This is a genomic window from Microcoleus sp. B9-D4 (genome assembly GCF_036705105.1).
Lineage (GTDB): Bacteria > Cyanobacteriota > Cyanobacteriia > Cyanobacteriales > Microcoleaceae > Microcoleus.
Window position 1 is genome coordinate 257,575 of the sequence record NZ_JAUBTS010000001.1, and the last position, 57,671, is coordinate 315,245.

The window sequence follows — 57,671 nt, forward strand, 5'->3', positions numbered from 1 at the left end:
AACATTGTTACCGGCGGCAATTGGTTCTTTGGGATAAATCTCTATGAATCGATTTTCTTTGTCCCAGATTACTTCTTGCAATTCTATTGTTTTGTTTTTGACGCGCACTTTAATGTCTTTTTGGTCAAATTCGCCTTTGTAGTAGTCTGGATAGGATATGTTCAGTTGGGCGATCGCCAAACTTACTTTTTTGGAAGGAATTCGCAGCCGATATCTATCGCCACTCATCCCGGCTGTACCGTAATCCAAGCGATAGCTTAATTGGTTGGCGCGATCGGGGCCGCCGAAAATCGTGAATCCTGGCATGGACTGGGCTAAACTGATGGCGGGTAATCCAGCCACCAAGCAACCTGTAACCGCTAGTGCTGAAAATAATCGTCGCATAACAACTCCTCTAATTAAACTCTTGGTGAACCTTAAATATTGCTCGCCCGAAATTTGCGATCGTGCCTACAATATATCGAATCTCTCAGCCATTTGATGAGGGCGATCGCCCGCCCGCTGAGGTCACTTTTTTTTGCGTAATTTTTGCGTAATACTGATAACTGACATTCAAACTACAGAAGTAGGCGACATAAAATTATATCATAATCGGTGGCAAACTTAACAATTTAGCGAATTTGAATGTATAAGATAAGTTAAAGATACGGGTCGAATTTGGGCGATCGGCTTTAGTATCAACGAGAGAAGTTTAGGGCAACGGCTGCTTCAATGTAAAGCAAGGCATGGGGCGATTAAAAATCGCACTTCAAGAAACCTGCAGAGGCAGGTTTTGTCTGTGTAGGCGCGGTTTCAACCGTCCTAGGAAAGCTTAAATAAGGAGACTGTATGAAATTAGCGATCGCAAAAGAAATAGCAGCAGGGGAACGCCGGGTGGCTTTAGTACCCGACGCTGTAGCCCGATTAGTCAAACAGGGGGTCGAAGTTTGGGTTGAGGCCGGTGCGGGGGCAAAATCCTTTTTCTCGGATCTTGCTTACGAAGAAGCGGGAGCTCAGGTTGTCGCCGATACCGCTAGGCTGTGGGGCGAAGCCGATGTCGTCGTGAAAATCGGGGCGCTGCAAGAATCAGAAGTTCATCAACTCCGGGAAGGAGGCGTTTTCATCGGCTTTTTGAATCCTCTGGGAGCTCCAGCTTTAGTGCAGCGTTTAGCTGATCGCAAAGTAACGGCCTTCAGCATGGAAATGATCCCGCGCACCAGCCGCGCTCAAAGCATGGATGCGCTGTCATCTCAGGGTAACGTCGCCGGTTACAAAGCGGTATTGATCGCAGCCGCAGCTTTGCCAAAGTATTTTCCGATGCTGACAACGGCGGCCGGTACAATTCGCCCCGCGAAAGTATTGGTAATGGGTGTGGGCGTTGCTGGCTTACAGGCGATCGCCACGGCGCGCCGTTTGGGTGCGGTAGTCGAAGCCTTCGACATCCGCCCGGAAACAAAAGAACAAGTGCAAAGTTTGGGCGCTAAATTCCTTGATGTCGAACTCAAGGAAGAAACCGTCGCCGCCGGAGGCTATGCTAAAGAACTATCAGAAGCGGCTAAAGAATACACCCGCCAAGTGCTCACCCAACACGTCAGCGCTTCCGATGCAGTGATTACAACCGCTCAAGTTCCCGGCAGAAAAGCACCTATTTTAGTTACTAGAGAAATGGTTTCTCAAATGAAGCCCGGATCGGTAATTGTTGACCTCGCGGGCGAACAAGGCGGCAATTGCGAATGCACGGAAGCGGGGAAAGATGTTGAATGGAACGGCGTTAATGTCATCGGCCCGATTAATGTGCCCTCGTCGATGCCTGTCCACGCTAGCGAAACTTACTCGAAGAATATCTCGGCTTTAGTTCAGTTGATGGTGAAAGATAAGGAACTCAATTTGAATTTTGAAGACGATATCATTTCTGGTGCTTGCGTCGCCCGCGATGGTGAGATTAGCAACCAGCGAGTTCGCGATGCTTTGACGGCTCAGGCTTCAGCCGTCAGTTAAATTCTGTCCTTATGAGGCAAAGTCCGGCAGGGGTTTCAACCCCTGCCTCAAAGCTTAAGTCCTCGCTATGAGGACTGAAGAACTGATTAAATATCTCCAAAAAAGGCTTTTTTGAACAGGCTTTCCGGCCGGTTCCACAAGAATTATTGGAGATGTCTATTAGTCCTCTTAAGAGGACTTTGGCTATTAGCCAGGGAATTCATTCCCTGGCGGACGCAACCGGGAACGAGTTATTTCCAATTACCAATTACCAATTGTCATGGCAGAAGGATTGATTGCAGGTTTAGTGGTGTTTACTCTAGCATCGTTTGTGGGATTTGAAGTAATTAATAAAGTCCCGCCGACGCTGCACACACCTTTGATGTCGGGATCGAATGCGATTTCGGGAATTGCCGTTTTAGGCGCAATTCTGATTTCAGGCCAAGGTAATGTGACTGTTACTTCGATTTTGGGGACGATCGCGATCGCCCTGGCCACAATTAACGTAGTCGGCGGTTTCTTAGTAACCGATCGCATGCTGCAAATGTTCAAGAAAAAAGAGGTTAAAGCGTGAGCGATTTTCTGCCCAGTGGCATTCAACTAGGTTATTTAGTTGCCGCATCTTTGTTTATTATCGGTTTGAAACAGTTGGGTTCCCCTGCAACTGCGCGTCAAGGGAATGTGTTAGCTGCGATCGGGATGTTGATAGCGATCGTCGGTACGTTGCTGGAAAAGCAAGTAGTCAGCTACGAATTGATTGCTGTCGGAATTATCGTCGGTTCCATTTTGGGAACAATTATGGCGAATACTGTGGCGATGACGGATATGCCGCAGATGGTGGGTTTGCTTAACGGTTTCGGGGGCGCGGCTTCTGCACTCGTTGCTGTGGGTGAATTCTGGCGCTATCTCAGCATCCCGGAATCGCCAACTCCAGACGCGACAATCACGATCCTTTTGGGTGTGTTGATTGGCGGAATTACTTTCACTGGTAGCCTTGTGGCGTTTGCGAAACTGCAAGAATTGCTACCGGGTGCGCCGATGACGTTTCCGCTGCAACAGCCGTTTAATGCCATGCTGGCGATCGCGCTTTTAGCCGGCAGCGGTTATATGCTGTTTAACCCGGAGGATGTGCCGGTATTCCTGGCTTTGGTGGCGATTTCCAATATTCTGGGAATCATGTTTGTGCTACCGATTGGCGGTGGCGATATGCCCGTGGTGGTGTCGCTGCTTAACTCCTATTCGGGGATTGCGGCGAGTGTCGCTGGGTTCATTTTGATGAACAATATGCTGATTATCGCTGGTGCATTGGTGGGCGCGTCGGGGATTATTTTGACGCAAATCATGTGCAAGGCGATGAATCGATCCTTGGGTAGTGTGCTGTTTAGCGCCTTTGGTAGCGGTGGCGGAAGTGCTGCGGCTGCTGCTGGGGCTGCTGGTGCTACTGACAAAACTGTTCGCAGCATCAATCTCGAAGAAAGTGCGATGATGTTGGGTTATGCGCGATCGGTTGTAATCATTCCCGGTTACGGAATGGCTGTAGCGCAAGCACAGCACGCCGTGCGCGAGTTAGCCGACGGTTTGGAAAAAATGGGTGTTGACGTGAAATACGCAATTCACCCGGTGGCGGGGCGGATGCCGGGGCACATGAATGTGTTGCTGGCGGAAGCAAACGTGCCTTATCCGCAGTTGTACGATATGGACGATATCAATCCGCAGTTTGACGAAACTGATGTTGCTTTGGTAATCGGGGCTAACGATGTAGTGAATCCGGCGGCGCGTCACGATACGGCGAGCCCGATTTACGGGATGCCGATTTTGGAGGTTGATAAGGCTAAGCATACGATCGTGATCAAGCGCGGGATGAATGCTGGTTTTTCCGGTGTTGATAACGAGTTGTTTTACAAGGATAAGACGATGATGTTGTTTGGTAGCGCTAAGGATGTGGTTGCCAAATTGGTTTCTGAGGTGAAGCAGTTGTAGGATTTTGCAACCGCAGATTAAGGCGGATTAACGCGGATTAACGCGGATGATTAAACCCGGTTTCTACAAGAAACCGGGTTTTTGTTTTGGGTTTGTTTTGGCGTTGTTTTATGCAATGCTAGCTTGGTTCACATATTCACGCTCAGATGGGTGTATGTGAAAATCCTTGTTCTTTGGCTTTTTGAAACCATTTTTCTGCTTCAGTGCGATCGGCGGCTACACCATCAGCACCGCACAGATAAATTCCTGCTAAGTTGTTTGAGGCAACACCATAGCCCTGCTCAGCGGATTTGATGTACCATTTAATTGCTTCTAATATCATCCTTTCTCGACCTAATCCTAAATGGTACATACTCGCAATTATGCACTGAGATTCAGCATTTCCCTGTTCTGCTAGCGGTTTTAACAAGCTAAAGGCTTGGGTATAATCTTGGGTATTAAAAGCGGCTAGACCTTTTTCTAAGTCAGGCATTAACGGTCATTAATAAAGTCAATATACTATAATAGCATTTAACCAATTCAGGAAACATTTCCATGAACAGGCCAAAAATACTCCTAGATCCAGTTTTACCGACCGAAGAAGAAACACAAGCTATCAAATTATTGGATAAAATGCTAGGTCTCAAGAAAGAAAATGGTGATTCTGAAACATCTAAAGTCAAACTCCTGGAAGTTGGCGGGGAAGCGATCGCACTTCCTGAATCACTCTATCAATTGTTGTGTCAAGCTGCACATTTAATGGCGGCTGGTAAAGCAGTGTCTTTAGTGCCAATTGAGCAAGATATGACTGTTGAAGAAGCTGCGACTTTGCTCAATGTGTCGCCAGAATTTGTAGTCAAATTGCTTGATGATGGGGAAATTGCCTATGGAAAAGTAGGAAACCAGCGGCGGATAAGTTTGGCAAGTGCGATCGCCTATAAACAGCAGCGTACTGTTAAGCGCCGTGAAATCCTCAAGGAATTAGCTCAGTTTAGCAAAGAAGAGGAATTGCATGAGACCAGAGTATACAGCTACCAGACTGATTCCCGATCCTGTTGTTTTGGATTCCTGCGTGATATTTCCTATTGTTATAACCCTCAAATCGCGGGCAACATTCTTGCTGGCTTGTCGAAGTGCGAGATATCAAAAACCCATACACAGCATGACTTCGTGGATTTTTTTTTCACAATTTTAAATCCAAATTTGAATGCTTTATGGATTAGACTTTACAAGTCTCTACACGAGAGAATAATAAATCTAGTCTCGCCATCTCGATCTGCCTCTCACCGCACCTCCTCGCTTCCGATTCCGTCTTCGCCACACAATACGGTGCACTATAACCCGCCGGCAGGTGGCCTGAAGGTGCATTGCTATTAAAAGTTAGTTGAGAGTATAGCAACCATTTTTCTTTCTCTCCTTTCTGTTTCCAGCCGATCGCTTCATAATAAGCTAACAACACTTGTCCATTATAAGCTGACAACACTTGTCCATTAGACTCTTTAGGGCCACCCAGATTTTGATAGATGCGCTTCTGCACGGAAAAGCCAAACCGTCCCTTACTGTATTTTACCCAAAGTCGATCCATCGCCCGCAAATCTGGACAGGGAAAAATTCTGATATCTTTTATCACTATTAGCTCACCCCTAATTGAGTGACCGTTTTGTTGTTTTCCCCCCACCTCTAACATTTTGTTCAAAGTTTCCTCATCTGCTTCTTTCCACTTCCTAGCAGCCAATAACTGTTCCAGTTTAATATAGTTGGCTTTAAGAATTGGTTGACTTGCTAAATTCGACTGATTTGCCACATAAGTTTTAATAGGAATTCCCCCCTGAAAAGTATTAATTTGTACTCCTCCAGCAACTTTTGTCGCTGCTTGTTGCAGCGCCGCTTGAATTTCTTGAGATGACTTTTGCTGTGGGGAGCTTGTTAAAGACAGTCCGATGACGGTAAAAATTAGCCAGCAAGAGGGGGATTTCATAGATTTTGCTGATTCTTTTAGGGAATAAGGGAGTAAATGAATAATTTCCACCACAGTGATGTGCTGTTTTCCAGGTAGGAGATTAACATGAAAGTATACCATTTTTTTGTCATCGTAGCTACGGGTAAGGAGATGGGAGCGATCAAAGGTGAGAAGTGAAGATTTAAAGCCTCTCGATATCTCGCTGGTAGCCAAGTCTAGATCCCCCTAAATCCCCCTTAAGAAGGGGGACTTTGACTGCTTTCTTGTCCCCCCCTTCTTAAGGGGGGCTAGGGGGGATCGAGATTTTGTGGACTCACTTATAGCTAATCTATCGACAGCAACGAAGTATTTTCGTAAAAAACCCGGTTTCTGGGCCCATGCTAAGTCCTATTCCGTTATAATTTAGCTAGGATATTCTATCTGTAAAAATGGGATAGTAAATAATGACACTCACCGAATTAAAAATCGATCTAGCATCCTTAAATTCAGCCGACAAAGCAGCGGCTATAGAAATTTTACTTCAAACCTTAAGCACTGGTGCTATAGGCATTAAAAAAACTCCAGGCGTGTGTGGCGGCGATGCCTGCGTTGGCAATACTCGCATACAAGTTTGGGTACTTGTGGGTTATCGCCGTCTCGGATGCAGCGATGCGGAACTTTTTAAGTGCTATCCCCATTTGACTGCCGCTGATTTAGTCAATGCTTGGGCTTATGCTGATGCTTACCCAGAAGAAATTGAACAAGCAATCAAAGAAAATGAGGAAGCCTAAAACATGGCACGAATTTGCGATAATAGGACTTACGGACTCCGACAAAGAAACCGGGTTTTTACCTAATCTATCGACAGCAACCAAGTATTTTCGTGAAAAACCCGGTTTCTGGCCCCCACGTGTAAGTCCTATATAATCTAACTAATATCAAATCCGAGCGATCGCACTTATGACTATACAAGAATTAGAAACTCAAGTCTCAACCTTAAATCCGGTTGATAAAGCTAAACTCATCAGCATCCTAACTCAAACTTTAACCAACGGTTCTCTAGGTATTAAAAAAACTCCTGGTGTGTGCGGAGGCGATGCTTGTATCGGCAATACTCGCATACCAGTTTGGTCAGTGGTGCGCGATCGACGTTTAGGTGCTTCCGATGGTATCATCCTAGAATCATTTCCCGATCTAACCGCCGCTGACTTGGTAAATGCGTGGGCTTATGCTGATGCTTACCCAGACGAAATTGAACAAGCAATTAGAGAAAATGATTGAGATAGCAAACTATGACACTGAAAGAATTAGAAAAACAACTCCTTGCCTTAACTCCCGGTGAAAAAACTCAGGCAATACAGCTATTAGTCCAAAGTTTAAGCAATACTTGGCAAGGAATCGAAAAAACTCCCGGCGTGTGTGGTGGGGATGCTAGAATTGCCAAGACTCGCATACCTATTTGGTCGCTGGTAAATTATCGCATTCTGGGTGCAAGTGATGTGCGGATTTTGCAAGACTTTCCTCATTTGAGTGCAGCAGATTTGGCCAATGCTTGGGCTTATGCTGAGGCACACCCAGAGGAAATTGAAGCTGCAATCGCTAGAAATGAGGAAGATTAACAAATGGTGCGTCTTTATGCAGATGAAAATTTCCCACTGGTAATCGTGGAATTACTGCGAACTTTTGGTCACGATGTGTTGACAGTGCAGGAAGCTGGAAATGGTGGACTGGGGATTCCTGATGAAGATGTGTTAGCTTTTGCTATTAGCCTCAATCGAGCCGTTTTGACGCGCAATTGGGATGATTTTAGACACCTGCACCGTTTGCAACCTGACCATAACGGTATCATTATTTGCAAAGAAGATTTGAATACAGAGAGACAAGCTACACGCATTAATGAAGCTATTTCTACAGTCGAAAATCTCACAGGTAAATTGATTAGAGTAATCCGTCCGCCGCAGTGAAAAAAAGCCGTAGCTTGCGGGGCGGGACGCCATCGCCCAAACCCATCCTAAAATCTTACAATTAAATCCCCAATTGCTCCCAAGATTAGGTAAAATTATTGGCGTGTCTGAGGATAAACTATATGCGCTGGGTTCGATATATTGCGATCGCCATTATCAATGGTTTCGGTGTCGTCATCGGTATTATTTGGGTTGCAGTCCCCACAACAGTGGCTCAACCTTCCCTAAACTACCAACTCGCACTCTCTGGGCGACAGTCAGAGGGCGAAACTCCGCAATCCCTTTCCGAACTCTACAAATTGCGCGATCGCCTGAAAGTACAATTAGATAACCTTGCCAAAACTCCCGACAGCGCCCCGTTTCCTGGTGAACTTTGGAAATCAGCAATCAACCGCCAGCAATCTCAAACTCTGACGCAGCAACTCCAAAACGTTCAAAGTCAGATTCAAATAGAAGAAAGAGCCAAATATAATTGGGACGATGCTGCTAAATTAGCCGCCCAAGCAGTCTTAATTGGACGCACTTCTAATCCTTCTTCTGCTACTTGGGAACAGTCCCAGCGGGTGTGGCAGTTGGCTATCAATACGCTGCGACTCATTCCTCACGATTCTTTTTTGGCCGATCGGGCGATCGATAAAACCATCGAATACCAAGGAAGCCTCAGTGTCGCTACCTATGAAATGCAAGTCGCACGTTCTGTTGAGAAAATTAGAGCCGAGGAAGAAGAGATAAGAGAGCGAGCCCGCAAAGAGCAAGAGAAAAAAGAATTTGCTCGTCGAGAAATAGAGAGAAAAGAGCAAGAGAAAAAAGACCGGGCTAGAAAAGAAATTGAAAGGCAAGAATTCCAAAGACAAGAATTAGCCCGTAAAGAACTTGAAAGGCAAGAACTAGCCCGTAAAGAACTTGAAAGGCAAGAGTTTGAAAAGCAAGAATTAGCTCGTAAAGAAATTGAAAGGCAAGAATTTGAAAAGCAAGAATTAGCTCGTAAAGAAATTGAAAGGCAAGAATTAGCCCGCAAAGAACTTGAAAGACAAGAACTTGAAAGGCAAGAATTAGCCAGACAAGAACTTGAAAGGCAAGAATTAGCCAGACAAGAATTAGCCAGACAAGAACTTGAAAGGCAAGAATTAGCCAGACAAGAATTAGCCAGACAAGAACTTGAAAGACAAGAGTTAGAGAGAAATCAGCAAGCAACTTCTCAACCAACTCCTGAAGCAACTGCAACACCAACTCCCGCCCCAGTTACGCCCGCAGCGTCGCCGCCGAACTTTTTCTTTGCTGGAGATACCAACAGAGATGGCCAAATTAACGAGCAAGACGAAGCCGGAAAAGAACAATGGTCTTTGTCCAAGGGCGCGCTAATTTTATTTAACGATCGCAATAACGATCGCGGCAAGATACCTACTTGGAAACAAACCAAAGTTAGCGCTCCCCGCCGTGCAGCAATGCTTTCTCAAGTTAACTTAACACTGTCTGAAAACTTCAAAACCTCTCAATTATTTATCACTGCTGACAGCATTGCTAGCCCTCACATCAGCGTTTTTCAGAAGACGGGCGACGGCTGGCAACCTGTAGATATATCCGGTACTCAACCTCTAGTTTTCAGCACGGATATTGTTTTAGGTGTGGAAGCCAAACAATTTGCCGATCGCAATTGGAACGGCACTGTTAATCTCAAAGCAACTGCCCTAAACAACGGTCAAGAAATTGCTTCCACAACTATTCAAATGGGCGTTAGTCCTTGGATGATAGCGCCCAATACCGCACCAGTAACCGAAGTTCAGGTCAGCGACAGAGGCGCGGTCAACAGCGAATTTATCTCTCAACTAAAAGAAGCAGTAGAACCCACGGGCGCTCAAGTAAAAATTATCCAGGGCGATCGCACTTGGATGCAAGATACCCAGAAAAACGGCTACGTTCAACTCCCCGAAAAATCGGAGATACGCCAGTTTAATGTCGCCCTAAAAAGCAATAGCGAACCAGAGAAAAACCCGCCTGTTAAATCAACTCAAGACCGGGATTTGAAAGTAGTTAAAATTGGCAATCCTCGTTCTTTAGACCCTGTAAGTCAGTGGTCTGACGGATACGGCAATTTGCAGGTGACACCGCCGATTCCCGGACACCCAATGGGTAGAGTTTATTACGGAAATTCGGGAAATGCTGGTTTTAATCCAGAGGTACTTGATTTTATTCAAGCTCAGAGAATTCAAGGGCCGCCCGTGGATATTGATACTTCTTGGCTTCTGACTCGCCAAGTCGATGAAATTATCAATTTTATTCCCACTCAAACTCCCGGAAAATATGTAATGGCGATCGCCAGTCCCGAAGCCGGAGTTAAGCTGTTGGAAGAATTGGAGGGAAGAGGTTACGGCGATGTGGCGATCAATCGTGGTTTGAGCACTCAAACAACTGTCAGCGCCGCCTTGCAAAATCGCGCTTTAATTCAACACAATCTCTATTTGCAAAATCAGAAACTTAATCCGATTATAGAGAAGTTGAAAAGAGAGTTTTTAGTCGGAGACGACCAAATTATTCAAGTTCCGGTGATGTTTGGCTACAGCGGTTATGCTTGGTGGCCGAATATGGTCAATTCGGTGCCAGTTAACGGCAAGTTGTTAGTTTCAAATCCGCGCGGGCCAATGATTGACGGTGTAGATTACACTCAGGAAAGATTGCGCCAACTGCTACTTCCTGCTGGCGTCAGCGTTAGTTTCCTCGATGATAGGTATTATCAAGAATTGAAAGGAAACGTGCAGTCGGCGACGAATACTGTGAGGAAGCCAGAAGAGCGGCCTTTTTGGCAGTCTTTGCCTAATAATTGAGTCCGGTAGTAACTGGCGATCGCAATTTGTGCTCAATATTTACCGAAAATTGGTAAATTGCGATCGCCCCAGCAGACAGATTTCTTGATCGACACGGACGGCATTTTGTCAATAGCCGTGCCGTATGGGTGCTGTGCAGGCGATCGCACCAGTAACGTAAAATGTCTAAAAGCGGTCTTTCTAAAATAAATTTAGCCCCATGAGCGACGAACAGGAAAAAAAACAAATTTTGACTCAGCAACCGGAAATAATTTCCCCTGCCAGCGATGAGTTCGAGCGCAGTGAAATTGCCAGGGCTGATTCAACTTCCGCATCAGCAGAAACTCCCGCAGAAATTGCCGCACCCGAAGATATTTCAGCACCAATCGACGCAGCCGAAACAATTCCAGTTGTCGCCGATAGCGCGCCGGAAACAACTCAAATTACAAGTTATCCGCCTCCAACAATTCCAACTGCCAACCCCGAACCAAAACCAGCTCGCTCGTGGCAAATTTTGGCAGTTTTTCTCAGCGGAATCTTAGTCGGTTCCGTCCTTAGTCTCGGCAGTTTGCTAGCGTGGAGAATGTATCAGGAAAGAGCGAACCTTCAAATCAAACTACCCGCTGACGTACCCCTCCCCGAAAGCCCTCCGCCTGTCGCAACAGCACCCGTCAACCGTCGGCCCGGACTTCCCCCAGCCCCTGGAAATGGACAGCCTGCCACATTCCCTCCGTCGCCCCGTCCCACTCAAATCCCCTCTCTGTCTGGCGTTCCGCCACTTGCTTCGCCGTCGCCGTCGCCGTTGCCTTCTCCTTTGCCTTCTCCTTCTCCTTCTCCCGCTGCGGTTGAAACCCCTGTAACCGAGCGAGTTTACTTTCAAGCCGGTGCTACGGGAACTACTCTGAGCAATAGTTTGCGAGCCAACATATCCAGGCGCTACTTACTGGAGTGCAATAGCGGCCAAAGCATGACAATAAATGTTCAAGAAGGTCAAGTTAGCGCAGCAATTATTGCTCCTAACGGTGAAAAGTTAGGTACTGCTGATAGCACAGGTCAGTGGCAAGGTCAACTAGCCAGTAGCGGCGATTATACTATTGAAATTTCAGGCGATCGCCAAGCAAACTACCAAGTTAAAATTGAAGTCAAATAGCAACTATAATTGTATCAGGGGGTAGTTACAGAATACATAAACCCCCCCTGGTTGCCAATTACAAATTACCCATTACTAATTACCAATGGTTGCACAAATATCTCCAAGCATCTACGAAACAAAAACCCAGGAAATTGCCAAAGAAATCCTGAAGGCAACTCAAGACAAAAAGCGCTCTTTTTTCGGTCAACTGCAAGACCAAATGCGCTGGGACGACAAACTAATGGATTGGGCGATGGCTAGCCCCGGACTGCGGGTGCAATTGTTTCGATTCATCGACTGTTTGCCGGCACTCCGCAGCAAGCCGGAAATTGCCCGCCACCTGCAAGAATACCTGACTGCGGAAGAGGTAGAATTGCCGGAAGCTTTGAAAAAATTGCTCAATTTTACTAACGCTGATTCGATTCCTGGACAATTAGCTGCGACAACAGTTGCGCCGGCGGTGGAAACTTTGGCGCACAAGTATATTTCTGGGGAAAATATCAGGCAGGTAGTTAAAACTTTAGAGCGACTTCGCAAAGATAAAATGGGTTTTACGGTTGACCTTTTGGGGGAAGCTGTTATAACTGAAACTGAGGCGGAAATTTATCTTAACCGCTATTTGGAATTGATGGAGGAACTGGCTAAGGCAGCGAAGAATTGGCCACAAGTAGATGCAATTGACAAAGCTGATGGTGAAACTTTGCCGCGAGTGCAAGTATCGGTAAAGTTAACGGCTTTTTATTCTCAGTTTGACCCTTTGGATGCTAAAGGTAGCGAGGAGAAAGTAAGCGAGAGAATTCGCCTGTTACTGCGCCGCGCGAAGGAGTTGGGCGCGGCCGTTCATTTCGATATGGAACAGTATGCTTACAAAAGTTTAACTCTGACGATTCTCAAAGACTTATTGTTAGAGGAAGAGTTTCGCAGTCGCACGGATATTGGAATTACATTGCAAGCATATTTGCGCGACAGTGCTCAAGATTTGCAAGGTCTTATTGCGTGGGCAAAAAAACGCGGAAATCCGGTGACAGTGCGGCTGGTAAAAGGCGCTTACTGGGATCAGGAAACTATCAAAGCGATGCAGAAAGATTGGCCGCAGCCGGTCTACAATGACAAAGTTACTACCGATGCAAATTTCGAGCAGATGACGCAGTTGCTGCTAGAAAATCACGAATATTTGTATGCAGCTATTGGCAGTCATAATGTACGATCGCAAGCGAGGGCGATCGCCATTGCCGAGACTCTCAATATACCGCGCCGCCGCTTTGAAATGCAAGTGCTGTATGGGATGGGCGACAAATTGGCTAAGCTTTTGGTCGATCGGGGTTATCGCGTCCGAGTTTACTGCCCCTACGGTGACTTATTGCCGGGAATGGCTTATTTGATCCGCCGTTTGCTGGAAAATACCGCCAACAGTTCTTTCATCCGGCAAAGTTCCGAAGAAATGCCGATCGAACAATTGTTAGCCGCACCCGTTGCTAACGGAAATGACCAGCTAGTTTACAGCAAAGTATTTCCCAACGTTGCCGATACCGACTACGCCAATACCAAATTGCGGCAACAAGCAGAAACAGCCATCAAATCAGTGCGCGCCAACTTAGGTAAAACCTATTTACCGCTAATCAATGGCGAGTACCAAAATACGGAAGCAACCGTTAACTCTCTCAACCCTTCCAATCCCACAGAAGTAGTTGGCACCATCGGATTGCTTTCCGAAGCACAGGCCAAACAAGCCCTTGAAGCAGCAAAAGAAGCCTCCACCAGTTGGCGAAAAACCCCTGTCCGCCAGCGCGCCGGCGTCCTCCGCAAAGCCGCAGAATTGATGGAACAGCGGCGGCACGAACTATCAGCTTGGATGGTGTTTGAAGTCGGCAAACCCGTCAGAGAATGCGATGCCGAAGTCTCCGAAGCTATTGATTTTTGCCGCTACTACGCCGACGAAATGGAACGGTTAGAACAAGGGAAAAATTACGACATCCCCGGAGAAACTAACCGTTATAGCTATCAGCCACGCGGCATTTCTTTAATCATTTCGCCGTGGAATTTCCCCCTCGCAATTCCAGTCGGCATGACAGTTGCATCGCTGGTTGCAGGTAATTGTACTTTGCTAAAACCTGCGGAAGTTTCCTCAGTAATTGCAGCGAAAATAGCTGAAATATTGCTAGAAGCCGGAATCCCCAAAGGCGTATTTCAATACGTGCCTTGCAAAGGTTCAACCGTCGGCGCTTACATGGTGAAACATCCTGATGTTCACATGATTACTTTCACCGGTTCTCAGGAAGTTGGCTGTCGGATTTATGCCGATGCTGCGATTTTGCAGCCGGGACAAAAACACCTGAAACGAGTAATTGCTGAAATGGGCGGCAAGAATGCAATTATTGTCGATGAAAGTGCGGATTTAGACCAAGCAGTTGCAGGCGTAGTTTATTCGGCCTTTGGATACAGTGGCCAAAAATGTTCCGCTTGTTCGCGAGTAATTGTGGTCGAATCGGTGTACGATAATTTTGTGGCAAGATTGGTAGAAGCGACGCGATCGCTCAATGTTGGCGCAGCAGAAAATCCCGGCACTCAAGTCGGCCCTGTGATCGATGCAAATGCCCATTCGCGCATCCGCGAATACATCGAAAAAGGCCGCGCCGAAGCTCAAATAGCTTTAGAAATGCCGGCACCGGAAACCGGTTATTTTGTCGGCCCAGTCATTGTTACCGAAGTATCGCCCACAGCAACTATCGCCCAAGAAGAAATTTTCGGCCCGGTTTTGTCGGTGATTCGGGCAAAGAATTTCAGCGAAGCGATTGTTATTGCTAACGGCACGAATTTTGCTTTAACTGGCGGATTGTATTCTCGCACACCTTCGCATATCGATCGAGCCGCATCCGATTTTGAAGTCGGAAACCTGTACATCAATCGCGGAATCACCGGCGCTGTGGTATCGCGGCAACCCTTCGGAGGATTCAAACTTTCGGGAGTTGGTTCTAAAGCAGGTGGCCCGGATTATTTGCTGCAATTCCTCGAACCCCGCACCATAACCGAAAATATTCAGCGGCAAGGTTTTGCGCCGATTGAAGGAGTGGATGATTAATCATTCCTTTGTTCGTAGTGAGGACTTCAGTCCTCTCTCTGGCTGTTAAGTTGGTAGGGTGCGCCAGCGCACCTTACAGGTGGGGTGACAGTAAAAAATTGTGGGAGATTAGCTAGTTATAAAATGGAATCTACCAAAGATCGCGATCGACTAAATTCTCACGACCCTTCACTTGACAAGTGGCTGCGATTTTTAATTATCGCCGTATTAGTCATCGGTATTTTATTTCGGTTCGCCAATCTCGATCGCAAATTTTACTGGATCGACGAAACATATACTTCTTTGAGAGTTTCTGGCTACACCGAAGCTGAAATAATCAAAGAAATTTCGTACCAGAAAATAACCTCGCCTGCGGATTTACAAAAATATCAGCAGATAAATTCCGAAAACACTTTAAGGGATACCCTGAATTCTTTAGCAACAGAAGACCCCCAACACCCGCCGCTATATTATGTACTAGCGCGATATTGGGCGCAATGGTTCGGCAGTTCCGTTGCAGCAATGAGAAGTTTGGCCGCCGTGATTAGCCTGCTAGTATTTCCCGCAATTTATTGGCTGGCTTGGGAGTTATTTGAATCTTCAGCCGTAGCGTGGATGGCGATCGCACTTTTCGCAATTTCTCCCTACCACATCTTGTTTGCCCAAGAAGCAAGACAGTACAGTTTGTGGACATTAACTACTATTTTATCCAGTGCAGCCTTGCTGCGAGCAATGCGCCCTGACGAAAATCAAAATCCTGTCGCCCTCGTTCTTTCCTGGGCGCTTTATGCAGGCACAGCAACACTGGGATTGTACACCCACTTGTTATTTGTTTGCGTCGCAGCAGCCCACGCCATCTACGTCGCAGTTATTGCCAACTGGCGCGATGTGAAAACATTCATTTCCTATTATGTAGCAGCTTTAATCGCCTTGATCGGCTTCATGCCTTCCCTCATAAATACTGTAGAAAACTTCAATCAAGTTAGAAGCACAACAATATGGGCAGAACAAACAAATTACTTAAGATTAGTCAGCAGGTGGGTGGGTTCCCTCAGCATAGCATTTTTTGATATTGGCATTGATGGAACTGCCAACGCCACACAACTAGCTTTGCTAATTCCATTTGGTATCATGATTTTAGCTTTAGTCGGCTATGCCCTTTATTTTTTATGCAGACAAACACCAAAGCGAGTGTGGTTAATTGTATTGTTATTAATTGCAACAACTGCTTTGTTTTTAGCAGTACCTGATATAATGAAAGGTGGAAGGCGATCTGCAAATCCGCGATATTTAGTTCCTTGTTATGTGGGAATTCAGCTAGCAGTGGCTTACCTGCTGTCTGCGAAAATTAGTAACAATTTGGAGAACTTCAAACAGCAAAAACTGTGGAAAATAGTTATAGTTGCCGTTTTTTCCGCAGGTATTATATCCGGTGGAGTTAGTTCTCAAGCAGATATTTGGTGGAATAAAGGCAGCGGTTGGTTGGGTGTCTTGGAAGTAGCTGGAACTCTCAATCAAGCCAGCAATCCCCTAATTATCAGCGATGCCAATATCGCATATATCATGCCTTTAAGTTATTACCTAGAACCCAAAGTCAAACTGCTAATAGAACCCCGCTGTTACACTTCTTGCTACAAAAATCGAGAATTGGCAAAGAAAAAACCCCAACCCCCGCAAATTCCCAGCGGTTTCAGCGAGTTGTTTTTATACAGACCGTCCTCTACTTTGCGATCTGCAATTCAGCAACAAAACTATCAAATAGATCCGGCTGACACTAATGTCGAGCTTAATCTGTGGAAAATTACCAAGAAATAATCTCAAACATTAAGGCAAAAAACACGGGTTTGCTGCCCAAAAATGTCTTATTCACTGCGACATACTGGCCATAAACGGCATTTTTGGAAGTATGTCGCAAGGAGAGTTCGATAGGTTTGCTTTTCGTGGTAAGCTAAAAGTTAAGAATAAAAAAATAACATCAAAAATCTCAAATGACAGTCACTGAAACCTCCAACATTCGTAAACTGCTGTGTGATCCAGACTTAGGGCTGATTCCTCACCTAGAAAAGTGCCTGAAAGATTTGCACTCATCTGCGATCGCCAGTGGAGAGAAATTCAAGGTAGAACCTTACGATATAGAATTCAAAAGCTGCCATACCCAGAAGCATCCCAACGACCAAAAACCTCTCGTCACCCAGTCAGTGTTAATAAAAGTTCCCCTGACAGGGAAAGTTCAAGACAAGATGCACCTATATCTGATCGCAAGTGAGTTGCAAAACCAAATCGACTTCAAAATTATCGACTGGAGTGCCTTAGAACGCCGCCAATACGATATTCAGGGCATCCCCTTAAAGCAGCCGATCACCAAAATAGACGGCGAGATGAATTACGAGTTAGTATTCGATCGACCCAGCTACTGCTGCATCACCCTGTGCCGCCAATTTGACTTAACTTACGCCGCCAATTTTTAATTGGGCTTGTAGGGGGGGGTTCACCAACAATATTTAGGTTAATTAACAATCTATAGCAATCCTCGCATCAGTTTCAATAACTGGTTAACTGGTTCCCAAGCTCTGCCTGGGAACCGATGTAAGCGAGGCTCTGCCTCGGCCCAGACTATGGAGGCTCTTCCTCCGGATATGCGTTACCAGGAAGAGCCTGGTAACGAGTATAATCATTTAGGATTGCTATAGTTTATGGATTAAGGGCTAACGCCCTACTACAAAGTAGGCATTAGATAAAACTTAACCTTAAAAAACATTCCCCTGACCAATAGCTTTATAAACTTCACGAATCATGTTATAATCACTGTCGTTTGCTGGCACCAGTTTAGCTCCTTGATACTTATCATTATCTTTCCCAACTAAAATTGCTTCAATTAGCTGATCTTGATTTTCGACCAGGCGATAGCGAATTTCTTCAGCAAGAGTATTAGGCAGATTACTACTAGCAACAAACAAATCATTAGGTAAGGGTTGCCCTGTGGCAATAATCCGAAAATCCTTGGTTGATAAACCGTCTATTTTGAGTAAATCTTTGTATCTATTCACACCAATTGCTAAGGCATCAACTTGGTCTTTTTTTAAAGCCTGCAAACCCTTTTTCCCTAACATTGAGATTTTGAAGTCGGACTGAGGATTTAAGCCAGCATCCAGGAGAATTTTAATCGCCCCTAGATGACCACCAGTTGCACCTATTGCCCACATAGCTATTGTTTTACCTTTCAATTGTGCTGCTGACTTAATCTCACTATTGGCACGAACAAGAATAATTGAGTGATAGTCGGGGCGGGTGATCGCAATGATGGGAACAGCATTTGTCCGGGCCCGCATAATCACATATTCAGATGGCCCTGTTAGAGCTAGTTTTAGCTGACCCGACTGGAGAGCTACTGCTGCTTCTATATAGTTATCGACAGGGAACAATTCAATTTTTTTCTCCAAAACTTCCCCAAGAACAGTGCGAAAGGTTTGATAATTTTGCTGTAAATCTTCTGCACCCTGAACATCAGTTACAGCAAATTCAAGGGTTTCAGGTTCACTTACGGCCAAACTGGAAGAAGTGCGATTAGATTGATTTACTGTTGTAGAACAGCTTGCTACAAACAATAGCGATAACCCAACAAAATGCCGCCGCTTCATAATTTTTAGGAGTTTTAGTGGCAGTTGAAAATTGCATAAGTATTATAAGCTATTTGGAATAAGCTTTCATTAAAATAGATTATCCGTTGGTTAAGCTTCAGTCAACTGTTGTGGCAAAATTATTAAGAAAATTTTTATCGATCGGTGTTATGGTTGGGAGCATAAGGCAGCGGCTCTTGTAAACCTAACTCATTAAACGCTGCCAGACTTAACTCACAGGAATCGCAAACGCCGCCAGAAACTTTACCGCCGCCGTAACAAAACCAAGTTTTTTCGCAAGGCACTCCCCCATTATTGCCTAATTTAATGATTTCTGTCTTTTTTAGCTCAATCAGAGGTATTAAAATAGAGAGTGCATCGCGTTCTCTCCCCTATTGTGCCCCTATCCGAAATACTTCTTGCATGGGTTGAATATAATGGGGCTGACAGTCCCGATAGCCGGAATAATCTAAAGTGTTGACGCTAATGTAAACGCGATCGGCGTTGAGAGTTTCGGCCCCAGCGATGCCAAAACTTAGAAAAATTGTATTGCGATCGATAACGTAGGTGATGGGCAGACTTTCGGACATTCGATCAAGGGTGCGATCGCGCTTAAGCGTCTGGCTATCCTGCAACCGCTTTGAAGGGAGCGATCGCCTCAACGGAGCTCTGATGGGGTACAATCCCGTATCACCAGCACGCCTCAAGAGGACTTTGATAGTCTAATTTTTGCACGTCCAAACAAAAACGAAGTCGCGCCGCGTAATATTACGCAGCAACTGGCAAAGTAATCACAAATTCCGTACCCTGTCCTATTTGAGAATTTACCTCAATTTTGCCTTGATGCTTGGCAAGGATTTGATAGGAAATAGCCAATCCTAATCCAGTACCTTTGCCGATCGACTTTGTAGTAAAAAATGGGTCAAATATCTGTAGGGCACTTGCGGACGCAATTCCCGGCCCGTTATCCCGAATCTTGACGGTGACAGTATTGTCGGCTGTAATTTCCGTGCTAATCCAAATCGTTGGCGAATAGCCTTTGTCTTCCTTTTTCACCTCCTCCACCGCATCTATTGCATTGCCGATTACGTTCATAAATACTTGATTCAGTTGCGCGGGATAGCACTCAACCGCAGGCAACTTGCCGTATTGTTTAATAACTTGAATACCTTGTTTGAGCCGATGATTGAGAATTACAAGGGTGCTATCAATTCCTTCGTGAATGTCGGCTGATTTCATTTTTCCGTCGTCGCATCGCGAAAAATTCCGCATGGATACGACAATTTCCCGAATGCGATCGGCTCCCATTTTCATCGAAGAGAGAGTTTTTGGTAAATCTTCTCTGAGAAATTCGAGTTCAATGTCTTCGATGCGCTCTAGAATGGCATCTGGTGGGTTGGGATAATATTCTTGATAGAGAGTTACCAAATCTGCCAAATCTTGGATATATTGGTTGGCATAGTCAATGTTGCCCCCGATGAAGTTGACGGGATTGTTGATTTCGTGGGCTATCCCTGCAACCATTTGACCGAGAGAGGACATTTTTTCGGTTTGAATTAATTGGGATTGAGTTTCTTTGAGTTCTTTTGTATACTCGCTAACTCGCTGAATCAATTGATTGAAAGAGACAGCTAAAACTCCGATTTCATCGTCGGTTGTGACTGGTACTTGCAGGTTAAAATTTGATTCGCGAGCCACTTGCTGAGCCACATTAGTAACGGTTTCGAGGGGTTGGGCGATCGCGCGGCTGGTTTTGTCCGCCAGTGCGACAGCGATGAGTGCTGAAATTAGCATACTTCCGAGAATAATTCGGTTTCGCAAATTTTCAGATTCTTCTAATGCTTGGATTCCTTGCTGTTTGTGAATTTCTACTGTATAAATGAGGTCAGTTAAACTTTGAGCGAGGTTATCTAGTACGATCGCCTCTTTGCCGCTGCTAGTCCTCAACATTTGTAGCTGTGCGGACTCGATGCTGTTGGGCGGCAAGTTCCAAACTTCCGCATTTTTTAACTGCAATTTAATTAGCTGACCGTAGTAATCAATGACGAGGGCAGATTTCTTCAATATAGCGTGCAATGCTGCCTCTTCTGTTGCTAGTCTGTTGGGATGTTCTCGTGCGAAAGATTCAATTTCTGAAATCAGGATTTTCGCCTGAGTGATTTGCCCGAAAAACCGATCGTGTTCGTATTGCAGCAACACCGTGTTTCCCAAAACAGCCGGCAATCTCGCCGCGTGAGATCGGGCTTCAAATACGGTATTTTGCAAATTTTGCAGCAGTTGCTGCTGCTGCCCAGCAACATTCACCTGAACTAAAGCTTGCTTGCGAAAGTAGTCTCCCAATCTCAGTCCCGCACCAGTTCCCAAAATGGCTATGCCGATAGCTAAAGCATAGCCATAGCTAATTTTTTGACCGATCCGCAAATGGTTGAATTCTGCCTTTAGCCCAGTTAGATTAATAGTTGAAGTCGGTAACAATTTTTTTTGAGCATAGTTCTCATGCTCTACTTTGCTATTTTTGGACTGACTGTGGTTAAATAATAACATTGGAAGTTCCTCCCAAAGAAATCAGGAGTAATTGAGCGAAGAAAAGCAGAATGCACTTATGCTGAATGTCGAAACCAGTTTTGAGTGTTTAATTTTGAATTTTGAAATATTTAGCTCAAAACTCACTCCTCAATACTCAACGCTTCCCCTAGTATCTCTTTTTTTAGACTAGAGTGTTTGTGATCTCTATCAACAATATATGTGATTATACGCAAATTTACAAAATTTATGGTAACAACGATTAGTATTTTTAGTCAGTTGGGACACAAGGCCCCACTATCGGTTCTCCCCGTTTTTCTTTTTCGGCCAGTTCTAGGTTTAATTCCAGCACTTTTGCTAAAATATCGTCGCTGTCAGTAAATCCATAAGCTGCATTACATTCGCGATCGAGCTGAGCATGAAGTTTAAATAGCTGACTTGTTGGCTCTTCAAAAAATTTATTGTAAAGTTGAGTAATTCCCCACTGTTTAGCTGACATTTGTTGAGTGCGGTATTGATGCAATTCGACCGCCGTTGCCCGAATTTCCTCTACTAATTGCTTCGCTGCTGTCTGGGGAAATGGGAAAGTTTCAAAGCATGTATTGTGGGTGTAGCGAATATCACCTTTCAGGGTAGAGCTTTGAGCTTTCACCCAAAGACGATGAACTTTAGATGTGAGAATGCCAAGAATGTAAAAGTCTTCTGAAGCAACTACTGTAGTTGAGTCTGCTGGTAGGCAGCTACAATCAACAGGAATAAAAATAAACCACTTGGAAACTCGCGAAACATTAAAATAGCAGCCAGACAAAGACGCGATCGCCTTTCTCATTGTCGGAGCATTTTCGCCAAACTTCCACCAATTAATTCTCCTATAATCTCTGCGGTTCTTATCTCGCTCTGGTTTGACAGTAGCTTTTATATGCTCAAAAGGTAGCACATAATCACTCGCTTCTTCAATAGTCATATCGTTGAAATCAATAATCCATCGTTCCGGTGTACTATTCGGATTTTGTACTAAATTTTCCCCACTTGAATAAAGTTTAAGCACTTCTTGATTTTTAGAATCAGCTTTCACCCAATCCTCAACTTGTTGTTGAGTAACAATGAATCCTTTGCCAAGAGGAATTACACCTTGAAAGCATTTATTTGAATTTGCTAACAATTTCGCCGCTTGAGAAACATCAATAGTTGATTGTAGCGAAGAGTTGATAGTAGAAACCGCGAGGTTATCTAAATAGTAAACTTTCGGCTTTTCCTTGCTCCAGTTAATCAAACTAACATGAACCTTAGCTTCCCCCGACCAAGGCTGAGTAGAAACGGCTGCATAAATGTGACCGCCATTTTGCGCGACATAATCTAAAGCAGCAGCACGACTTTTACCTTGACTAATTGAATTAGTAGCAACTAAACTAGCCCTGCCATTGAGTTCTAAATTATTGTGAGCTATGCGAAACCAATAAGCACAAAAATCAACCGAATCTTTCACATCAGAAAAGCGTTTAAACACTCGGTCAATATATTCATCTCCCAGGGCAATCCTCATGTGCTTTCCGCCTAAAAACGGAGGATTCCCGATAATCGCGTCAGCCTTCACCCAATCAGTAAATAAAGCATCAGCACAAACAATATTTTTATCCAAAGTATCTAAAGGCAGAGAAGGTTCTTTCAATCCCAAATTATCGATCGCCACCTTGCGCCCAATCATCAACGTCACCCGCGCCAACTCCACCGCAAACGAGTTAATATCCATGCCGTAAAATTGCTGCAGCGTGACTAAATTCATATAACCTCTTGTACCGTCGAACTCGTTTAGCTTATCTAAAAGTAACTTTTCAACTTGCTTGAGTTCCTGATAAGCTACATACAGAAAATTACCCGAACCACAAGCCGGATCGAGGACGCGATAGCGACCTAATTCTTGGTGCAAATTTTGCAGTTGTGCTACGGTATTTGCAGCGTCAATTCGCTCTTCCCAGTAATAGCTAATTGTGGGCAAAACAATGCGGCGAATGTCTCCCTCTGTAGTAAAGTGAATCCCGTAGGCACGGCGCTGTTTTTTATCGGTTTTCAAAGCCGATTCAAAGATATTGCCAAAAATAGAAGGGCGTACCTGACTCCAATTTTGTTCGGCACAAACTTCTAATATTTTCAACTCTCCCTGTTGCAGTTCAATGGGGTGTATTTCCGAAAATAATCCGCCGTTGAAATACTCGACTCCTTCATAACGTCCTTCCGGCGTGACTCCCTGCTGATTCATTGCTTGAAATAAGCCGCCCAAGACATCGTAAGAACTTGCTCCTTCTAGGCAATCTTTGACGCAGCGAGTAAAGAGTGCCGGCGGCAAAAGTCCCCTATCTTCGGCAAACATTGCTAAGACGCATTGCAACACAAATCGCTGGGCTTGAAACTGATTAAATTTAGCAAATTTGCGCTCTTGGCCACGCTCGATTAGCATTTCCAGCAGCATCCCCATTCTGCTAGCAGCTTTTTCGGTAATCTCGACTTGGTTGTTTTTGAATATGGGGCGGCGGCTGGTAGATTCCATGAAGGCAAAAGCGGGCGATCGCGCGGGCAATTGCTTTAGGGATATAATGTCTACAGGCTGATCCGGCTGAAGGTCGAAATCGTAAATGTGAAACTCGTCAAAATTGCACATCATCACGTAGCGCGGGCGATCGTCTTTTTTGAGGCGAATATAATAGCGTTCTGTTTGGGTGCGGTGTTCTCTTTTAGTCAAATCTTCACCGCGCTTTTTCATTTCAATCAAAACGTGCTTTTTCCACACCAAATCCGCAAATCCCATTTGACCTTTTTTGCTGCTTTTTTCTATGCGTTCCTCATAGGTTGCCCCTGCTTCTAATGCCCCATCGTGGCCGAAAGCCTGAAAGAAGCGGTCTAAAAATACTTGTGGTTGTCCTTTTTCATCGCCTGTAATGTGTTGCTGGCAGTAGGTAACGAATTTCTGGAGGCTTTCAGGGGTGGCTGGCATGGGAGGATAATTTAAAACGCATATTAATTAGTATAATCTGGTTAGAAGTTACGCAGCGATCGCTTAAAATTTCGATACTCCCTAGCCTTTTTTAAAGAGAGTAGAATTGATTCATACTTCCTTGGCCCGCCATGCCCGCCAGGCCCGCCAGGGACTGAAGTCCCTGTCTAATAGCAAAAGTCGGTTGAAACCGACTGAAATACAGGACTTACGCACAGCAAGCAAATACTAACTTTACAGTCCTCTTAAGAGGACTTTCGCTTTGAGGCAGGGAATTCATTCCCTGCCGGACTATCGGACTGTCGGAATATCAAACTGCATCAGTGACCGATCATCCAAGGTCGTCCCCCTCGGTGTTCGCGATTCCGCTGCGGTTTAGGTTCCTCAGAACGCTTAATTACCTGCGGTTCCCGATTTTCTTGACCTTTCAAGCGCAGCTTTCCAGTTAAAATCATCGGCGGGGAAAAGATGCGTTTAGCAACAGTTTCGCAACTCGGGCAAAGCACTGGTGTATCTGCTTCTGCAAGAGGGCGCCACTTATCAAAAATGCCGCAAGTTTCACACTTAAAATCGTAAAGAGGCATATCAATTTTTGATTGTAGATTTGGATGCAATGACTAGGGCGGGCCACACATTGTGTCAATTTAAGAATGAAACTCTATGTATATCTCCCTTGTATGAGAGTCTCGATCCCCCTAAATCCCCCTTAAGAAGGGGGACTTCAAGAAGGATCTTGTCCCCCCCTTTTTAAGGGGGGTTAGAGGGGATCGGAAGGACTGTGAACTCAGCCAGCAGACTGATACTACTTTGTTAATTTGACACCAATGACTGACCGTACCCACCTTACTAATTAAGACGGCAAAATATCCATCTCGAAAATTTCGGTCGGTAAAGCAATAGTGCAGCAAGCATTGGGAATATCCACAATGCCGCTGATGCGACCCTCAACCGGAGCACAACTTAAGAGCAAATACGCTTGTTCTCCGGTAAAACCAAACTTTTTCAAATATTCGATCGCATTCAAACAAGCTCGGCGATAAGCAACGTGGGCATCCATATAATACTGCTGACCCGTAAATTCATCAACAGAAATCCCTTCAAAAACGAGGTACTCAGAATAGCGGGGTTCCACCGGCCCGGGTTTGAAAATCGGGTTGACCATCGCGTATTTATCCATGCCACCTTTGATAATATCAACGTGGAGGTCAATGTACCCCGACATTTCAATTGCCCCGCAGAATGAAATCTCCCCGTCTCCTTGAGAAAAGTGAATATCTCCCATCGAAAGTTTCGCGCCTTCGACATAAACCGGGAAATAAATTCTCGAACCCCGCGACAGGTTTTTAATATCGCAATTGCCGCCGTGTTCGCGGGGAGGAACTGTGCGCGCCGCTTCTGCAGCCACCCGCTCGAATTCTGCCCCTTGCAGCGACCCCAAAACTGCATTCTTCGGGTTCGGCAGCGCTGCTAAAGGCGGCACTCGATCGGGATTTGTTGCTACTAATTCCGCTTCCCGTTTGTTCCATTTATTCAATAATTCCTGAGAAGGAGCGCACCCGATTAAACCCGGATGAGTAATCCCCGCAAACCTGACTTTTGGTATGTGTCGGGAAGCGGTATAAATTCCCTGAAAATCCCAAATTGCTTTAGCAGCAGTTGGAAAATGTTCGGTCAAGAAACCGCCGCCGTTTTCTTTAGCAAAAATTCCCGTAAAACCCCATTCGTCCCCTTGCAAAGCCCCGATATCGAGGATATCGACTACTAAAATATCCCCTGGCTGCGCGCCGTTAACGTAAATTGGCCCGCTCAAAACGTGAACTACTGTTAAGTCTACATCGCGAATGTCGTCGGGACTGTCGTCATTTTTAATTTGTCCGTCTGTCCAGTCTTTGCACTCGATGCGAAATACATCGCCGGGATTGACGGAAACTACTGCTGGAATATCTGGATGCCAGCGATTGTGACCGACTAATTCCTGTTCTGACATCGGTTTGGTCAAGTCAACTTTGAAGAGAACTTGAGGCATATTCTGCACTCCTCTAGTTACTGATTTTTACATTGTACGCGCATCTTCGCCGATCTGATGGTTGATAAATGTAAATTATTATACTAATAAGTGCAGAAACCAAAAATATTTCCGATAACGATTATCATTATTTAACTAATTGCAGGGAAGCGCCGCAGTCGTGGTATGTTTTTGATAGTGAATGTTTTTAAATTAAAAAATTAGTGACTGAAAATTTGACCAAACAACATATAGATCAAGTTGAAAATGGATGGCACGGCTACCTCAATTTAGTCTACGCTAACCGCAGCGGTGCAACTCAAATCATTCACAATCAAATGCAAGCGCCCCTCAAGGTGCAGCGCCCGTTTTATCCTGAAGGGAAAGACGTTTGTCACAGCGTCATCTTGCACACGGCTGGCGGGGTTGTCGGGGGCGATCGACTTTCGGGCCATTTTCACCTCCAAGCCAACGCCAAAGCCTTGATTACAACGGCCGCCGCTGGTAAAATCTATCGTAGCAGCGGACTAGAATCACAACAAAATATTGACATTCAGCTAGATACCGGTGCTAATTTAGAATGGCTGCCACAGGAAACAATCGTTTTTGACGGCGCAATATATCGGCAAAATTTGCGGGTAGAATTAGCACCAACAGCGAGGATTTTACTGTGGGAAATTACCAGATTTGGACGCAGTGCTAGGGGCGAAAAGTTTTTGTCTGGAGAATGGCGATCACACACCGAAATCTGGCAAGAAAACAGCCCTTTATGGATTGACAGACAATTGCTCAAAGGTGGAGAAAAAATGCTCGAAAGTCCTCACGGTTTAGCAGGAAAACCCGTAGTCGCCACCCTCGCTTGGGTAGGCGAACCCGTAACCACAGAAATCGTGGAAAAAGTGCGAGATTTGCCCTGTGAGGCAACAATTTATCCTGGTAATTCCACCGTCGGCGTGACTCGTATTCCTAACGGTTTGCTGTGCCGATATCGCGGTACATCGACAACCGCAGCTAGAGACTGGTTTGTCAACATTTGGCAATTGCTGCGCTTGTCTTTTTCACAAAGCCCTTGCTGTTTGCCCAGAGTTTGGATAAAATAGGATGATCTTTGAGTTTCAATGTATAGTTGCCCTCCTAACTAGATTATTCATCTCTCTATTCTGGAGACTCAGCGCCCTCTGCGCCCTTTGCGGTTTAATCATTCAGAAACAACCGTAAACGATATCATAACCCAATAATGTGATCGCACTTACAAGAATAAAAATGCAACTCACCCCCCAAGAAAAAGACAAACTGCTGATTTTCACCGCCGCCCTGGTAGCAGAGCGCCGGAAACAAAGAGGTTTAAAATTAAACTACCCAGAAGCACTAGCCTACATTTCCGCTGCCATTTTAGAAGGAGCCAGAGATGGCCTCACCGTCGCCGATTTAATGAGTTATGGAACAACTCTCCTGACGCGGGAAGATGTGATGGAAGGGATAGCAGAAATGGTGCATGAAGTCCAGGTAGAGGCGACTTTTCCCGACGGAACTAAGTTGGTAACAGTGCACGATCCGATCCGTTAAAAAATCAACCACAGACACTCAGAGGAGGCAAAGATGATTCCCGGAGAAATGATTGTTTCAGCAGGCGAAATAGAATTAAATGTCGCTCGCCCAACGGTGCGGTTGCTTGTAGGAAATAAAGGCGATAGACCCATTCAAATTGGTTCACACTATCACTTTTATGAGGCAAACGAAGCCTTAGAATTTAATCGAGAACAAGCAAAAGGAATGCGGTTGGATATCCCCGCAGGTACAGCAGTCAGGTTTGAACCGGGAGACGAAAGGGAAGTTCAATTAGTGCCGTTTGTTGGTAGTCGTCACGTCTACGGCTTTAATGGAAAAGTGAACGGTCATCTGGATGCTGAAGTATGAAGCCAGATGACCGTTCACGATTGTTGATTTGGGAATTTCAAACTTTTTAACTTCAAAGTTCTGCCAGTTTCCCAAAAGAATGCAACTGTAGGAAATATCCACACCATGATAGTAATAAGTCATTCGCAATCCCCAATCTAACATGGTATCACTTCCAGCCCTATGCCTGGAGAGAGACAAAGCCATCTCACAACTTTTTCTCTGCCTTCTGTATAAGTCCTTTCTGTCTTTCTTTTGTTAGTTCAATCTCCGACTTTTGAGCTAGTTACAATCGGCTGTTTGGGATCTACTGTGGTTATTATAACTGCAAAGATAGACAGCAAAAGTGCGTGATGAACCCAAAATTAGTTGACCAGATCAAACAGACCTTGAAGCAGAGCTTGCTGGAAACATCAAGGCGTGTCTGGAGAACCCCGTTAGACCGGCGCACCAGCATCAAATTGTTAGATGACAGCATCGTTTATAAAAAGCAGCATGAACCCATCAATATACCCGCATTAACCTCGGTAAACAAAGTGCCTTCTCGGTTTTTTGCAACGGAAAAAACCGTGTCTTTTGACCCAGATTATGTTTGGAAAATTTCCCTAAATCAAAAAATAAATTCTCTAACTATTTGTACGTCTGGCAACACGCTGCTGAATAACAAGTTGCTTTTAGACTTGGATTTTCGGATTAGCGGAGCCGGCATTCTGGAATGGCCTTACAAACCTAACCAAATTACCTATCCGTTGGTAGTTGCTCCTTGGTCGCATTTGTGGTGCAGTTATTATGATTATATCATTTTTGTGCTGGCTAAACTTTGTCGAATTGAGGAGGCTTTTGGTAAGGAAATTTGGCAAGAAGCCAAAATTTGTTATCCTTTACGACATACAGATTTTGAGTTGGGCTTTATGACCCAACTCGGTATTCCTGAAAGTTCACTAATCGACACTAGGGCTAGAGATACGGGATATCATGCAGAAAGTGTGGTGGTGGGAAACAATCAAGACTGGTATTTTCCCAGTCCTTACGATATAGAGCTTTTGCGGAAAAAATTCTGTCTTAAGGAAAAGGTAAAGCCTTATAGAAAACTTTATCTGTCTAGAAGCGGCAGGCGTCAGGTTAAAAATGAATTACAAGTGCGAGAGGTTTTGAAAGAATTTGATTTTGAAATTTTGGAAGATATATCGCGCCCTGTTGATGAACAAATTCGTCTGTTTGCAGAAGCGGCGGTGGTTGTCGGCCCTCACGGGGCTGGTTTTACAAATTTGCTGTGGTGTCAGCCGGGAACGAAAGTATTGGAATTCTTTTATGGAGGGTACACTCCGCCATATTTCTATTACATTTGCCAGCTATTGAGATTAGAATACTCCCGTATGGTTGATGACAACAATGTAGCGGAAGATTGGAGTTTCATTGGCATGGATATGACGGTGGATGTGGAGATTTTGAAAAGGGAAATCCAGAAAAAGCTGGAGTAAATTTGCCCGTTCATAGCATTTTCGATTTTCGCTTGGCAAGAATTGATGCCGATCGGGGTTTTAAAGCGTGCCTAATGTTGTATTTTTTTTTACTGTTGCAGATTGAGGAACTCGTCACATACTATAATTCAAGTGGGTCTCAACTGCTAACTAAAAATTTATTAATATTAGGAGCGAGCATGAGTTACAGAATGGAGCGCCGCGCTTACGCGGAAACCTTCGGGCCGACTGTGGGCGATCGCGTCCGGTTAGCCGATACAGAATTATTCATTGAAGTTGAAAAAGACTTCACAACCTACGGGGATGAAGTTAAATTTGGCGGTGGCAAAGTCATTCGGGACGGCATGGGACAGTCGCCTATTTCTAATGCAGACGGCGCTGTTGACACGGTAATTACTAATGCTTTAATATTAGACTGGTGGGGAATTGTTAAAGCAGATGTCGGCATTAAAGACGGCAAAATTTACAAAATTGGTAAAGCCGGAAATCCTTATATTCAAGATAGGGTAGATATTATTATCGGGCCTGGTACTGAAGTAATTGCCGGTGAAGGAATGATTCTCACGGCAGGGGGAATTGACACTCACATTCACTTTATTTGTCCACAACAAATAGAAGTGGCGATCGCCTCCGGCATCACGACAATGATCGGCGGCGGCACTGGCCCGGCAACGGGTACAAACGCCACCACCTGCACTCCGGGGCCTTGGCATATGTACAGAATGCTGCAAGCAGCCGACGCTTTCCCGGTAAATCTAGGGTTTTTAGGTAAAGGAAATAGCAGTCAACCTCAAGGATTAGTCGAACAAATTTTTGCCGGTGCAATGGGTTTGAAACTCCACGAAGATTGGGGAACTACACCAGCAACGATCGACACTTGTTTGAGTGTAGCTGACGAGTACGACGTGCAAGTTGCAATTCACACGGACACTCTCAATGAAGCGGGATTTGTGGAAGCTACAATTGCCGCATTTAAAAATCGAGCTATTCACACTTACCACACCGAAGGTGCTGGCGGCGGACACGCGCCGGATATTATTAAAGTGTGCGGCCAAGCTAATGTTTTGCCCTCGTCAACTAACCCGACTCGCCCTTACACTGTCAATACTTTGGAAGAACATTTAGATATGTTGATGGTTTGCCACCATTTGGATCGAGGCATTCCTGAAGATGTGGCTTTTGCTGAATCGAGAATTAGAAGGGAAACTATTGCTGCTGAGGATATTTTGCACGATTTAGGTGCGTTTAGTATGATTTCTTCTGATTCTCAGGCGATGGGAAGAGTTGGAGAGGTGATTATTCGGACTTGGCAAACTGCACATAAAATGAAGGTTCAAAGGGGGAATTTGAACGGGCAAGATGCCCGTTCCACAGGGGGTTTGGGCGGGCAAGATGCCCGTTCCACAGGGGGAGAAAATGACAATTTTCGGGTGAAGCGGTACATTGCGAAATATACAATTAATCCGGCAATAACTCACGGAATTAGTCAGTATGTCGGTTCCGTGGAAGAGGGGAAATTGGCGGATTTGTGTTTGTGGCGGCCGGCTTTTTTTGGGGTGAAACCGGAATTGGTAATTAAAGGAGGGGCGATCGCCTACGGGCAGATGGGAGATGCTAACGCCAGCATTCCGACGCCGCAACCGGTGCATATGCGGCCGATGTTTGGCAGTTTTGGCGGGGCGATTGGGGCGACTTGTCTGACGTTTGTTTCCCAAGCTGCGCGCGATCGAGATATTGCCGCACAGCTAGGTTTGCAAAAGCCCACTGTAGCAGTTTCCGGGACGCGGCAAATTAGCAAAAGAGACATGAAACTCAACGATTATTTGCCACAAATGGAAGTCGATCCCGAAACTTATGAAGTCAGGGCGGATGGGGAATTGTTAACTTGCGAACCGGCAACAGTTTTGCCAATGGCGCAGCGATACTTTTTGTTTTAACTGATATCTTGCACCATTTTCAGCAACAGGCAAGATGCCTGTTCCACAACATATAAATTTTCTTGTGGAACAGGCATCTTGCGTCAGCAACAGGCAAGATGCCTGTTCCACAACATATAAATTTTCTTGTGGAACAGGCATCTTGCCTGTTCAGAAAAGGCTAATTGAGAATGGTACAAGATATGAGTTTTCACCGATTATACAATCATGTAGGGGCGGGTTTTACCAACAATATTTGCCAAAAACCGACAATTTCAAAAACCCGCCCCCAGCCAACGCCAAATTTTCATCTTACTTCATTCGGGATTTGATTTCCGGTTAGAATAATTGAGCGATCGCACTATCAAACCCTGACACAAAAACCAAAAATAAAGTGATATATTAATCCCGCTAAACAGCTTCGGTATTCCCTCCAGCAAGCTCGAAATTATCTCGTTTTTTAAAGGCAGCGCTTCTGCAAAAAAGGCAACAAATAACAAACCAACGCCACTCAGCATTAAAGCATAGGGAGTCGAGCGAAGTTGTCTCCTAAAAGCTAATCCGTATGCAATTGCCACCCAGGGGTAATATCAAATCCGGTAGCATCGGAATTATTCCTCTCTGTATTCTCTCCCTCTGCGTTCTCTGCGCCCTCTGCGGTTAAATCATTCCGATACAACCGGAAACGATATAAAATATGACAATTGTCGCTTTGGGAAAACCCACACATCCCAGATGAACTTGGGTGCGAAAAACTTCATTGAACAGAAAGCACTGACGGGGTTGTCACCCCCTCAACCCAAAACGCTCTAATTTAATCACCACTCTCCTGGATCTTAAGATTCCCCCACCAAGGCAAGTTTTATTTTTATTTATTATTACCTAAAACTCAGGAGAGTCTTAATCGCTTGGTAAACTCAATTTTAATACCTGTCCAACTGATACCTCGTGCTTGTGCGTCGCTACTACCACGGCACCTTCTAATCGCGGATCGTAACATCCCACCCAAGCTGCAGGATGACATTCGTGCACTAAATACCCATACAGCCAAATTGCTCCTCTACCTTCAATGACAATTCCTTGGCTTAATTGAACGTCTTGAGGAAGTTTCAAACCTTGTAAATCATCGGGTGTGATGATACCGTCTTGAGTGGTAATTCGCAAGCGCAAATGTTGGTAAGCTAAACCGTCTTGAGTTTGATGGGAGATTATTTTTAATTCAATAGGATTCATTGGATGCACAAATGTTGAATGCTGCGATAAAATCATATACCTTTTAGGGTAAATTGGGAATCCGATCGCCAATTTTGAGTCCCAATTGGGCCGCCCTTCCGCCTCTGAGTTCAATAACTCCGTCAACGGGAACATCCGGGCCGTAGTTGGGGCAGGTTTCGCTCAAACACGGCGGTACGTTAGGAATTATCGCCTGCACGACGCCTTCCCGCAGAAAAACCATATCGAGCTCAATCAACACGTTTTTCATCCAAAAACGCACGTTTCGCGCAGGTTCGATCGGGAAAAACATTCCTCTGTCGTCTGGCAATTCTGTGCGAAACATTAAACCTGTCGCTTGTTCTTGGGGAGTTTGCGCCACTTCTAGTCCGATCCTCTGCGAGGGCTCCGCTAACGGGCGATCGCCTATAATCGTGTTAACAGAAATTGGCAAAAGCTGACCTCTATCTAGTCCGCCAAATAGCGATATAAAGTTTGATTCAGTCAGATTAGAATTTCCCGAAACAACTCCTAAATAATTACCAGAGTTTTTGTCTTTCATAATAGTTTGGTTGTCGGAAACAGACAGCTCTAAATCGCTAAACTTCATGCCTTCGGTCAAAACAATTTTATCATTGCCGTTGCCAAAATCGGTAATTATATCGGCTTCAGTAATAGTAGATGCGGCGGTTTTTTCCATCACAAATAAATCCTCCCCCGCGCCTCCTGTCAAGATATCCCTGCCTTCGCCGCCTATTAGCAAATCGTGACCCCGATCGCCAAAAATCCCATCTTCACCTTGTCCTCCATAGATTGTATCGCTTCCCTGCCCGCCAGACAGCGTATCAGCCCCTTCATTTCCTGCTAGCAAGTCATTTTCCCGATCGCCAAAAACTCGGTCGTTTCCCCCCAAACCTTGAATAGTATCATTACCTGCAAATCCTCTAATCGTATCGTTGCTGAGAGTTCCCGCGAGAAAATCGAAGCCGAAAGTACCGTCGATGTTAACCATTTTGCGTTTAATAAGAGGAAACTTTGGCGATCGGCATCCGCCAACCGGTACCAAAAGCTCGATCGCTAATTTTCAAACCAGGGGCTGCTTGCCGCCGTTTAAACTCCGCTTGCCTCACTAATTTTACTACACGTTTAACCACCGGTTCATCGTGTCCTGCAGCCACAATTTGTTGGGCAGATTCGTGATGTTCTATCAACCGCTGCAAGATGTCATCCAAAACATCGTAATCCGGCAAAGAATCTTGGTCAACTTGCCCCGGTTTCAGTTCAGCACTCGGCGCTTTATTAATAATATTAACCGGAATAATTTCTTTTCCCAGGGGCGGGCACGGGGGCACCGCCCCTACATATCCGCCAGAATTCAGCCACCTACAAAGCGAATAAACGCGAGTTTTCGGCACATCAGAAATCACCGCCAATCCCCCATTCATATCGCCGTAGAGAGTGCAGTAACCCACCGCCATTTCCGACTTATTGCCAGTCGAAAGCAGCAAATGTCCGAACTTGTTAGAAATGGCCATCAACAGATTGCCACGAATCCGCGATTGAATATTTTCCTCAGCAATCCCGAAAGTTGTGTTGACAAACAAATTGGCTAGAGTGCGATCGTAAGTTTTCATCAAATCGCCGATCGGCAAGAGTTCGATCGCGATGCCCAGATTTCGGGCTAATTCCAAAGCATCGTTAACAGAATGATCCGAACTGTAAGGAGAAGGCATCAACACCCCTAGAACATTTTCGGGCCCGATCGCGCAACTGGCGATCGCCGCCACCAAAGCCGAATCTATCCCGCCACTCAAACCGAGTACAACCTTAGAAAAACCGCACTTGCGAACATAATCTCGCACTCCCAAAACCAAAGCCGCCCAAATTTCGGCATCTCCTTCTGCCGGATGAAAACTCAAATCTGTTGTGGAACGGGCATCTTGCCCGTTCCCGCCGCTGCCAACGCCACTGCCGATCGAACCTAGTTTTTGTCGTCCTTCACATAATCCCAAATCAGTTGTGGAACGGGCATCTTGCCCGTTCCCGCTGCCAACTAAATCTTGTTTAGCTGGGTCATATTCCAGCAGCGCCAAATCAGTTTCAAAAGAAGCTAATACCTGAATTAAATCACCCTTTCGATTCACAGCAAAACTGCTGCCGTCAAAAATAATATCGTCATTTCCGCCTACCTGATTAGCGTAAATAATCGGCATCCCGCAGCGGATGACGCTGTGCTGCAACATCGCCGATCGCACTCGGCGCTTTCCCGCAGAATAAGGCGATGCCGACAAATTCACCACTAAATCCACGCCCAATTTTGCCAAATCGGAAATAGGATCGCCCGCGTAACTGCGTTTACCCCAAAACTCCTCATTGTTCCACAAATCTTCACAAATTGTCACGCCGATTTTGACTTCGCCAATAGAAAAGTAATTGCTGTTTTCTCCCGGTTCAAAATATCTATCTTCATCAAATACATCATAAGTAGGCAACAAGCGTTTATTAAAAACTTGTTTGACCACGCCATTTTGCAACAAAACAGCGCTATTAAACAAGGATTTTCCGCCGAGTTTAACAGCATTAGCATTAGGTAAGGCAGTGCCGACTATGACTGCCAACTCCGGCGGCAAAGCTTGCGCTAGTTGCAGCAACTGTGCACCTGCATCTGCAATGAAACTCGGATTGATTAACAAATCGCGCGGCGGATAACCGATCAGGGAAAGTTCCGGTGTTAGCAATAAGTTTGCGCCCTCAACCTCAGCTTTTTTCGCAGCCTCCAGAATTAGGTGGGAGTTGCCAAAGATATCACCAATAGTAGGGTTGAGTTGTGCGATCGCAATTTTCATATCACCAAATCACTTAATAAATAGTGCTAACAGTCCGCCCGCGCGGACTCACTTTCCTATAGTCCTAGATTTGAATGTAGCGAAAGATTACTTGGATTTGTAATGTTTCAACTCTTCCTCAATATAATAATTTACCAAATCCCGGTAAATATTTTCAACCACATCAGGATTCAAACCCGATTCTTGAGCCCACTCGCGCCGCTGCTGTAACATATCGTGAAAGCGATCGAACGATTTAACGCTAGCTTCACTCGTTTTGAACCTTGCTGCCGCGATGACGTATTGAAATCTCTTGCTCAAAGCCTCGATCACTTCTCGATCGATGATATCAATTTCCTCCCGAACTTCGTGAATATTAGCGCATTCATCAGGGTCTTTCATCGTCTGCACTCCTTAATAGCTTCTATTCTAATGTTACTAAATTGATCCCAGAATGTCATCCAAGTAACAGCTAGATAAACACCAGTGGCTTATTTTTGAAAGGAGCAAAAGCGACCGCATCAAAGCGGTACAAACTAGCAGGGCGGCCAGCCCCCCGCGAAACCTTAACACCGGTATCGCACAAAAAACCCAATTTTAACAATCGAGATCTAAAATTAGAATAATCAGAAAAACTTTCCCCCAAAATAGTTGTATAAAGCTGATACAAATCGCTCAAAGTAAAAACATCCGGCAAAACTTCAAAAGCTACCGGACTGTATTCAAGTTTGTTACGCAGTCGCCGGTATCCGTATTCGAGAATTTGATTGTGATCGAAGGCCAGCTTAGGAACTTGTTGCACGGGATACCAAGCAATGCCGCCGACGCGGTGGCCCACACCCGCCACTACACTCCCAGCAATTAACTCAGCTTCCTCAAAGCGAACCAAAGCAAAATAACTCACCGAAAGATAACGATCGCCCCTGGTAATTTCCCGAGGATCGCGCCCCGGTTCTCCGAAAGTATACAATTGCTCCAGATACAAATTTTTTACCCGAATTTTCTCAGACAAAATTCGGTAAGCCGCATTTTCAAGAGACTCTCCCTGGCGCACCAAAGTACCGGGAAGACTCCAAGAATCGATAAACGGTTCGTCTTGCCGCATTACCAACAGTACCAACAAGCGGTTCTGCACGGCATCGACGGAAAAAATCACATTATCTACTCCTACTTTAAAGTCAGCTAATGAGCAACCTTCGCCCTTTTTCGTGCCTCGTGCCATGCGTACAAATGCTCCCTATTTATGTAATCTTCGATGGTCGGAGTCAGGGCTTGGGTGTCTCCTGTTTCCCGATAGAAGGTAGAAGAAACATTGGGACCATTCAAAGATGCGATCGCCACGTCTGCACCCATGCGCCTCAACTGCCACAAATCTAATTGTTCTGACGGATAACCCGGTCGCGGTACTATCAGCAAGTCCACTTGTTTTAACAATTGTTCAAATTTGTACCAGCGAGACAGTTGCCCCACCAAGTCCGAACCTATTACCAGCGTCAAATCTGCATTCTGCCACAGCAATCTTGCTTGTTCCACAGTTTCCACCGTCCTCGGACTGCTGAGTTCTGGATGCAAGCAAAGATTGTGTCTGGGCGAATTAATTTCTTGAATCATTAACAGCAGCATTGCCGATCGGTGTTCTAGAGAAGTTTGGTGCGACTTAAAAGGATTGTCCGACGCCCAAACAGCGACCCAATCAAAATGTTGCGAAAGCCAACTCAGAATTGTTTTATGTCCTGCTGTGGGTGGATCGGCACTTGTTCCAAAAAGAGCAATTTTCTGCATAGGGAATCGGTAATTGTTGACTGTTGACTGTTGACTGTTGACTGTTGACTGTTGACTGTTGACTGTTGACTACTGACTACTGACTACTGACTACTGACTTCAATCTAAAATCTAAAATCTAAAATCTAAAATCGATTGACTCTTTTTCGTTTTTTGGGTGAGACTCTGCAAATCTGTTGAAATTTCCACTGACGGCGAAATCGGGTTGTCAAGTTGGCGAGTTTCGGGGCGAAGACTGGCGACAGAAGCAGCAGTGCGTTTGGCGATATCGTCCAAAGTTTCCTGGTTCTGCACTCGTTTCCCATCCTTGACTACCAACTGCATTAATGGTAAGTAAGAATCGCAATTGTGAATAGTTTCTCCCGACAATCCCAAACAATCTCCGAGAATTTGCCCATTGTCAATATGTCTAAAAATTTGCTTTCTTCCTGGATATGTTACCTTGCCGCTTGCCTCTTTCATCACCGGAATTCCATCAATTTCCACCAACTTATAAACGCCGTTCACAGGGGAACCGCTGACCAACTTCGTTCCCAAACCGTAACCGTCAATGCAAGCACCGCTACTTTTTAATTTAGCAATTTCTCGATCGTCCAAATCGCCACTAGCAAAAATTGGAACGCCCGGAAGGATCGATCGAACTTCCCGAGACAGCACCGCCAAATCGCCCGAATCCAGCCGCACGCCTTCCAACAGCATTTCACCGCTGTTTACTCGATCGGCCAACATCCGCGCCGCCGCCACAGTATCATAAGTATCGATCAGCAGCGGCGCCCCCGGAAAATAGCGGTGAAAAGCTGCAAACGCCTGATTCTCGCTGCCTTCGAGGGCAGCCACAGCCATTACCAAAGCATGGGCGATCGTACCTACAGGTTTGCGGCCCAACTTCAAAGCAGCCAAAACATTAGAAGTTCCATCGAACCCCGCAGCCAGGGCAGCCCTCGCCGCCCAAACAGCAGCTTGAGGCCCAAAAGCCCTGCGCGTCCCGAATTCCAGCAACTTAGCCTCCGGGCCCGCCACATCCCGCAGTCTGGCCGCCCGCGTCGCAATCAAAGTTTGATAATTTATGGCATTCAATAAATAAGTTTCCACCAACTGAGCCTGCCACAGAGGAGCCTCAATTCTCAGCAGCGGCTCGTTGGCAAACACCGCCGTCCCCTCCGGCACCGCCCAAACATCGCCAGTAAAGCGGGCTGTGGCGAGTAAAGTCCAAAATCGCTCCGGGGCGTCGGCAAAAATCCCAGTGGACTGCAAAGCCTCAATTTGCGCCGGCGAAAACCGAAATTTTTCCAAATAATCGATAACTTGCGCCAAACCCATCGCGATCGCGTAGCCAAAACCTTCTGGCAGCCTGCGCGCGAACAATTCAAAACTCGCGGCCCGCCCGTCGAGCCCTTCCCCAACGTAACAAGCGGCCATCGTTAGCTGGTAGAGATCGGTCAAAAGGCTGTAATCTGCTGAAGAAACCGTCAGTTCCCGGTCTTCTAAGATTTCTTCAAAACCTGTGAGCTGCAGGCTTTCTGTGGTAGTTTTCATAAAAAAAAACCCCGGACAAACTTCTTTTTTTTAATTATAGTGACAAACACCATATCTTTTTGTAAATCTTTGATAAAGATTGCAGATATTTGTCGGATAAATTCGCTGATTATGCCCTTTAATAGCGGATTTCGGTTAATGGGTAGATTAATATTATGGTAAAACCCATATAAATACTTAATTTAACCAACTCAGGAATTAAGCACAAACACTCAAGCGTTCCGGGTTTTTTGCGAAAATATTTCGTTGCAGCCCTTGAATAGAGTTAGACAACCCGGTTTCTGAGCGTCGGAGGGCGATCCCGACTGCTTGAGTTGAGCAAGGAAAAATCTACCACCAAAAGGTCGATCGTCCAAAAATGCGTAATTTCTCAAACCTTCAGCTTGCTTTATTGTTGCAGACCAATAAGTAATTCAAATAAATATTGCTAAACTCATCCACAGCCCAAAAATCAGAGTAATATTAAAAGTATCAGAACTCAGACAAGAGAGGCAGATTCTATGAATCTTTCTAAATCTTTGGCAAACGCGATGCGTTACGTTTCGGAAGCAGCGGTGCGGATTTTTAGCCCCAGCGATGACAACTATCCCAATAGTGGAGTTCAACCTTTTGAGGGTAAGCTTTCCAAAAGTGCTAAATCCAAAGAATGAACAGCCATTCCCGCCGTTTCTAGCGAGTTCGGCACAGGCATTCAGTTTAACAGTCAACGGTTAACAATTAACTGTTGACTGTTAACTTTTGAGTTTTGATTTTGACTGTTAATAGTAATTGTAGGTGGGGTTTCTCTTCGTTTTACCCAACCTACAATTACCACTCACCAATTACACTGAGCTTTCCCAATGGATAAAAGGCCGATTCAGTGTAGAGTAAGCATTTGAAATGAAGATTTTTGCCCCCGGTTTACTGCGTAGAAATTAGAGAAACACCAAGCAAAACTAGAGCCTTTTGTTGCACTGGGGTTGGTTCAGTGATCTTATCAAAAATCCAACTATATAGCAATCCTTGCAGGAGTCGTAAATGTTTTACCCCACCCCAACTCTCCCCGAACTCGCGGGGAGGGAGTAAGGAATTCACAAATGATTTAAAATTTCTATGTAGCTGAACAAAAACAATTAGCTTTAGAACCAGTGGAGTAATTTGCTGAGCCCCACAATCGGGATTTAGGAATGGTCAAGCGAGCGCCAAAACCTAAAAATCGGCTAATTGCTTCCCCTTTTCCTCCTACTCAACGAAGTCATGAACAGCTTTTCTTCCAACCTCCTTGAACAAATGGCACCATATTTTAAGTTGCTACTTTGATACCTTAGAGTAATTCTACTAATTGACAAAAGTGTTTTTAGCTTAACTGGTGACCAATGTGTAGGCACTGACTGGCTGCGGGCGATACCTAGCCAAAAGTTCGGGTCATTCCCCCGTCTGAAGACTGGCTGTACCCTGGTCTTTTTGTTAGCTGAAAACTCTACTGTTAGGTAGGTCTTACGAGGGTTAATTGTCGTAAAGTGATTTTACAGGCAAGCTGCAAACAGGAGTGAGAACATTCAAGTAATTGCACGGAAGCTTTGAACGTTTGTTGGGAAATTGTTTGGGTCTCAATTGACTTGCAAGGAATTTCCCTTTCAAATACACCCCTGCTTACAGCCGCGATCGCACTCTCGAAAGGAATAGCTGATGCAGGTAAAACAAAACAAACTTTTCACTACTGAAGCGATCGATCGCTTATCTTCACCGGAACGCCTCGACCAAATGATGCAGGTGGTTAGTCCTCGATCGTGGCTGCCACTAACTGCAATTGGCTGTTTAGTTGCTGCTGCGGGGGTTTGGAGTGCGATCGGGCGAATTCCGCTGACTGTTTCCGGTCAAGGCGTGTTGCTTCTGCCCCGCCGAGTCGTGCAATTTCAAGCTGCTAGTTCCGGTCAATTGGTAAAGCTAAATATCAAGCCGGGAGATGTTGTTAAACGGGGTCAGGAAATCGGTAGAATTGATAAACTAGACCTCAAGCAGCAGTTAGAGCAAGAAAAAGCGAAATTAGCCCAACTGCAAGGGCAAAAACAAGATACTAATAAGCTGCAAAAACAGCAAATTGCCCTGGAATTAAAAACCCTAGAACAGCAGCAAAAAGACCTTCAAGAAAGCTTGAATAGGGAGTCAGTTGCACCGATATTGCACCAGCAAAGTATGGCGGCATTAGAGCAAAAACGCCAAAGTTTAGAGGAAAGTTTGCGCCGCGAACAAATTGCGCCGGTACTGCGGCAGCAAACTCTGACAGCATTAGCAGAAAAACGCCAAAGTTTGGAAGAAAGTTTGCGGCGAGAACAAGTTGCGCCGATATTGCGGCAGCAAACTCTGGCCGCGATCGCCAAAAAACGCGAGAGTCTTTTGCAGCGAAAGCAGCACATCACTTCTTTGGTGGAAACTTTGCAGCAGCGGTTTGAAACTCGCCGCGTTCTTTACGAACAAGAGAGGGCGATCAGCGAGGATGTAATGCTGCAAGCGAGACAGGAATTCGCGGACTCTCAGATGCAATTGGCGGATATTGAAACGCAGTTAAAGGAACTCGACGTTCAGAAAACCAATAGCGATCGCGAATTCCTGCAAAATCTCAATAAAATTGACGACCTCAAAAACAGCCGGCAGCAACTCAAGGTAGAAGCTACCAATACCGAACGGGAGTACCTGCAAAATCTCAACCGCCTTAACGAAATTAAAAACAACCTCCAAGAACTTAAAGTTCAGAAAAGTAACACCGAACGGGAGTACCTGCAAAACCTGAATAAAATTGACGAAATCAAAACTAAGATTAAAGACATGGAAACCCAAGCGGTCAAACTAGCTCAACAAGACTTAGAAAAATCGATCGCCCAAACAAATCAAATTCAGGAAGTTAAACGCAAAATTGCCCACTTACAGAATCAGTTGACGGCAGACAGCAAAATTACCAGCCAATATGACGGTCGCGTTTTAGAAGTTAGCGCCGTTGCAGGTCAAATGCTGAACATCGGTACAAGGATCGGGACAGTTGAATCTAAAAATTCTCGCGAAAAAATGGTCAGTCTTGTTTATTTTGCTGACAGAGACGGCAAGCAAATTAAACCGGGAATGACCGTACAAGTTACCCCTAGCGTCGTCAAGCGGGAACGCTACGGCGGCATTGTCGGCAAAGTAACCCAAGTTTCTCCTTTTCCGGTTACTAATCAAGATATGTCGTCAATTATCGGCAATGAAAATTTGGCTGACAGCATCGCAAAAAACATAGCTGGTGGCGGTGCTCCCGTGCAAATATTTGTGGAATTGCAACAAGATCCGAACACTATCAGCGGTTACAAATGGTCTTCATCGAACGGGCCTCCTCTCAAGATTTCCCCCGGTACTACGGCGCTAGTTCGGGTTCAAATCGGGCAGTTAGCGCCGATTTCTTACGTGATTCCTATTTTTCGATCTTTGACTGGGGTTTATTAATTTAGGACTAAGGCCAACTGTCACACTCCCATCGACTTGTAGGGTGCGTCAGACGAAGTTCTAGAATGATTATCGAGGATTTCGGGTAGTAGAGCACCTTACTATTAAACCGACCGTCTCTCTTGTTTATATCGAAGTCTCGATCCCCCCTAACCCCCCTTAACAAGGGGGGGACAAGAGCAGTCTAAGTCCCCCTTATTAAGGGGGATTTAGGGGGAGCGAGACTTCGATATAAACAAGCAAAATTTATTATGGATTTTACCCATTAATAGCCGATGATAATTCCCTGGATTGACAAGTTTTTTATGCCGCGCAAATTAAGGCGAGTTCGTACTCCCACCCTGTTACAAATGGAAGCAGTAGAATGCGGTGCTGCTGCTTTAGGAATTATTTTGAGTTACTGCCAACACCCAGTACCTTTAGCCCAATTGCGAAGCGAGTGCGGCGTTTCTCGCGATGGCAGTAAAGCTTCTAATATCCTTAAAGCAGCCAGAATTTACGGCTTAGATGCTAAAGGGTTTAAAAAAACTGTCGAAGAGTTGAAAACTGTACCCCCACCTTTTATTGTTTTTTGGAATTTCAATCACTTTTTGGTGGTTGAGGGGATTAAGAAAAAGCGCGTTTACCTCAACGATCCCGCATCGGGGCCGAGGACTGTTTCCCTAGAAGAATTTAAGTCTGCTTATACTGGCGTTGTTTTGACTTTTGAGCCTGGGCCTGAGTTTAAAAAGGGTGGGAAAAAACCGAGTATTGCCAGTGCTTTAGATTCCCGATTGCAAAGTTCCCGCTGGGCGATCGCATTTTGTTTAATTGCTGGTTTATTACTGACTGTTCCCCGTTTGGCTGGCGCGGCATTTACCCAAATTTTTGTGGATGAAATTCTCGTCGAAAACCGTCACGAGTGGCTGCGACCTTTAATATTGGGAATGCTGTTTGCGGCGGCAGTCCAAGGGCTGCTAGCGCGGATGCGGCTTTTCTATTTGCGGCGGCTGGCTAACAAGCTTGCGATTTCGATGTCGGGACAGTTTCTCTGGCATACTTTGCGCTTGCCTGTGGGATTTTACGCCCAGCGGTTTGCAGGTGAAATTAGCAGCCGCTGCCAAGTTAATGATAAGGTTGCTGAAATTTTATCGGGGAAACTTGCTGCAACTGTGATCGACGCCGTGATGATGGTTTTCTATGCAATAATTATGGTTATGTACGACTGGGTATTGACCAGTGTTGCCGCTGTTTTTGCAGCCTTAAACTTTTTAGCCCTGCAATCCTTATCCCGCAGCCGCGTCGATGCTAACACCAGATTAGCTCAGGAAACAGGTAAGGTTGGCGGTGCTGCAATTGCCGGCATTCAATCTATAGAAACTGTCAAAGCTAGCGGTTTAGAATTCGATTTATTTTCTAAGTTTGCCGGGTACTATGCCAAAATGAGCAACGCCCAGCAAGAATTGGCTTTGCCCACTCAAATATTGTCAATATTACCAGCCTTTTTAACGGCATTAGCTGCAACTGCTATCTTAGTTGTCGGGGGCTTGCGGGTGATGAACGGGGGGTTGAGTATCGGGATGTTAATTGCCTATCAAAGTCTCACTCAACAATTCCTCCGACCCGTCAACAATCTGGTCAATTTTGGCAGCACTCTGCAAGAATTAGAAGCCGATTTAAACCGACTTGATGACGTTCTGCAAAACCCGATCGATCCAGAAGCAGACCGCGATTCTTTTAATAGTGGAAACGGCCGCGCCGCCCTTGCACCAGATTCTTTTCACCTGCAAGGAAGCATTGAATTGCGCGGTGTCAGTTTTGGCTACAGCCGCTTGGAAGCGCCGCTAATTGAAAACTTGAACTTAACCGTAAAACCGGGTCAGCGGGTAGCGTTAGTGGGGGGCAGCGGTTCTGGCAAATCTACTATTGCAAAACTTGTTACCGGGCTTTACGAACCAATGAATGGCGAAATTTTATTTGACGGGGTTCCTCGCAATTTGATTCCCCGTTCTATCCTAGCAAATTCGCTGGCAATGGTCGAACAAGAGATATTTCTATTTGCCGGCACTGTTCGGGAAAATCTCACGCTTTGGGACCCGACAGTACCGGAAGCAGATTTAGTGCAAGCGTGCATTGATGCGGCAATTCACGAACTTATTTTGAATATGCCGGGAGGATACGATGCTCAACTCAATGAAGGGGGAACAAATATGAGCGGCGGACAGCGGCAACGTTTGGAAATTGCCAGGGCTTTAGTAAGAAATCCGGCGGTGTTGGTGTTGGATGAAGCAACGAGTGCTCTGGATGCTGAAACTGAGTTAATTATCGATCGCAATTTGAGGCGTCGCGGTACTTCTTGTATTGTGGTTGCTCACCGTTTGAGCACGATTCGAGATTGCGATGAAATTATTATGCTAGCAGGGGGGAAAGTAGTTCAGAGAGGCACTCATGAGGAGTTGCAAAAGCTGGGAGGAGCTTATGCTCTTTTGGTTGGGAACGAACAATAAACAGAAATACCGAACTTTTCAGGTAAGGTATATAGCTCTTGTAGGGACACAGGAATACCCATTGGTGTCACCTTAACGTGTCAGCCCGCCAACCCGGTAGTCCGCCAGGGAATGAATTCCCTGTCTAATAGCTAAAGTCCTCTGAAGAGGACTGAAATGAATGATGGTTTGATTTGGCTATTCAGTCGGTTAAAACCGACTTTAGCTATGAGACGGGGATTTTAATCCCTGGCGGATCAGTGGATTAGCCCGATCAATTCGATCGGACTGTCTTCTTTGAGGCAGGGGTTTAAACCCCTGCCGGACTTGATATTACTAATCACAAATTACTAGCTATGCTCGATCTAAATCCTGTTAAGAAACTGCACCGAATTAAAGGAAATGAACCGCTGCTGCTGAATGACCCCGATCGCGCGTGGATTGTTCGATCCTCTTCGAGGGCTTCGCTAACGGGCGCGATCGCACTTTTTGCAGCCCAGATACAAAGTGAGAAACCTGCGGGCGATCGCCATTATCTGTTCAGCGTCAGTGCAGGCGAGGCTTTGTTCGGTACGGCCCTGGGGGATGGCTGGGGACTTCTGGCGATCGCGATCGCCGAAACGGAACTGGAACCGATCGCGATCGCAGATTGTGCCGCTTTAGTTGCTGCTGGTGACGGCAAAACGCGATCGCTTGTGGAAGGGTGGATACAGCGTTTGGGAGAACGAGTGATTCCCTACGGGATAGATCGGCTTCACGCCCCGGAGGAAATAGTTGCCCCAGAAACTGTTGTTTTAGCAGCCTCGCAGCAGATATCGCTAATTCCCGGTCAAATTCTGCGATCGCCTCCGGGAACAGTTGTCTGGGTGCAGGTGCGATCGGGCGATGCGAGTGTCGGGGAATTGAAGTTAAATTCCGCTTCCCCAGCATTTCCTTTGGCTGGGAATATGCTGCTGGTGGCATCCGGGGAAGTTGAAGTGCAAATTTTCTCAACAGCAGAGGTGGAAAATGCCGACTGGCTGCGCCCGAGTTTAGCTTTGCTGCACGAGTATTTCTGCTGCTGCTTGAACTTGCTGGTTTCCCAGCAAAAAGCCGAGGAATTCCGCCGATTTCAGGAACGAGAACAGCTAAACCGCCAAGTAACTCAGACAGCTTTGGGAGAGTTAACCGAGGTGCTGCATCCCCGGAAAACTGCCTTGTTTGAGGAAGGAACGCCTCTGTTAATCGCTGCTGGGGCTGTAGGTAAGGCACAAAGTATAACCGTCAATCCCCCGGCGGGTTCCGAAGACTTGAGTCGAGTTAAAGATCCGATGGAGGCGATCGCGCGATCGTCCCAATTTCGCACCCGCCGCGTGCTGTTGACCGGGGATTGGTGGCGCCAAAACTGCGGCCCGCTGCTTGCTTATACAAAGTTAGAAAATCGACCAGTAGCTTTATTGCCTGGTAAGGGATCTCGGTATACTTTGTTCGACCCGATCGACCGCAGCCGCCAACGGGTAACGAAAGCAGTAGCCCAACAGTTGTCGCCAGAAACTCAAATGTTTTACCGACCCCTGCCGCTATTGCTTCGCAACGCTGCGGAACTGTTTCGGTTCGGGACGAAGGGTTACGAAAAAGACATTATCGTTGCTTTCGGGCTGGGGATATTGGGAACGCTGCTGGGGATGGTGACGCCGCAAGCCACCTCGATTTTGGTCAATGATGCCATTCCCGACAGCGATCGCGTTTTACTGTGGCAGCTAGGGCTGGTGTTGTTAGTTGCCGCGATCGGACGGGCTGTATTTAGCATCGCCCAAACAATTCTGACGCTGCGGATCGAAAATGCTGCCAGCGGCACTCTCCAGCCGGCAGTTTGGGATCGATTGCTGAGATTAAAACCGGCATTTTTTCGCAGCTATTCCTCTGGCGACTTGCTGACTCGCTTATTAGCAGTTAATCAAATTCGCGCCCAACTCAGCGGCGCGACGCAGCGGACACTTTTGAGCGCCATATTTTCCCTGCTGAATTTGGGGCTGATGTTTGTTTACAGCCTGCCACTGACTTTAGTCGGAATTGGCTTAACTTTTCTGGCGGTTATAGTAACAGTCACATCGAGCTTGCTCTTAATCCCAAAAGAGCGGAAGATGGAAACGGGAGAAGGCGACATTAACGGGCTGACAGTAGAACTGATTAACGGAGTATCAAAGCTGCGGGTAGCGGCCGCCGAAGGGCGAGCCTTTGCAGCTTGGGCGAAAAAGTACAGCCAGCAAATTAAACTAAGAACTGGAATTAAACGAATTGACGACAGCGTTTCTGTATTTAACGAAGCGCTGCCGTTAGTAAGTTCTATTCTGATGTTTTGGTTTGCAATTGTGTTCATGCAAACCTCTCAAACAGAAGGAGGCGGACTGAATATGGGAACCTTTCTTGCTTTTAATTCCGCCTTCGGCACCTTTCTTTCTGGCGTCACAGATTTGAGCAATACCCTAACTGATATTTTAGGAATTGTACCGCTGTGGGAGCGAGCCAAACCGATCGTCCAGGGAATCCCGGAATCTGACCCGACAAAAGCCGATCCCGGCCGCTTGAAAGGTCAAATTACTGTCGATCGCGCAACTTTCCGCTACCGCGATGACGGCCCCCCAATTTTAGATGATGTCAGCATCAATATTCAACCGGGGGAATTTATCGCGATCGTCGGGCCGTCTGGTAGCGGCAAATCAACATTATTTCGGCTGTTATTGGGATTTGAAATAGCACAAAGCGGCACTGTTTATTACGACAATCAAGATTTAGCAGGCCTCGACGTTCAAGCTGTGCGGCGGCAGTTAGGAGTAGTGCTGCAAAACGGCAGAATTAATGCTGGTTCGATGTTTGACAATATTACCTGCGGGGCGATGGTAACGCAGGAGGAAGCTTGGGAAGCCGCGCAAATGGCCGGTTTAGCAGCCGATATCGAACAAATGCCGATGGGAATGCACACGGTTGTCAGCGAGGGTGGCACGAATCTTTCGGGAGGACAGCGGCAGAGATTGTTAATTGCCCGCGCGATGGTTGTCAAACCAAAGGTTATCCTGATGGATGAAGCTACGAGTGCTTTGGACAACCGCACGCAGGCGATCGTTACTGAGAGTTTGGATAAGTTGAATGTGACGCGAGTTGTCATCGCCCACCGCTTGAGTACGATTCGCAATGCCGATCGCATTTATGTGCTTGAAGCAGGCCGTTTGGTGGAGGTTGGTTCCTTTAAAGAATTGATCGAACAGGGAGGATTATTTGCGAGATTAGTTGAGCGGCAGTTAGAGTAATGTAAGCACGATTTCACAAACCCGTAGGGGCGGGTTCACCAACAATATCTGGCAAAAATATACAATTTCGTAAACCCGCCCCCACCCACCAACAATACCAATGTACCGCTAATTTATGGGATAAAATGTTGAGGTAAATCCAACCCGTAGGGGCGGGTTCACCAACCATCTCTGGCAAAAATCAACAATCTCGTAAACCCGCCCCACCCCACCAACAATACAAATGTACCGCTAATTTATTGGGAAATGTTGATGTAAATCAAGGCGGGGGAGGGCGGGTTTATGGAATTGTTCGATCGGTCCGAGAGATTTCGGTGAACCCGCCCCTACAGCCATCACTATGAATCGAGCCAAATTAGGCTTATTCTTTGGTCAGCAAATCGGGCAGCCACAACAAAATTAGCAATAGCAAGCAGGCGATAACTAAGCCAACGCTAAATATTGTAGCGTTGCCCGTATCGGGGGTTTGCTGCATCAGGTATAGTGGCTGTATTGCATCCATATTTTCTATAGAGTGGGATTGCTATAGTTGTCATTATTCCACGGAAAAGCAATCGCATACTCTGCGATTGCTTTTCAAATTTTAGCCCGATCGCTCCCGTGGCAGTTGGCAATTATAAGCCGCTCATTTCCGATTGCCAACTGCGCGCGACGCTGCTTCTATTAAGTGCAAAGATATCAGCCCCATATCGGGATATTTTGCATTGGTTGTGACAACGCGCATCCCGGCAGCCCGAGCTCGATCGGCCATATCGGAACGGCCGCCCGCGAGAGCGTCTAATTCCAAGTCATTCAATTCTCGATCGGTTGAATTTTCCAGTGCGGATGCTGTGAGTTTCGACGACTCGGACGGTAATTCTTGCGAAAATTGATTGTTGCTTTCCATCAGATATTTCCTCCTTTAAGTTGTGTTAGGAACTCAAAAAATCAAACACATTCATAGGGATTGTCAAGCGCGGTTTAAATGGGAGTGGTTGGCTGGTTGCGATCACAGGGATACCGGCAGCCCGAGCTCGATCGGCCCCATCGGAACAGCCGCCCGCGATCGCATCTAATTCCAAGTCGTTCAATTCTTGATTAGTTAAATTATCCGATTCGGATGCTGCGATTTGGGACGACTCGGATGGTAATTCTTGCGAAAATTGATTGTTGCTTTCCATCAGATGTTTCCTCCTTAGATGTTTAAACTCAGCAGAAGCGCGATCGCTTCTAGTTACAAGCAGTTCATTGCTTCTGTCCGTAATAGGACTGCATTGCTTCAATTAATTTCATGGACGGGCCCGGACCATATTTGGGCCTTGGGCCGCTGACCGTGATAGTACGCATACCGCCTGCGATCGCATCTAATTCCAAATCGTTCAATTCTCGATCGGTTGAGTTGTCCGGTGCGGATTCTGCGATCGCGGACGACTCGGACGGTACTTCTTGTTGCAAAGATTGATTGTTGCTTTCCATCAGATGTTTTCTCCTGACATAATTAGTGAATTTTGCTTCCAAAAGCGATCGCAGCAACTCCTAGCAAAGTTGCCTGCTATCCAACCTTTTTACCCACTACTGCCTCATAATTTCTCGGAGAGAAACGGGGGATATTATGCCAATCTTGAAACATAAAACCCATACCGCCTGCGATCGCATCTAATTCCGTATCGTTCAATTCTTCAGCGACAGGATTTGCTGGCGGCTGTTGCGGCCCCACGGCAGAATCTTGCTCAACTTCTTGGGAAAACTGATTAGTGCTGTCCATCTGATTGCTCCTTTTAATTTCGGTATTGGATTCAGAAAAAGATTGCCTACAGTCCAGGAGTAAAGGCACCTGCGACAGCCCCAGCAATAAGTCCTTTTTCAGCTTCCTTAATGGGGTCTTCTCCTGTTAAAAGGCCGGCAAAAAATCCACCTATTGCACCTAGCAATCCTCCTATAACAGGTCCAGCGCCGGCAACAGCCTCCAATTCACTGTCAGACAACTCGCCTGAAGTCTCTGACTGACTCTGATGCTGGGCAGTCACCGACTCCAGCCACTCAGAAACGTCTGTTGGGGAGAAACTGTAGCTTTTTTCTTTGCCAAGGGCTATCGCTGTATCGATTAAGCTTTCCCGATCCGTTACCGATTGGAACTGTAGCTGGAGTTCGGGATCTTGCGAGACTTTTTGAAAAAAATGATTGACGCTTTCAAATTCAAAAGACATGAGATTTTCTCCTGACTTAATTGTTAAGGAAGTAACTCCTTATTTATTTTTTCCAGCTAAGCTAGTGCTGGTCTTTGCGTAAATTTAGTTTATGAAATTTCCCGGCTAAAGTAGCTAGCTTAAAGTTTAGTTTTTCTCCTAAAAAAATTAGCTAGCTTGAACTAACATTTAGTTGAGGAGATTACCTGAACTTTTGGCTAGGTATCGATACGTGTGGCAGTCTTTGGATAGTAGTTTAAGGCGACACCTGAACAAAAGTACAGGTTGTCGATCCGACATAAGATTAGTTGCAAACCGATCGTTCGGTTAATTTAAAACTCAACTTAAAGAGAGTTTTTTGGGAGTATCTTTATAGGATAAAAGTTGTACATAGAAGAGATAATTTATTGAGGGAACAATAAAAATGAAAAAATCAGGGTTTTTATCTAGGTCTCTAGCGTGTGTGGGACTGACTTTTGCATCTATGTTCAATTTTGTGCTAGCTGCACCTGTGCCAGATGGAGCAACTAAATGCAAAACACGGGAAAACGGAGCACAATATCGTTGTGCTAAGGATAACTATCAGGCTGATACACTTCAAATTATCAATGTAAGTGGTGAAAAAGTCTGGTTTGATGCTGATAAATGGGTAAGTTTCTGCGGTAGGTCGGGACACTTTTTGGGTAAAGACATAGTTGCTTTAGATCCAGGTAAATCAAAAGAAATTTCTTTTCCATCTGCTGCCAATGGAGAATGTAGAGAGATTTTCATTATGAATTGTAGGAAAGATAGTGCCACTGATAAGGCTATCGCTTGTCCTGAATCTCTCAAAATAGTCATCAAATAATTCTTCAAGTGCGATCGCCTAGCTTGTAGGGTGCGTTGCTAGCGATCGCCTAAAACAAACCCGTGGATTGAGACTTGCTTCAAAATAAGACAACCGAACTGCTATATGTAATGTTCAGCGTCGTTGCTAAAGTTCGATCCGCAATTGTGAAAGTCCTCACCCAAGAGTCGTATAAACAAAGGGCGATCGAGATGCAAGGGGCGATCGGGCGATCGGGAGGAACTAAGCGCGCCGCTGACATTATCGAACAAGTTGTCTTGACTGGGAAACCTGTTTTAGCTGAAAAATAATACCTTTTAGAAACGCCTCGATATTTTGAGGATTGGCTGATTTTAACTAACCATAAAAATACAAAAACGCAAAAATATGCAAGTCACAACAATCAACAATATTCCCGATGAACCCTACCTTGACTTGCTAGGAAAAGTCGATTTTAATCCTATTTTTATTATGGGAGACCATCGATCGGGAACAACGGTCTTCTATCAAATATTGGTAGCAACTGAGTGCTTTAACTACCTCAAGGCTGCTCACATCATCAAATACGATAGAATTTTGGATGACCGTATAAATGGAACACAGGAGCAAACTCGTCAAGAGTTGGAAAATTTGTTTAAATCCTTGGAAATTAGCGATCGCCAATTCGATAAAGTCAAGCCTACTCCCGATTTACCAGAAGAGTATGGATTTATTCTCAGAAATGCTGGCTATGAGTCTTACTTGAACCCTGAAAATCTGCTTTTGTTTTCGCAACTCTGTCAGAAAATTCAATTTACTTCCAATTCAGACAAACCTCTCTTGCTCAAAAATCCCTGGTGTTTTCCCCACTTTATGTATATCAAGAGTGTTTTACCTAAAGCTAAGTTTGTGTTTATTCACCGACATCCAATCCATGTGATTAATTCTAAGTTAAAAACTGTGCGCTTGATTTTTTCTGTTGCAAGTCCCTACACGCAGCTAATTTCTAAGCGGTATGGCAAGATATTCGACAACCCCATGCTGCGTTTGCTCTTTCGGATTAAGTATTCGAGTTTATTTGGCTTGGGGGTACGTCAAGTGACTCAAACATCTCTGCTAGCGACGACTTATTATTTGGAAAATATTCGATCGCTGCCAACAACCGATTACATATCTATTAAGTATGAGGATTTATGTCAATCCCCAGAGTCAACTATCCTGAAGGTTTTGGAGTTTCTTCAATTAGAAGCAAAAACTACTGTAGATTATGAAAGATCGATCGCACCTCGTCCCGTGAATTTATTGCCAGAAGTGGAAAATAGCTATGATGAAATCTGCCGGAAACTCCAACCGTATCTCGTCCATTGCGGTTATTAGGAATTGCGCATCAAACCAAAGAAACCGGGTTTTTTGCTGAATCTGCGGGTTGCAACGAAGGATTTTGCTAAAAAACCCGGTTTCTGACACAATCTCAAATCGACTCACCTCTTGTGTAAGAAACAGATTTATGCTATGTTCGACCCCACAGTTGACAGGGGTATCAATATGCTGAATCTTCCCGGCGTTTCAGTTACAAAGCTGATCTACGAAAGCGCAAACTCCCTAGTTTACCGAGGATTCCGACAACGGGACCATCGACCCGTCGTCCTCAAAATCCTTAAAGAAAATTATCCCACACCCCAAGAACTCGCCCGCTACCGCACAGAGTATAAAATTACACAATCTCTGAACATGAGTGGTTGTATAAAAGCTGACGATTTGCAGCAATATCAAAACACGCTGGTGATGTTTGTGGAGGATTTTGGCGGCGAATCCTTGAAAATTTGGATGCAGCAGCAAAAATTTAGTATTGAAGAATTCTTGCGAATTGCGATCGCCACTACAGAAAGTTTACAACAAATTCACAGCGCCCACATCATTCACAAAGACATTAACCCTTCAAATATTGTCTTCAATCCAGCTAGTGGCGAACTCAAAATTATCGATTTTGGCATTTCCACGCAGTTAACGCGCGAGAATTACACCATCAAAAATCCCAACATTTTAGAGGGAACTCTTGCTTATATGTCGCCGGAACAAACCTGCAGAATGAACCGCAGTCTAGATTACCGCACGGATTTTTATTCCCTGGGGGCTACCTTTTACGAACTGCTGACAAACAAATTGCCTTTTGACACTCAGGATGTGCTGGAATTGGTACACAGTCATCTCGCTAAACAGCCGTTATCTCCATCTCAGGTGAATCCCGAAATTCCGCAAATTGTTTCCGATATTGTGATGAAGTTGATGGGGAAAAATGCTGAGGAACGCTATCAAAGTGCGATCGGAATTAAAGCGGATTTAGAAGAATGTTTAAATCAACTGCATAGCGCTAACAATATATCCTTTTTTTCGCTAGGATGTCAAGATATTTCTGATCGGTTTCAAATTCCGCAAAAACTTTATGGCAGAGAGCGAGAAATTGATAGTTTACTAACAGCTTTTGAAACAGTCTGCAGTCACAGGCAAGATGCCTGTGCCACCAGCAGTCACAGGCAAGATGCCTGTGCCACCAGCAGTCACAGGCAAGATGCCTGTGCCACAAGTGGACATGGGGAAGATGCCTGTGCCACCAGCAGTCACAGGCAAGATGCCTGTGCCACAAGCTCAATGATGCTGATTTCGGGATATTCTGGTATCGGCAAATCAGCTTTGGTGCAAGAATTATACAAACCGATTACTCAACAGCGCGGTTATTTTATATCCGGGAAATTTGACCAATATCAGCGCAACATTCCCTACAGCGCAATTGTCAGCGCTTTTCAGGATTTAGCCAAACAACTGTTGACAGAAAGCGAAGCGCAACTTAAAGAATGGCGGGAAAAATTATTAGACGCATTGGGAATCAACGGTCAAGTCATGATTGATGTAATTCCTGAAATTGAATTAATTATCGGCAAGCAACCTGCGCCGCCAGAATTGGGTGCGGCTGAAGCGGAAAATCGCTTTAATTTTGTGTTTCAAAACTTCATTAAAGTTTTTACCAAACCCGAACATCCTCTGACAATATTTATCGATGATTTGCAGTGGGCTGACGGGGCATCTCTGAAACTTATGCAACTGCTGATGAGCGCTTCGTCAACGGGACTGTTTTTAATTGGGGCTTATCGGGATAACGAAGTTTCTGCTGCTCATCCGTTAATGCTAACAATTGAAGAGATTGTCAAAACAGGGGCAAAGGTCGATCGCATTTTCCTGTCACCTTTGGATTTATCCTCTGTTACTCAACTGATTTCTGATGCCCTGAATTGCCCGGAAGCAAGAATCAACTCCCTTGCCGAATTAGTGTTTTTCAAAACGGGCGGAAATCCTTTCTTTATGAATGAATTTCTCAAATCGCTTTATACAGAAGGACTCTTACAATTTGACTTTACCCCCAGGGCTGTTTCGGGGCAACCACGGGGGGATTGCCCCTACGAAAAACCAGGGTTTTGTAGGGGCGGTGCCCCCGTGCCCGCCCAGCCGATAGACTATCGGGTAGGGGTTTCAGATATGGGGGCAACCACGGGAGAATTGCCGCTACAAGAGAATGAAGCAGCCCAGCCTTACCAAGGGGGGACACAGGGGAGTTGGCAGTGGGATTTAGAGGAAATTCAAGCGAGGAATTTCACTGATAATGTTGTCGAGTTGATGGCTGACAAAATTAAACAACTGCCCGATAATACGCAGGAAACTTTAAAGATAGCAGCCTGCATTGGCAATCAATTCGATGTGAAAACATTAGCCTCACTTTGCGAAAAATCTGTGGGACAAACGGCGGAGGATTTGTACGCAGCCGTTGCTGAAAATTTAGTCGTGTTGCTGGGGAATATGGGAGATGTGGAATTAGAAATTGCAGGGAAATTACCCAGTAGCCAATCCGTAGAATACAAATTTGTCCATGACAGAATTCAGCAAGCTGCTTATTCCCTGATTTCCGAAGAAGATAAGCCGGTGGTTCACCATCAAATAGGAAAACTGCTGCTGCAAAATACCCTCGCAGATGACAGGCAAGATGCCTGTCCCACAGAAGAACAAATCTTTGACATTGTTAATCAACTCAATTTCGGCTGCGAGCTAATTTTCCATCAAACAGAAAGAGATGAACTGGCTCAGTTAAATCTGATGGCGGGCAAAAAAGCCAAGGCATCGGCAGCTTATCAGTCAGCTTTCACCTATCTGCAAACGGGGATAAATTTGCTAGCAGAAAACGCTTGGCTGGTGCAATACCAGCTAAGTTTGCAACTGCATCAAGAAGCCGCAGAGCTAGCTTACATAGTGGGCGATTTTGAGCATATGGAAAGTTTAGGGAACCTCGTGCTAACAAATGCTAAAACAGTGCTCGATCGCGTCAAAACGATCGAGGTAAAAATGGGTACTCATGCTGCCCAAAATCAACTAGATATGGCAATTAATATGGGGCTAAAAATTCTGAGGCAGTTGGGAGTCAAACTGCCCGCAAAGCCTAACAATCTAGATAGCCTAATCGGATTGCTGGAAGTTAAGTTAACCCTAGCTGGGAAACGCATTGAGGATTTAGCCAATCTACCTCAAGGAAGCGATCCTGCTAAACAAGCTGCACTGCGTATCTTGTCATTTATGGCTACTGTCGCCTATGGCGTTGCCCCTCAACTGATGCCTTTAATTGTGTTTAAGCAGGTGATTGTATCTGTAAAGTATGGCAACTATCCTGAGTCTCTCCATGCTTATGCAGTTTATGGATTAATTTTGTGCGGAGTGGTGGGAGATATTGAAGGTGGTTATAAATTTGGTCAGCTAGCATTGACGATGTTGGAGCAATTTGGTAAGCCAGAATTAAAAACTAAAGTCCTTCTTCCATTTAATGACTTCATCCGTCATTGGAAAGCGCCAGCTAAAGAAACGTTGCCATCTTTGTTGGAGGCTTACAAAAGCGGATTGGAAACAGGACAAGTGGAAGAACGTGCTTGTGCGTCTCAAACTTACTGCGGTTATTCGTACCTCTTCGGCGCTGAATTGTCAGGGCTGGAAGGCGATATTGCTACTTATGGCGAGGCAATAGAACAATCAAAATATGACCCGATTATTTGGCAGATTAAACCTTTACAGCAGTCGGTTTTTAATTTATTAGGTAAGTCGGAAAATCCCTGCTATTTAATTGGGGATGCCTATGATGAGCGGACTGCGCTATCACTGTTAACGGAAGCTAACGATCGCACTTCGATTTTTGCCCTGCATTTTTATAAAATGATTCTCTGTTATTTATTCGGGCAATATGCTGAAGCGGTATCAAATGCAGCTTCCACAATGCAGTATGTAGATAGTGCCGCTGGAACTCTGCAAGTATCCTACTGTTATTTTTATGAATCGCTGGCTCAGCTTTCGTTCTATTCTAATGCTTCTTTTGACCAGCAAAAGCACTGTTTAAAAAAAGTCACGGCTAATCAGAAAAAAATGAAAAAATGGGCGCATCACGCTCCGATGAATCACTTGCACAAATTTAATTTAGTTGAGGCAGAAAGATATCGGGTTATTGGTAAAGATGCACGAGCGATCGACTATTACGATCGCGCAATTTCCCTCGCCAAAGAAAACGAGTACATCCACGAAGTCGCCCTCGCTTACGAACTCGCTGCCAAGTTCTATTTATCCAGGGGGAAAGAATTAACAGCCAAATCTTATATGCAGGAAGCTCGTTACTGCTACCAGCTATGGGGTGCAGCGGCTAAAGTCAAAGATTTAGAAACTCGATATCCGCAGTTATTTACGATCGAGCGACCTACGAATAAAAGCATTTCAACCACTACATCAACTACGGGCAGCCGTTCTAGTTCTTCCTTAGATATCGCTACAGTCATGAAAGCTTCAGAGGCAATTTCTGGCGAAATCGTACAGGATAAATTACTGTCCCGATTGATGAAAAATTTGATTGAAAATGTCGGCGCTCAAAAAGGATATTTGATTTTAGAAACCCAAGGGAAATTGCTGATTGAAGCGGAAGGTGTAATTAATGATGAACGGATAAGAGTGTTGCAATCTGAGCCTATTGAAAATTGCCAGGAAGTTTCCGAAGCTATTATCAATTATGTCGCTCGAACCCAAGAAAATTTAGTGTTAAATGATGCCACTCGTGAAGGTAACTTTACGAATGACCCTTACATCAAAGCACGTCAGCCCAAGTCTATTTTGTGTGCTGCTTTGATGAATCAAGGTCAACTGGCTGCTATTGTTTATCTCGAAAATAACCTTACCGCACAAGCTTTTACTCCCGATCGCCTGGAAGTTTTGCAATTGTTATCGGGACAAGCCGCGATCGCACTTACCAATGCTAAACTCTACGCGGAAGTCAAGGAACGCGAAAACCGACTGACTCAATTTATCGACGCTATGCCGATCGGGGTAACAGTGCATGACACCACCGGACAAATTACCTATGCAAATCAGACAGCACATCAACTAAGTGCCATTCCCACAATACCCGAAGCCAATACTGAGGAATTAGCAGAAACTTATCAACTTTATCTCGCGGGAACAAACGAGTTATATCCCACCGCACAAATGCCAATCGTGCGTTCTCTGGCGGGTGAAACTGTTAAACTAGATGATATGGAGTTTCACCGACCTGATAAGATTGTTTCCTTGGAAGTTTCCAGCACTCCAATTGTGGATGAAACGGGTAAAATTAATTATGCGATCGCCACATTTCAAGACATCACCGATCGCAAACAAGCCGAAAAAGTTTTAGCTGATTACAACCGCACTTTAGAACAGCAAGTGAGCGATCGCACTCTCGAACTCCAGCGGGAAATTATCGAGCGACAACGAGCCGAAGACGCAGCACAAGAAGCCAACCGAGCAAAAAGTACATTCCTCGCAAATATGAGCCACGAATTGCGGACTCCCCT

47 protein-coding genes and 2 pseudogenes (2 of these 49 only partly in view) are annotated in these 57,671 nt (G+C 45.3%); 26 read left to right on the top strand and 23 right to left on the bottom strand.

What is annotated here, in order from left to right; genetic code table 11:
* Positions 1-384 carry the 5' portion of a DUF2808 domain-containing protein gene (locus tag QUB24_RS01025; protein ID WP_333149759.1) on the bottom strand. It extends 129 nt beyond the left edge of the window, so only the first 384 of its 513 coding nucleotides appear in the window; its start codon is at positions 382-384; the stop codon falls past the left edge of the window.
* 444 nt (positions 385-828) lie between these two features.
* Here QUB24_RS01025 and QUB24_RS01030 point away from each other — a divergent pair, with 444 nt between their 5' ends.
* From QUB24_RS01030 to QUB24_RS01040, 3 genes are all read left to right on the top strand, one after another.
* On the top strand, positions 829-1,977 hold the full coding sequence (locus QUB24_RS01030; protein WP_333149761.1) for a Re/Si-specific NAD(P)(+) transhydrogenase subunit alpha: 1,149 nt from the start codon (positions 829-831) through the stop codon (positions 1,975-1,977).
* Between the two features lie 259 nt (positions 1,978-2,236).
* On the top strand, positions 2,237-2,530 hold the full coding sequence (locus QUB24_RS01035) for an NAD(P) transhydrogenase subunit alpha (RefSeq protein ID WP_006633295.1): 294 nt from the start codon (positions 2,237-2,239) through the stop codon (positions 2,528-2,530).
* Positions 2,527-3,936: an NAD(P)(+) transhydrogenase (Re/Si-specific) subunit beta gene (locus tag QUB24_RS01040; protein WP_333149762.1), complete on the top strand. Its 1,410-nt coding sequence runs from the start codon at positions 2,527-2,529 to the stop codon at positions 3,934-3,936. The genes QUB24_RS01035 and QUB24_RS01040 overlap by 4 nt, the downstream gene beginning before the upstream one ends.
* 142 nt (positions 3,937-4,078) lie before the next feature.
* On the opposite strand, the gene QUB24_RS01045 is transcribed toward QUB24_RS01040, so the two are convergent.
* Positions 4,079-4,408, bottom strand: a complete 330-nt coding sequence (locus QUB24_RS01045; protein ID WP_333149764.1) for a tetratricopeptide repeat protein — start codon at positions 4,406-4,408, stop codon at positions 4,079-4,081.
* A gap of 62 nt (positions 4,409-4,470) precedes the next feature.
* Here QUB24_RS01045 and QUB24_RS01050 point away from each other — a divergent pair, with 62 nt between their 5' ends.
* Positions 4,471-5,292: a helix-turn-helix domain-containing protein gene (locus QUB24_RS01050; protein ID WP_333149766.1), complete on the top strand. Its 822-nt coding sequence runs from the start codon at positions 4,471-4,473 to the stop codon at positions 5,290-5,292.
* A gap of 25 nt (positions 5,293-5,317) precedes the next feature.
* Here QUB24_RS01050 and QUB24_RS01055 read toward each other — a convergent pair.
* Positions 5,318-5,995 (bottom strand): annotated as a pseudogene (locus tag QUB24_RS01055) (GUN4 domain-containing protein); the annotation flags it as partial.
* Positions 5,996-6,318: 323 nt separating this feature from the next.
* Here QUB24_RS01055 and QUB24_RS01060 point away from each other — a divergent pair.
* The 9 genes from QUB24_RS01060 (at position 6,319) to QUB24_RS01100 (ending at position 17,277) form a co-directional block, all read left to right on the top strand.
* Complete coding sequence (locus QUB24_RS01060; protein WP_096829719.1) at positions 6,319-6,645, top strand: DUF433 domain-containing protein; 327 nt, start codon at positions 6,319-6,321, stop codon at positions 6,643-6,645.
* Between the two features lie 169 nt (positions 6,646-6,814).
* Entirely contained in the window at positions 6,815-7,135 is a 321-nt protein-coding gene (locus QUB24_RS01065) for a DUF433 domain-containing protein (RefSeq protein ID WP_333149769.1), read from the top strand.
* Between the two features lie 11 nt (positions 7,136-7,146).
* Positions 7,147-7,473 carry a DUF433 domain-containing protein gene (locus QUB24_RS01070; RefSeq protein ID WP_333149771.1) on the top strand — a complete coding sequence of 109 codons (327 nt, stop codon included), beginning with the start codon at positions 7,147-7,149 and terminating at the stop codon, positions 7,471-7,473.
* Positions 7,474-7,476: 3 nt separating this feature from the next.
* Positions 7,477-7,818 carry a DUF5615 family PIN-like protein gene (locus QUB24_RS01075; protein WP_333149773.1) on the top strand — a complete coding sequence of 114 codons (342 nt, stop codon included), beginning with the start codon at positions 7,477-7,479 and terminating at the stop codon, positions 7,816-7,818.
* A 122-nt stretch (positions 7,819-7,940) separates the two neighbouring features.
* Entirely contained in the window at positions 7,941-10,640 is a 2,700-nt protein-coding gene (locus QUB24_RS01080) for a protein-arginine deiminase family protein (RefSeq protein WP_333149775.1), read from the top strand.
* Between the two features lie 199 nt (positions 10,641-10,839).
* Positions 10,840-11,769 carry a hypothetical protein gene (locus tag QUB24_RS01085; protein ID WP_333149777.1) on the top strand — a complete coding sequence of 310 codons (930 nt, stop codon included), beginning with the start codon at positions 10,840-10,842 and terminating at the stop codon, positions 11,767-11,769.
* 85 nt (positions 11,770-11,854) lie between these two features.
* Positions 11,855-14,830 carry an L-glutamate gamma-semialdehyde dehydrogenase gene (pruA, locus tag QUB24_RS01090; RefSeq protein ID WP_333149779.1) on the top strand — a complete coding sequence of 992 codons (2,976 nt, stop codon included), beginning with the start codon at positions 11,855-11,857 and terminating at the stop codon, positions 14,828-14,830.
* A gap of 123 nt (positions 14,831-14,953) precedes the next feature.
* Positions 14,954-16,624: a glycosyltransferase family 39 protein gene (locus tag QUB24_RS01095; RefSeq protein ID WP_333149781.1), complete on the top strand. Its 1,671-nt coding sequence runs from the start codon at positions 14,954-14,956 to the stop codon at positions 16,622-16,624.
* A 173-nt stretch (positions 16,625-16,797) separates the two neighbouring features.
* Positions 16,798-17,277, top strand: coding sequence for a hypothetical protein (locus QUB24_RS01100; protein WP_333149783.1), 480 nt, complete (start codon positions 16,798-16,800; stop codon positions 17,275-17,277).
* A gap of 279 nt (positions 17,278-17,556) precedes the next feature.
* Here QUB24_RS01100 and QUB24_RS01105 read toward each other — a convergent pair whose 3' ends face one another.
* From QUB24_RS01105 to fmdA, 6 genes and pseudogenes are all read right to left on the bottom strand, one after another.
* Positions 17,557-18,447 carry a PhnD/SsuA/transferrin family substrate-binding protein gene (locus QUB24_RS01105; RefSeq protein ID WP_333149785.1) on the bottom strand — a complete coding sequence of 297 codons (891 nt, stop codon included), beginning with the start codon at positions 18,445-18,447 and terminating at the stop codon, positions 17,557-17,559.
* 134 nt (positions 18,448-18,581) lie between these two features.
* Positions 18,582-19,133, bottom strand: a pseudogene (locus QUB24_RS01110) (7-cyano-7-deazaguanine synthase).
* A 61-nt stretch (positions 19,134-19,194) separates the two neighbouring features.
* Complete coding sequence (locus tag QUB24_RS01115; protein ID WP_333149787.1) at positions 19,195-20,970, bottom strand: ATP-binding protein; 1,776 nt, start codon at positions 20,968-20,970, stop codon at positions 19,195-19,197.
* Between the two features lie 250 nt (positions 20,971-21,220).
* On the bottom strand, positions 21,221-23,938 hold the full coding sequence (locus QUB24_RS01120) for a DNA methyltransferase (RefSeq protein ID WP_333149789.1): 2,718 nt from the start codon (positions 23,936-23,938) through the stop codon (positions 21,221-21,223).
* A 320-nt stretch (positions 23,939-24,258) separates the two neighbouring features.
* Positions 24,259-24,522 carry a zinc ribbon domain-containing protein gene (locus QUB24_RS01125; protein ID WP_333149791.1) on the bottom strand — a complete coding sequence of 88 codons (264 nt, stop codon included), beginning with the start codon at positions 24,520-24,522 and terminating at the stop codon, positions 24,259-24,261.
* A 266-nt stretch (positions 24,523-24,788) separates the two neighbouring features.
* A complete protein-coding gene (fmdA, locus tag QUB24_RS01130; RefSeq protein ID WP_333149792.1) occupies positions 24,789-25,964 on the bottom strand; it encodes a formamidase in 1,176 nt (391 codons plus the stop codon).
* Positions 25,965-26,167: 203 nt separating this feature from the next.
* Here fmdA and QUB24_RS01135 point away from each other — a divergent pair, with 203 nt between their 5' ends.
* The 5 genes from QUB24_RS01135 to ureC all read left to right on the top strand — a co-directional run bounded on the left by QUB24_RS01135 (position 26,168) and on the right by ureC (position 31,257).
* Positions 26,168-27,043 (top strand): urease accessory protein UreD, encoded by an 876-nt coding sequence (locus QUB24_RS01135; RefSeq protein ID WP_333149794.1) that lies wholly within the window; start codon positions 26,168-26,170, stop codon positions 27,041-27,043.
* Between the two features lie 163 nt (positions 27,044-27,206).
* Positions 27,207-27,509, top strand: coding sequence for an urease subunit gamma (gene ureA / locus QUB24_RS01140; RefSeq protein WP_006635319.1), 303 nt, complete (start codon positions 27,207-27,209; stop codon positions 27,507-27,509).
* A gap of 33 nt (positions 27,510-27,542) precedes the next feature.
* Positions 27,543-27,860 carry an urease subunit beta gene (locus QUB24_RS01145; protein WP_333149796.1) on the top strand — a complete coding sequence of 106 codons (318 nt, stop codon included), beginning with the start codon at positions 27,543-27,545 and terminating at the stop codon, positions 27,858-27,860.
* 332 nt (positions 27,861-28,192) lie between these two features.
* Positions 28,193-29,320 (top strand): glycosyltransferase family 61 protein, encoded by a 1,128-nt coding sequence (locus QUB24_RS01150; protein WP_333149798.1) that lies wholly within the window; start codon positions 28,193-28,195, stop codon positions 29,318-29,320.
* Between the two features lie 179 nt (positions 29,321-29,499).
* Positions 29,500-31,257 carry an urease subunit alpha gene (gene ureC, locus QUB24_RS01155; RefSeq protein WP_333149800.1) on the top strand — a complete coding sequence of 586 codons (1,758 nt, stop codon included), beginning with the start codon at positions 29,500-29,502 and terminating at the stop codon, positions 31,255-31,257.
* A 296-nt stretch (positions 31,258-31,553) separates the two neighbouring features.
* On the opposite strand, the gene QUB24_RS01160 is transcribed toward ureC, so the two are convergent.
* From QUB24_RS01160 to QUB24_RS01195, 8 genes are all read right to left on the bottom strand, one after another.
* Complete coding sequence (locus tag QUB24_RS01160; RefSeq protein ID WP_333149802.1) at positions 31,554-31,814, bottom strand: hypothetical protein; 261 nt, start codon at positions 31,812-31,814, stop codon at positions 31,554-31,556.
* Between the two features lie 322 nt (positions 31,815-32,136).
* Entirely contained in the window at positions 32,137-32,469 is a 333-nt protein-coding gene (gene crn3 / locus QUB24_RS01165; RefSeq protein WP_242722629.1) for a CRISPR-associated ring nuclease Crn3/Csx3, read from the bottom strand.
* 43 nt (positions 32,470-32,512) lie between these two features.
* Positions 32,513-33,460, bottom strand: a complete 948-nt coding sequence (locus QUB24_RS01170; protein WP_333149805.1) for a DUF192 domain-containing protein — start codon at positions 33,458-33,460, stop codon at positions 32,513-32,515.
* 7 nt (positions 33,461-33,467) lie between these two features.
* Positions 33,468-35,294, bottom strand: a complete 1,827-nt coding sequence (locus QUB24_RS01175; RefSeq protein WP_333149807.1) for an NAD+ synthase — start codon at positions 35,292-35,294, stop codon at positions 33,468-33,470.
* An 87-nt stretch (positions 35,295-35,381) separates the two neighbouring features.
* The gene (locus QUB24_RS01180) at positions 35,382-35,675 is read right to left on the bottom strand and encodes an isochorismate lyase (RefSeq protein WP_333105335.1); all 294 of its coding nucleotides are present in this window, start codon (positions 35,673-35,675) and stop codon (positions 35,382-35,384) included.
* Between the two features lie 70 nt (positions 35,676-35,745).
* Positions 35,746-36,495, bottom strand: a complete 750-nt coding sequence (locus tag QUB24_RS01185) for an NrtR DNA-binding winged helix domain-containing protein (protein ID WP_333149809.1) — start codon at positions 36,493-36,495, stop codon at positions 35,746-35,748.
* Positions 36,456-37,055, bottom strand: coding sequence for a nicotinate-nucleotide adenylyltransferase (locus QUB24_RS01190; RefSeq protein ID WP_333149811.1), 600 nt, complete (start codon positions 37,053-37,055; stop codon positions 36,456-36,458). The genes QUB24_RS01185 and QUB24_RS01190 overlap by 40 nt, the downstream gene beginning before the upstream one ends.
* A gap of 111 nt (positions 37,056-37,166) precedes the next feature.
* Positions 37,167-38,591 carry a nicotinate phosphoribosyltransferase gene (locus QUB24_RS01195; protein ID WP_333149813.1) on the bottom strand — a complete coding sequence of 475 codons (1,425 nt, stop codon included), beginning with the start codon at positions 38,589-38,591 and terminating at the stop codon, positions 37,167-37,169.
* 500 nt (positions 38,592-39,091) lie between these two features.
* Between QUB24_RS01195 and QUB24_RS01200 the strand changes: the two genes are divergently transcribed.
* The 4 genes from QUB24_RS01200 (at position 39,092) to QUB24_RS01215 (ending at position 47,799) form a co-directional block, all read left to right on the top strand.
* Positions 39,092-39,241 carry an isochorismate synthase gene (locus QUB24_RS01200; protein WP_333056328.1) on the top strand — a complete coding sequence of 50 codons (150 nt, stop codon included), beginning with the start codon at positions 39,092-39,094 and terminating at the stop codon, positions 39,239-39,241.
* Between the two features lie 1,018 nt (positions 39,242-40,259).
* Entirely contained in the window at positions 40,260-42,047 is a 1,788-nt protein-coding gene (locus tag QUB24_RS01205; protein WP_333149816.1) for an NHLP bacteriocin system secretion protein, read from the top strand.
* Positions 42,048-42,322: 275 nt separating this feature from the next.
* Positions 42,323-44,533 (top strand): NHLP family bacteriocin export ABC transporter peptidase/permease/ATPase subunit, encoded by a 2,211-nt coding sequence (locus QUB24_RS01210; protein ID WP_333149818.1) that lies wholly within the window; start codon positions 42,323-42,325, stop codon positions 44,531-44,533.
* Positions 44,534-44,868: 335 nt separating this feature from the next.
* On the top strand, positions 44,869-47,799 hold the full coding sequence (locus QUB24_RS01215) for an NHLP bacteriocin export ABC transporter permease/ATPase subunit (RefSeq protein ID WP_333149820.1): 2,931 nt from the start codon (positions 44,869-44,871) through the stop codon (positions 47,797-47,799).
* Between the two features lie 361 nt (positions 47,800-48,160).
* On the opposite strand, the gene QUB24_RS01220 is transcribed toward QUB24_RS01215, so the two are convergent.
* The 6 genes from QUB24_RS01220 to QUB24_RS01245 all read right to left on the bottom strand — a co-directional run bounded on the left by QUB24_RS01220 (position 48,161) and on the right by QUB24_RS01245 (position 49,985).
* Positions 48,161-48,301, bottom strand: coding sequence for a hypothetical protein (locus tag QUB24_RS01220; RefSeq protein WP_333149822.1), 141 nt, complete (start codon positions 48,299-48,301; stop codon positions 48,161-48,163).
* Positions 48,302-48,424: 123 nt separating this feature from the next.
* Positions 48,425-48,685, bottom strand: coding sequence for a hypothetical protein (locus tag QUB24_RS01225; RefSeq protein ID WP_333149824.1), 261 nt, complete (start codon positions 48,683-48,685; stop codon positions 48,425-48,427).
* Positions 48,686-48,710: 25 nt separating this feature from the next.
* The gene (locus QUB24_RS01230) at positions 48,711-48,959 is read right to left on the bottom strand and encodes a hypothetical protein (RefSeq protein ID WP_333149827.1); all 249 of its coding nucleotides are present in this window, start codon (positions 48,957-48,959) and stop codon (positions 48,711-48,713) included.
* Between the two features lie 64 nt (positions 48,960-49,023).
* Entirely contained in the window at positions 49,024-49,254 is a 231-nt protein-coding gene (locus QUB24_RS01235) for a hypothetical protein (protein WP_333149829.1), read from the bottom strand.
* A 76-nt stretch (positions 49,255-49,330) separates the two neighbouring features.
* Positions 49,331-49,543 carry a hypothetical protein gene (locus QUB24_RS01240; protein WP_333149831.1) on the bottom strand — a complete coding sequence of 71 codons (213 nt, stop codon included), beginning with the start codon at positions 49,541-49,543 and terminating at the stop codon, positions 49,331-49,333.
* Positions 49,544-49,589: 46 nt separating this feature from the next.
* A complete protein-coding gene (locus QUB24_RS01245) occupies positions 49,590-49,985 on the bottom strand; it encodes a Nif11-like leader peptide family natural product precursor (RefSeq protein WP_333149834.1) in 396 nt (131 codons plus the stop codon).
* 403 nt (positions 49,986-50,388) lie between these two features.
* On the opposite strand from QUB24_RS01245, the gene QUB24_RS01250 reads away from it, so the two are divergent.
* The 4 genes from QUB24_RS01250 to QUB24_RS01265 all read left to right on the top strand — a co-directional run.
* Entirely contained in the window at positions 50,389-50,811 is a 423-nt protein-coding gene (locus tag QUB24_RS01250; RefSeq protein ID WP_333149836.1) for a hypothetical protein, read from the top strand.
* Between the two features lie 74 nt (positions 50,812-50,885).
* Entirely contained in the window at positions 50,886-51,101 is a 216-nt protein-coding gene (locus QUB24_RS01255; protein WP_333149838.1) for a hypothetical protein, read from the top strand.
* Between the two features lie 76 nt (positions 51,102-51,177).
* Positions 51,178-52,146, top strand: a complete 969-nt coding sequence (locus QUB24_RS01260; protein WP_333149840.1) for a sulfotransferase — start codon at positions 51,178-51,180, stop codon at positions 52,144-52,146.
* A 168-nt stretch (positions 52,147-52,314) separates the two neighbouring features.
* A protein-coding gene (locus tag QUB24_RS01265; RefSeq protein ID WP_333149899.1) for an AAA family ATPase crosses the window boundary here: on the top strand, positions 52,315-57,671 show its 5' portion. The gene runs 1,387 nt beyond the window's last position; only the first 5,357 of its 6,744 coding nucleotides appear in the window; the start codon lies at positions 52,315-52,317; its stop codon lies beyond the right edge, outside the window.

Bases quoted from the DNA above. Each gene is read 5' to 3' on its own strand.
- QUB24_RS01030 (WP_333149761.1), top strand. From the start codon at position 829: ATGAAATTAGCGATCGCAAAAGAAATAGCAGCAGGGGAACGCCGGGTG.
- QUB24_RS01035 (WP_006633295.1), top strand. From the start codon at position 2,237: ATGGCAGAAGGATTGATTGCAGGTTTAGTGGTGTTTACTCTAGCATCG.
- QUB24_RS01045 (WP_333149764.1), bottom strand. From the start codon at position 4,408: ATGCCTGACTTAGAAAAAGGTCTAGCCGCTTTTAATACCCAAGATTAT.
- QUB24_RS01050 (WP_333149766.1), top strand. From the start codon at position 4,471: ATGAACAGGCCAAAAATACTCCTAGATCCAGTTTTACCGACCGAAGAA.
- QUB24_RS01060 (WP_096829719.1), top strand. From the start codon at position 6,319: ATGACACTCACCGAATTAAAAATCGATCTAGCATCCTTAAATTCAGCC.
- QUB24_RS01065 (WP_333149769.1), top strand. From the start codon at position 6,815: ATGACTATACAAGAATTAGAAACTCAAGTCTCAACCTTAAATCCGGTT.
- QUB24_RS01070 (WP_333149771.1), top strand. From the start codon at position 7,147: ATGACACTGAAAGAATTAGAAAAACAACTCCTTGCCTTAACTCCCGGT.
- QUB24_RS01075 (WP_333149773.1), top strand. From the start codon at position 7,477: ATGGTGCGTCTTTATGCAGATGAAAATTTCCCACTGGTAATCGTGGAA.
- QUB24_RS01080 (WP_333149775.1), top strand. From the start codon at position 7,941: ATGCGCTGGGTTCGATATATTGCGATCGCCATTATCAATGGTTTCGGT.
- QUB24_RS01085 (WP_333149777.1), top strand. From the start codon at position 10,840: ATGAGCGACGAACAGGAAAAAAAACAAATTTTGACTCAGCAACCGGAA.
- pruA (WP_333149779.1), top strand. From the start codon at position 11,855: ATGGTTGCACAAATATCTCCAAGCATCTACGAAACAAAAACCCAGGAA.
- QUB24_RS01095 (WP_333149781.1), top strand. From the start codon at position 14,954: ATGGAATCTACCAAAGATCGCGATCGACTAAATTCTCACGACCCTTCA.
- QUB24_RS01100 (WP_333149783.1), top strand. From the start codon at position 16,798: ATGACAGTCACTGAAACCTCCAACATTCGTAAACTGCTGTGTGATCCA.
- QUB24_RS01105 (WP_333149785.1), bottom strand. From the start codon at position 18,447: ATGAAGCGGCGGCATTTTGTTGGGTTATCGCTATTGTTTGTAGCAAGC.
- QUB24_RS01115 (WP_333149787.1), bottom strand. From the start codon at position 20,970: ATGTTATTATTTAACCACAGTCAGTCCAAAAATAGCAAAGTAGAGCAT.
- QUB24_RS01120 (WP_333149789.1), bottom strand. From the start codon at position 23,938: ATGCCAGCCACCCCTGAAAGCCTCCAGAAATTCGTTACCTACTGCCAG.
- QUB24_RS01125 (WP_333149791.1), bottom strand. From the start codon at position 24,522: ATGCCTCTTTACGATTTTAAGTGTGAAACTTGCGGCATTTTTGATAAG.
- fmdA (WP_333149792.1), bottom strand. From the start codon at position 25,964: ATGCCTCAAGTTCTCTTCAAAGTTGACTTGACCAAACCGATGTCAGAA.
- ureA (WP_006635319.1), top strand. From the start codon at position 27,207: ATGCAACTCACCCCCCAAGAAAAAGACAAACTGCTGATTTTCACCGCC.
- QUB24_RS01145 (WP_333149796.1), top strand. From the start codon at position 27,543: ATGATTCCCGGAGAAATGATTGTTTCAGCAGGCGAAATAGAATTAAAT.
- QUB24_RS01150 (WP_333149798.1), top strand. From the start codon at position 28,193: ATGAACCCAAAATTAGTTGACCAGATCAAACAGACCTTGAAGCAGAGC.
- ureC (WP_333149800.1), top strand. From the start codon at position 29,500: ATGAGTTACAGAATGGAGCGCCGCGCTTACGCGGAAACCTTCGGGCCG.
- crn3 (WP_242722629.1), bottom strand. From the start codon at position 32,469: ATGAATCCTATTGAATTAAAAATAATCTCCCATCAAACTCAAGACGGT.
- QUB24_RS01170 (WP_333149805.1), bottom strand. From the start codon at position 33,460: ATGGTTAACATCGACGGTACTTTCGGCTTCGATTTTCTCGCGGGAACT.
- QUB24_RS01175 (WP_333149807.1), bottom strand. From the start codon at position 35,294: ATGAAAATTGCGATCGCACAACTCAACCCTACTATTGGTGATATCTTT.
- QUB24_RS01180 (WP_333105335.1), bottom strand. From the start codon at position 35,675: ATGAAAGACCCTGATGAATGCGCTAATATTCACGAAGTTCGGGAGGAA.
- QUB24_RS01185 (WP_333149809.1), bottom strand. From the start codon at position 36,495: ATGGCACGAGGCACGAAAAAGGGCGAAGGTTGCTCATTAGCTGACTTT.
- QUB24_RS01190 (WP_333149811.1), bottom strand. From the start codon at position 37,055: ATGCAGAAAATTGCTCTTTTTGGAACAAGTGCCGATCCACCCACAGCA.
- QUB24_RS01195 (WP_333149813.1), bottom strand. From the start codon at position 38,591: ATGAAAACTACCACAGAAAGCCTGCAGCTCACAGGTTTTGAAGAAATC.
- QUB24_RS01200 (WP_333056328.1), top strand. From the start codon at position 39,092: ATGAATCTTTCTAAATCTTTGGCAAACGCGATGCGTTACGTTTCGGAA.
- QUB24_RS01205 (WP_333149816.1), top strand. From the start codon at position 40,260: ATGCAGGTAAAACAAAACAAACTTTTCACTACTGAAGCGATCGATCGC.
- QUB24_RS01210 (WP_333149818.1), top strand. From the start codon at position 42,323: ATGATAATTCCCTGGATTGACAAGTTTTTTATGCCGCGCAAATTAAGG.
- QUB24_RS01215 (WP_333149820.1), top strand. From the start codon at position 44,869: ATGCTCGATCTAAATCCTGTTAAGAAACTGCACCGAATTAAAGGAAAT.
- QUB24_RS01220 (WP_333149822.1), bottom strand. From the start codon at position 48,301: ATGGATGCAATACAGCCACTATACCTGATGCAGCAAACCCCCGATACG.
- QUB24_RS01225 (WP_333149824.1), bottom strand. From the start codon at position 48,685: ATGGAAAGCAACAATCAATTTTCGCAAGAATTACCGTCCGAGTCGTCG.
- QUB24_RS01230 (WP_333149827.1), bottom strand. From the start codon at position 48,959: ATGGAAAGCAACAATCAATTTTCGCAAGAATTACCATCCGAGTCGTCC.
- QUB24_RS01235 (WP_333149829.1), bottom strand. From the start codon at position 49,254: ATGGAAAGCAACAATCAATCTTTGCAACAAGAAGTACCGTCCGAGTCG.
- QUB24_RS01240 (WP_333149831.1), bottom strand. From the start codon at position 49,543: ATGGACAGCACTAATCAGTTTTCCCAAGAAGTTGAGCAAGATTCTGCC.
- QUB24_RS01245 (WP_333149834.1), bottom strand. From the start codon at position 49,985: ATGTCTTTTGAATTTGAAAGCGTCAATCATTTTTTTCAAAAAGTCTCG.
- QUB24_RS01250 (WP_333149836.1), top strand. From the start codon at position 50,389: ATGAAAAAATCAGGGTTTTTATCTAGGTCTCTAGCGTGTGTGGGACTG.
- QUB24_RS01260 (WP_333149840.1), top strand. From the start codon at position 51,178: ATGCAAGTCACAACAATCAACAATATTCCCGATGAACCCTACCTTGAC.